The 57,671-nt window shown below is 70.5% G+C and carries 50 protein-coding genes and 1 tRNA gene (2 of these 51 only partly in view); 30 read left to right on the forward strand and 21 right to left on the reverse strand.

Annotated features, from left to right (window positions below):
- Nucleotides 1–38, reverse strand: the 5' portion of a protein-coding gene (locus ABT288_RS06565; RefSeq protein ID WP_351603423.1) for a gluconokinase. 481 nt of this gene lie to the left of the window's left edge; 38 of the gene's 519 nt are visible here — the first part of the coding sequence; the start codon lies at nucleotides 36–38; its stop codon lies beyond the left edge, outside the window.
- A 140-nt stretch (nucleotides 39–178) separates the two neighbouring features.
- On the opposite strand from ABT288_RS06565, the gene ABT288_RS06570 reads away from it, so the two are divergent.
- Nucleotides 179–880 (forward strand): FadR/GntR family transcriptional regulator, encoded by a 702-nt coding sequence (locus tag ABT288_RS06570; RefSeq protein WP_351603425.1) that lies wholly within the window; start codon nucleotides 179–181, stop codon nucleotides 878–880.
- Nucleotides 881–886: 6 nt separating this feature from the next.
- On the opposite strand, the gene ABT288_RS06575 is transcribed toward ABT288_RS06570, so the two are convergent.
- On the reverse strand, nucleotides 887–1,261 hold the full coding sequence (locus ABT288_RS06575) for a YchJ family protein (RefSeq protein WP_351603427.1): 375 nt from the start codon (nucleotides 1,259–1,261) through the stop codon (nucleotides 887–889).
- Nucleotides 1,262–1,432: 171 nt separating this feature from the next.
- Between ABT288_RS06575 and ABT288_RS06580 the strand changes: the two genes are divergently transcribed.
- The gene (locus ABT288_RS06580; protein ID WP_351603429.1) at nucleotides 1,433–1,747 is read left to right on the forward strand and encodes a dsRBD fold-containing protein; all 315 of its coding nucleotides are present in this window, start codon (nucleotides 1,433–1,435) and stop codon (nucleotides 1,745–1,747) included.
- A gap of 16 nt (nucleotides 1,748–1,763) precedes the next feature.
- On the opposite strand, the gene polX is transcribed toward ABT288_RS06580, so the two are convergent.
- From polX to ABT288_RS06600, 4 genes are all read right to left on the reverse strand, one after another.
- Entirely contained in the window at nucleotides 1,764–3,494 is a 1,731-nt protein-coding gene (gene polX, locus ABT288_RS06585; protein ID WP_351603431.1) for a DNA polymerase/3'-5' exonuclease PolX, read from the reverse strand.
- A gap of 41 nt (nucleotides 3,495–3,535) precedes the next feature.
- On the reverse strand, nucleotides 3,536–4,873 hold the full coding sequence (locus tag ABT288_RS06590) for a M1 family metallopeptidase (RefSeq protein WP_351603433.1): 1,338 nt from the start codon (nucleotides 4,871–4,873) through the stop codon (nucleotides 3,536–3,538).
- A 65-nt stretch (nucleotides 4,874–4,938) separates the two neighbouring features.
- The gene (locus ABT288_RS06595; protein ID WP_351603435.1) at nucleotides 4,939–8,841 is read right to left on the reverse strand and encodes a Pls/PosA family non-ribosomal peptide synthetase; all 3,903 of its coding nucleotides are present in this window, start codon (nucleotides 8,839–8,841) and stop codon (nucleotides 4,939–4,941) included.
- Nucleotides 8,842–9,107: 266 nt separating this feature from the next.
- A tRNA-Leu gene (locus tag ABT288_RS06600) sits at nucleotides 9,108–9,195 on the reverse strand.
- Between the two features lie 218 nt (nucleotides 9,196–9,413).
- On the opposite strand from ABT288_RS06600, the gene ABT288_RS06605 reads away from it, so the two are divergent.
- From ABT288_RS06605 to ABT288_RS06615, 3 genes are all read left to right on the forward strand, one after another.
- Nucleotides 9,414–10,739 (forward strand): M20/M25/M40 family metallo-hydrolase, encoded by a 1,326-nt coding sequence (locus ABT288_RS06605; protein ID WP_351603437.1) that lies wholly within the window; start codon nucleotides 9,414–9,416, stop codon nucleotides 10,737–10,739.
- A gap of 155 nt (nucleotides 10,740–10,894) precedes the next feature.
- The gene (chpH, locus tag ABT288_RS06610; protein ID WP_351603438.1) at nucleotides 10,895–11,128 is read left to right on the forward strand and encodes a chaplin ChpH; all 234 of its coding nucleotides are present in this window, start codon (nucleotides 10,895–10,897) and stop codon (nucleotides 11,126–11,128) included.
- 169 nt (nucleotides 11,129–11,297) lie between these two features.
- Nucleotides 11,298–12,116 (forward strand): chaplin, encoded by an 819-nt coding sequence (locus ABT288_RS06615; RefSeq protein WP_351603440.1) that lies wholly within the window; start codon nucleotides 11,298–11,300, stop codon nucleotides 12,114–12,116.
- 84 nt (nucleotides 12,117–12,200) lie between these two features.
- Here ABT288_RS06615 and ABT288_RS06620 read toward each other — a convergent pair whose 3' ends face one another.
- A complete protein-coding gene (locus ABT288_RS06620) occupies nucleotides 12,201–12,389 on the reverse strand; it encodes a DUF5703 family protein (protein WP_014671721.1) in 189 nt (62 codons plus the stop codon).
- Between the two features lie 47 nt (nucleotides 12,390–12,436).
- Between ABT288_RS06620 and ABT288_RS06625 the strand changes: the two genes are divergently transcribed.
- On the forward strand, nucleotides 12,437–13,156 hold the full coding sequence (locus ABT288_RS06625) for a hypothetical protein (protein ID WP_351603442.1): 720 nt from the start codon (nucleotides 12,437–12,439) through the stop codon (nucleotides 13,154–13,156).
- A 91-nt stretch (nucleotides 13,157–13,247) separates the two neighbouring features.
- Here the strand turns inward: ABT288_RS06625 and ABT288_RS06630 are convergent, their stop codons facing one another.
- Together ABT288_RS06630 and ABT288_RS06635 are read right to left on the reverse strand one after the other, a co-directional pair.
- Nucleotides 13,248–15,617 carry a helix-hairpin-helix domain-containing protein gene (locus tag ABT288_RS06630; protein WP_351603444.1) on the reverse strand — a complete coding sequence of 790 codons (2,370 nt, stop codon included), beginning with the start codon at nucleotides 15,615–15,617 and terminating at the stop codon, nucleotides 13,248–13,250.
- Entirely contained in the window at nucleotides 15,614–16,597 is a 984-nt protein-coding gene (locus ABT288_RS06635) for an aldo/keto reductase (RefSeq protein WP_351603446.1), read from the reverse strand. The genes ABT288_RS06630 and ABT288_RS06635 overlap by 4 nt, the downstream gene beginning before the upstream one ends.
- A gap of 162 nt (nucleotides 16,598–16,759) precedes the next feature.
- Here ABT288_RS06635 and ABT288_RS06640 point away from each other — a divergent pair, with 162 nt between their 5' ends.
- Together ABT288_RS06640 and ABT288_RS06645 are read left to right on the forward strand one after the other, a co-directional pair.
- Entirely contained in the window at nucleotides 16,760–17,815 is a 1,056-nt protein-coding gene (locus ABT288_RS06640) for an LLM class F420-dependent oxidoreductase (RefSeq protein WP_351603448.1), read from the forward strand.
- Between the two features lie 166 nt (nucleotides 17,816–17,981).
- Entirely contained in the window at nucleotides 17,982–18,770 is a 789-nt protein-coding gene (locus tag ABT288_RS06645) for a ferritin-like domain-containing protein (protein ID WP_351603450.1), read from the forward strand.
- A gap of 27 nt (nucleotides 18,771–18,797) precedes the next feature.
- On the opposite strand, the gene corA is transcribed toward ABT288_RS06645, so the two are convergent.
- A complete protein-coding gene (corA, locus tag ABT288_RS06650) occupies nucleotides 18,798–19,793 on the reverse strand; it encodes a magnesium/cobalt transporter CorA (protein WP_351603566.1) in 996 nt (331 codons plus the stop codon).
- Between the two features lie 62 nt (nucleotides 19,794–19,855).
- On the opposite strand from corA, the gene ABT288_RS06655 reads away from it, so the two are divergent.
- From ABT288_RS06655 to mshC, 4 genes are all read left to right on the forward strand, one after another.
- A complete protein-coding gene (locus tag ABT288_RS06655; RefSeq protein ID WP_351603452.1) occupies nucleotides 19,856–20,542 on the forward strand; it encodes a histidine phosphatase family protein in 687 nt (228 codons plus the stop codon).
- A 110-nt stretch (nucleotides 20,543–20,652) separates the two neighbouring features.
- Entirely contained in the window at nucleotides 20,653–21,243 is a 591-nt protein-coding gene (locus ABT288_RS06660) for a DUF3090 domain-containing protein (protein ID WP_351603454.1), read from the forward strand.
- Nucleotides 21,207–22,052 carry an SCO1664 family protein gene (locus tag ABT288_RS06665; RefSeq protein ID WP_351603456.1) on the forward strand — a complete coding sequence of 282 codons (846 nt, stop codon included), beginning with the start codon at nucleotides 21,207–21,209 and terminating at the stop codon, nucleotides 22,050–22,052. The genes ABT288_RS06660 and ABT288_RS06665 overlap by 37 nt, the downstream gene beginning before the upstream one ends.
- Nucleotides 22,053–22,154: 102 nt before the next feature.
- On the forward strand, nucleotides 22,155–23,384 hold the full coding sequence (mshC, locus tag ABT288_RS06670; RefSeq protein WP_351603458.1) for a cysteine--1-D-myo-inosityl 2-amino-2-deoxy-alpha-D-glucopyranoside ligase: 1,230 nt from the start codon (nucleotides 22,155–22,157) through the stop codon (nucleotides 23,382–23,384).
- A 66-nt stretch (nucleotides 23,385–23,450) separates the two neighbouring features.
- On the opposite strand, the gene ABT288_RS06675 is transcribed toward mshC, so the two are convergent.
- The 7 genes from ABT288_RS06675 to ABT288_RS06705 form a co-directional block, all read right to left on the reverse strand.
- Entirely contained in the window at nucleotides 23,451–24,434 is a 984-nt protein-coding gene (locus tag ABT288_RS06675) for a PAC2 family protein (RefSeq protein ID WP_351603460.1), read from the reverse strand.
- Between the two features lie 175 nt (nucleotides 24,435–24,609).
- Nucleotides 24,610–25,281 carry a FadR/GntR family transcriptional regulator gene (locus ABT288_RS06680; RefSeq protein WP_351603462.1) on the reverse strand — a complete coding sequence of 224 codons (672 nt, stop codon included), beginning with the start codon at nucleotides 25,279–25,281 and terminating at the stop codon, nucleotides 24,610–24,612.
- Between the two features lie 44 nt (nucleotides 25,282–25,325).
- The gene (locus ABT288_RS06685; RefSeq protein WP_351603464.1) at nucleotides 25,326–25,871 is read right to left on the reverse strand and encodes an SMI1/KNR4 family protein; all 546 of its coding nucleotides are present in this window, start codon (nucleotides 25,869–25,871) and stop codon (nucleotides 25,326–25,328) included.
- A gap of 163 nt (nucleotides 25,872–26,034) precedes the next feature.
- Complete coding sequence (locus tag ABT288_RS06690; RefSeq protein WP_351603466.1) at nucleotides 26,035–27,651, reverse strand: glycerol-3-phosphate dehydrogenase/oxidase; 1,617 nt, start codon at nucleotides 27,649–27,651, stop codon at nucleotides 26,035–26,037.
- Between the two features lie 48 nt (nucleotides 27,652–27,699).
- A complete protein-coding gene (gene glpK, locus ABT288_RS06695; RefSeq protein WP_351603468.1) occupies nucleotides 27,700–29,238 on the reverse strand; it encodes a glycerol kinase GlpK in 1,539 nt (512 codons plus the stop codon).
- Between the two features lie 65 nt (nucleotides 29,239–29,303).
- Nucleotides 29,304–30,098 carry an MIP/aquaporin family protein gene (locus ABT288_RS06700; protein ID WP_351603470.1) on the reverse strand — a complete coding sequence of 265 codons (795 nt, stop codon included), beginning with the start codon at nucleotides 30,096–30,098 and terminating at the stop codon, nucleotides 29,304–29,306.
- A 368-nt stretch (nucleotides 30,099–30,466) separates the two neighbouring features.
- Nucleotides 30,467–31,231 (reverse strand): IclR family transcriptional regulator, encoded by a 765-nt coding sequence (locus ABT288_RS06705; RefSeq protein ID WP_351603472.1) that lies wholly within the window; start codon nucleotides 31,229–31,231, stop codon nucleotides 30,467–30,469.
- A 279-nt stretch (nucleotides 31,232–31,510) separates the two neighbouring features.
- Between ABT288_RS06705 and metH the strand changes: the two genes are divergently transcribed.
- From metH to ABT288_RS06725, 4 genes are all read left to right on the forward strand, one after another.
- Nucleotides 31,511–35,023, forward strand: a complete 3,513-nt coding sequence (metH, locus tag ABT288_RS06710; protein WP_351603473.1) for a methionine synthase — start codon at nucleotides 31,511–31,513, stop codon at nucleotides 35,021–35,023.
- A gap of 209 nt (nucleotides 35,024–35,232) precedes the next feature.
- The gene (locus tag ABT288_RS06715; protein ID WP_351603474.1) at nucleotides 35,233–35,934 is read left to right on the forward strand and encodes an HAD family hydrolase; all 702 of its coding nucleotides are present in this window, start codon (nucleotides 35,233–35,235) and stop codon (nucleotides 35,932–35,934) included.
- A 433-nt stretch (nucleotides 35,935–36,367) separates the two neighbouring features.
- Nucleotides 36,368–37,972, forward strand: a complete 1,605-nt coding sequence (locus ABT288_RS06720) for an ABC transporter substrate-binding protein (protein ID WP_351603476.1) — start codon at nucleotides 36,368–36,370, stop codon at nucleotides 37,970–37,972.
- A 98-nt stretch (nucleotides 37,973–38,070) separates the two neighbouring features.
- Nucleotides 38,071–39,648, forward strand: coding sequence for an ABC transporter substrate-binding protein (locus ABT288_RS06725; RefSeq protein WP_351603478.1), 1,578 nt, complete (start codon nucleotides 38,071–38,073; stop codon nucleotides 39,646–39,648).
- Nucleotides 39,649–39,723: 75 nt separating this feature from the next.
- Here ABT288_RS06725 and ABT288_RS06730 read toward each other — a convergent pair whose 3' ends face one another.
- Both ABT288_RS06730 and ABT288_RS06735 read right to left on the reverse strand, forming a co-directional pair.
- Nucleotides 39,724–40,395, reverse strand: coding sequence for a response regulator (locus ABT288_RS06730; protein WP_228618649.1), 672 nt, complete (start codon nucleotides 40,393–40,395; stop codon nucleotides 39,724–39,726).
- 14 nt (nucleotides 40,396–40,409) lie between these two features.
- The gene (locus tag ABT288_RS06735) at nucleotides 40,410–41,441 is read right to left on the reverse strand and encodes a RecB family exonuclease (RefSeq protein WP_351603480.1); all 1,032 of its coding nucleotides are present in this window, start codon (nucleotides 41,439–41,441) and stop codon (nucleotides 40,410–40,412) included.
- A gap of 177 nt (nucleotides 41,442–41,618) precedes the next feature.
- Here ABT288_RS06735 and ABT288_RS06740 point away from each other — a divergent pair, with 177 nt between their 5' ends.
- From ABT288_RS06740 to ABT288_RS06750, 3 genes are all read left to right on the forward strand, one after another.
- Nucleotides 41,619–43,151 (forward strand): site-2 protease family protein, encoded by a 1,533-nt coding sequence (locus tag ABT288_RS06740; protein WP_351603482.1) that lies wholly within the window; start codon nucleotides 41,619–41,621, stop codon nucleotides 43,149–43,151.
- A gap of 96 nt (nucleotides 43,152–43,247) precedes the next feature.
- On the forward strand, nucleotides 43,248–44,150 hold the full coding sequence (locus ABT288_RS06745; RefSeq protein WP_351603484.1) for a tRNA (adenine-N1)-methyltransferase: 903 nt from the start codon (nucleotides 43,248–43,250) through the stop codon (nucleotides 44,148–44,150).
- 242 nt (nucleotides 44,151–44,392) lie between these two features.
- On the forward strand, nucleotides 44,393–44,974 hold the full coding sequence (locus tag ABT288_RS06750; RefSeq protein WP_351603486.1) for a hypothetical protein: 582 nt from the start codon (nucleotides 44,393–44,395) through the stop codon (nucleotides 44,972–44,974).
- A 19-nt stretch (nucleotides 44,975–44,993) separates the two neighbouring features.
- Here ABT288_RS06750 and ABT288_RS06755 read toward each other — a convergent pair whose 3' ends face one another.
- Nucleotides 44,994–45,296 (reverse strand): ferredoxin, encoded by a 303-nt coding sequence (locus ABT288_RS06755; RefSeq protein WP_351603488.1) that lies wholly within the window; start codon nucleotides 45,294–45,296, stop codon nucleotides 44,994–44,996.
- A gap of 521 nt (nucleotides 45,297–45,817) precedes the next feature.
- Here ABT288_RS06755 and arc point away from each other — a divergent pair.
- The 6 genes from arc (at nucleotide 45,818) to prcA (ending at nucleotide 51,992) form a co-directional block, all read left to right on the forward strand.
- On the forward strand, nucleotides 45,818–47,584 hold the full coding sequence (arc, locus tag ABT288_RS06760) for a proteasome ATPase (RefSeq protein ID WP_351603490.1): 1,767 nt from the start codon (nucleotides 45,818–45,820) through the stop codon (nucleotides 47,582–47,584).
- 236 nt (nucleotides 47,585–47,820) lie between these two features.
- Nucleotides 47,821–49,332, forward strand: coding sequence for a depupylase/deamidase Dop (gene dop, locus ABT288_RS06765; RefSeq protein ID WP_351603492.1), 1,512 nt, complete (start codon nucleotides 47,821–47,823; stop codon nucleotides 49,330–49,332).
- A gap of 173 nt (nucleotides 49,333–49,505) precedes the next feature.
- Nucleotides 49,506–49,724, forward strand: a complete 219-nt coding sequence (locus tag ABT288_RS06770) for a ubiquitin-like protein Pup (protein ID WP_153544461.1) — start codon at nucleotides 49,506–49,508, stop codon at nucleotides 49,722–49,724.
- A 47-nt stretch (nucleotides 49,725–49,771) separates the two neighbouring features.
- A complete protein-coding gene (locus ABT288_RS06775; RefSeq protein WP_351603494.1) occupies nucleotides 49,772–50,377 on the forward strand; it encodes an endonuclease VII domain-containing protein in 606 nt (201 codons plus the stop codon).
- The gene (prcB, locus tag ABT288_RS06780) at nucleotides 50,329–51,174 is read left to right on the forward strand and encodes a proteasome subunit beta (protein WP_351603496.1); all 846 of its coding nucleotides are present in this window, start codon (nucleotides 50,329–50,331) and stop codon (nucleotides 51,172–51,174) included. The genes ABT288_RS06775 and prcB overlap by 49 nt, the downstream gene beginning before the upstream one ends.
- A gap of 62 nt (nucleotides 51,175–51,236) precedes the next feature.
- Entirely contained in the window at nucleotides 51,237–51,992 is a 756-nt protein-coding gene (gene prcA / locus ABT288_RS06785; RefSeq protein ID WP_351603498.1) for a proteasome subunit alpha, read from the forward strand.
- A gap of 73 nt (nucleotides 51,993–52,065) precedes the next feature.
- Here the strand turns inward: prcA and ABT288_RS06790 are convergent, their stop codons facing one another.
- The gene (locus tag ABT288_RS06790; protein ID WP_351603500.1) at nucleotides 52,066–53,094 is read right to left on the reverse strand and encodes a LacI family DNA-binding transcriptional regulator; all 1,029 of its coding nucleotides are present in this window, start codon (nucleotides 53,092–53,094) and stop codon (nucleotides 52,066–52,068) included.
- A 94-nt stretch (nucleotides 53,095–53,188) separates the two neighbouring features.
- On the opposite strand from ABT288_RS06790, the gene ABT288_RS06795 reads away from it, so the two are divergent.
- From ABT288_RS06795 to ABT288_RS06815, 5 genes are all read left to right on the forward strand, one after another.
- Nucleotides 53,189–54,448: an MFS transporter gene (locus tag ABT288_RS06795; RefSeq protein WP_351603501.1), complete on the forward strand. Its 1,260-nt coding sequence runs from the start codon at nucleotides 53,189–53,191 to the stop codon at nucleotides 54,446–54,448.
- Nucleotides 54,449–54,457: 9 nt separating this feature from the next.
- Nucleotides 54,458–55,819, forward strand: coding sequence for a Pup--protein ligase (gene pafA / locus ABT288_RS06800; protein ID WP_351603502.1), 1,362 nt, complete (start codon nucleotides 54,458–54,460; stop codon nucleotides 55,817–55,819).
- Between the two features lie 143 nt (nucleotides 55,820–55,962).
- Complete coding sequence (locus ABT288_RS06805) at nucleotides 55,963–56,964, forward strand: FKBP-type peptidyl-prolyl cis-trans isomerase (RefSeq protein WP_351603504.1); 1,002 nt, start codon at nucleotides 55,963–55,965, stop codon at nucleotides 56,962–56,964.
- 110 nt (nucleotides 56,965–57,074) lie between these two features.
- Nucleotides 57,075–57,446 (forward strand): FKBP-type peptidyl-prolyl cis-trans isomerase, encoded by a 372-nt coding sequence (locus tag ABT288_RS06810; RefSeq protein ID WP_351603506.1) that lies wholly within the window; start codon nucleotides 57,075–57,077, stop codon nucleotides 57,444–57,446.
- Between the two features lie 180 nt (nucleotides 57,447–57,626).
- A protein-coding gene (locus tag ABT288_RS06815) for a helix-turn-helix transcriptional regulator (RefSeq protein ID WP_351603508.1) crosses the window boundary here: on the forward strand, nucleotides 57,627–57,671 show its start. The gene runs 909 nt beyond the window's last position; the window shows 45 of its 954 coding nt (coding positions 1–45); the start codon lies at nucleotides 57,627–57,629; its stop codon lies off the right edge, out of view.

The following is a 57,671-nucleotide window of genomic DNA, read 5'->3' on the forward strand; positions in this document are numbered from 1 at the left end:
GCGACGCCCATCACGACGACGACCTGGGGGGTTCGCATCACTGCCTCGCTGTCTTCCTCGACATCCGACGCCACGGCGGCGTCGCCACACTGAAACCCATTAGGTACGACGAATTCAAGAGCCTGTGACATATAAGTCTGACTTTTTCCGTCGGTGATCCACGCCGTACGCTGAGTGCATGACCACACCGGGCCGGGGGCTGCACGGCCATGTACTGGACACCCTCGGCCCCGCGATCACGGCGGGCGAGTACCCGCCCGGCAGTGTGCTGCGCACCGACGAACTGGCCCAGCACTTCGAGGTGTCCCGCTCCGTGATGCGCGAGGCGGTCCGCGTGCTGGAGTCGATGCATCTGGTGGAGTCCCGCCGCCGCGTGGGCGTCACCGTCCGCCCCAAGTCCGAGTGGAACGTCTACGACCCGCAGGTCATCCGCTGGCGGCTCGCGGGCGCCGACCGCCCGCACCAACTGCGCTCGCTGACCGTGCTGCGCTCCGCGGTCGAACCGGTCGCGGCCGGCCTCGCCGCCAGGCACGCCACGGCGGAGCAGTGCGCCGAACTCACCCGGTGCGCGCTCGGCATGGTCGCCAACTCACGCGGCCACAAGCTGGAGGAGTACCTGGTCCACGACATCGCCTTCCACCGGGTCATCCTGAACGCCTCGGGCAACGAGATGTTCGCCCGGCTCGGCGACGTCGTCGCGGAGGTCCTGGCCGGCCGCACCCATCACGAGGTCATGTTCGAGGACCCCGACCCGGCCGCCGTCACCCTGCATGTGCGGGTGGCGGAGGCGGTCCGGGCGGGCGACGCGACCCGCGCCGAGGAGCTGACCAGGGAGATCACCGTGGGCGCCCTGCAGGAACTGGACATCCTGGCGCCCTAGCCGGAGCTATTCCAGGAAGTCCCCGTCCACATACACCCACGCCCCGTCGACCCGCTCGAACCGGCTCCGCTCGTGCAGCGAGCCGCCCCGGTAGGAGGCGCGGAAGGTCACCGTGCCCGTGCTGTGGAAGGCGGACCCGTCCGTGGTGTCCAGGATCTCCAGCCCCGTCCACCTCATCCGCGGATCGAGGTCCAGCCGCTCCGGCCGGGTCCGCGGATGCCAGGTGCGCAGCAGATACCCCGCGTCCCCCGTCACGAACGCGCTGTACCGCGACCGCATCAGCAGCTCGGCGGTCGGCGCGGCGGCCGGCCCCGCGTGGAAACGGCCGCAGCAGGCGGCGTAGGGCCGGGGGAGTCCGCAGGGGCAGGTGCGCGAGGCCATGGGCCACATTCTGCCTGGCCGAGGGGAGGCGCCCGCTGGTGCCGGGGTGCACAGTAGAAGCGCTGGAACTGTGTGCCCCGCAAGGGGCGCGGGGCTGTGCTCGGGCCACGACGGCGCCGCACACGACCCACGGCCCATCGCGGCACGACCCGCGGAGCGAGGTGGCGGACCATGACCCGACCCACGACCAGCCGTGCACCGGCCGTCAAGGAGTGGCGGCTGAACCTGTACCTGTCCGAGCACGACCCCGACACCACCGCCCGGATCATCCTGGACACCGGCGACAACGTCCTGGAGAGCCATGCGGAGGCCCGCCGGAACCCCTACGACCCCGACGTACCGGAGATAGGCGACGAACTCGCCGCCGGACGCGCCCTGATCGCCATGGGCCGCAGGCTGCTGCGCGCCGCGGACGGGGACATCAGGGCGGTGGGAGCGGCCGACACGGAGGAGGACCTGTCACCCCTGTGGCTGGACCGGGAATGACGCCCCTCGCCTCCCCTCACCTCCCCTTCCGTCCCTTCCGCAGGAAACGGCGCAGCCTCGTCAGCGGCCAGGTGTTGATCACGTCGTCCCGGGTGAGCCAGCCCCGCTGCGCCGTGCCGACGCCGTAGCGCAACTGCGTGAGATGCGGCACGGAGTGCGCGTCGGTGTTCACGGCGAACCGCACGCCGTGCTCCCTGGCGCGCAGGATGTCCTCGTCGCGCAGGTCGAGACGGTCCGGCTGGGCGTTGACCTCCAGCGCGGTGCCGGTGCGCGCGCAGGCCGCGAACACCTCGTCCCAGTCGGCGTCGACACCCGCCCGCTTGCCGATCAGCCGGGTCGTCGGGTGCCCGATGATGTTGACGTACGGGTTCTCGCAGGCCCGCACCAGCCGCCGCGTCATCGCCTTCCGGCCCAGGTCGAAGTGCGAGTGCAGCGAGGCCACGCACAGGTCGAAGCCGGCCAGGAACTCCTCCGGCCAGTCCACCGAGCCGTCCGGGCCGATGTTGAGCTCCGTGCCGTGCAGCAGCCGCATCCTGTGGCGGGCGCCGTCCAACTCCCGCACCCGCTCCCGCTGGGCGAGGATCTTCTCGTCGGTCATGCGCTGCATGTACAGGTTGGGTGCGTGGTCCGTGACGGCGTAGTACGCGTAGCCGCGCTCGGCGGCCGCCGCCACCATCTCCTCCAGCGGAGCCAGCCCGTCGGTGAGATCGGTGTGGGTGTGCAGGTCGCCGCGGATGTCCTTCTCGGTCACCACCTCGGGCAGCTCGCCGTGCAGGGCCGCCTCGATCTCCCCGCGGTCCTCCCGCAACGCCGGCTCGATCCACGGCAGCCCGAGCCGGGCGTACACCTCCTCCTCGGTGCGCGAGGCCAGCGACTTCCCGCTCTCGGCGTCGAACAGGCCGTACTCGGACAGCTTCAGCCCCTGGTGCACGGCGATGGTACGGGTGCGGATGTTGTGCGCCTTCGAACCGGTGAAGTACTGCATCGCGGCACCCCACGACTCCGGCGGCACCACCCGCAGATCCACCTGGAGCCCCTTGCCCGTGCGGATCGACGTCTTCTTCGAGCCCCGCGCGATGACCTCCGCGGTGGCCGGCAGCTCGCACAGCGCCGCCATGAACGCCTCCGACCTCTTCGCCGCGACCAGGAGGTCCAGATCCCCGACGGTCTCCCGCATACGGCGCAGCGAGCCGGCGTACGCGCAGCGCTTGCACCCGGTCACCGCGGACAGCTCCGCGACGATCTCCTCGGCGGTGTCCAGGGCCAGCGACAGCGGCACCCGCGCGCCCGCCCGCTGGAGCAGCTCGATGCCGTGGCGGATGTTGTCCTGCGTCTTCTCGCCGAAGCCCTTCAGATCGGCCAGCGCGTCCGCCTCGATCGCCGCGGCCAGCTCGTTCACCGAGGAGATGTGCAGGTCCTCGTAGAGCCGCAGCGCCTTCTTCGGGCCCAGGGTGGGGATCGTGATCAGCTCCCGCACCCCGGCGGGGATCTTCGCCCGGCGCTCCTCGACCACCGCCATCTTCCCCGTGCGCAGGTACTCGGCCACCTTGTCGGCGATCGACTTCCCCACGTTCGGGATCTCCTTCAGGCCGCCCTCGTCCAGCTTGGAGATGTCGGCCGGATAGCCGCCGATGGCACGCGCCGCCTTCTCGTAGGCGCGCGCCTTGAAGGCGTCGCCTCCCGTGATCGCGATGAGGTCCGCGTACTCCCGCAGGAGCGCCTCGACCTCGTCATTGGGCCGGGCCACCCTTCAAGTTTAGAAAAACCTTCATGGATCCGGGCAAACCTCTACGGAACGTTCCGGAGCACTGGCAGCGGCGGCAGCTTCGTCCCGTAGACCCACTCCTGGAACAGCCCGGCCGGCGACTCGTCCGTGAACCGGGCCACGTGCGCGGTGAACGTCTCCGTCGTCACCGAGCCGTTCCGGTGCAGCCGCACCCATCCGCGCAGCATGTGGAAGAACGCGTCGTCGCCCAGCGCGCAGCGCACCGCGTGCAGGGTCACGCCGCCCCGCTCGTAGAGCCGGTCGTCGAACATCGCCTTGCGGCCCGGGTCGGCCAGCCTGAGGTCCTGCGGCAGCGTGGCCAGCAACCGGTGTGCGGCGGCGGCCAGTTGCTGGGCGCTGCGGCCGCCGGAGCGCTCGGACCACAGCCACTCCGCGTACTTGGCGAAGCCCTCGTTCAGCCAGATGTGCCGCCAGTCGGCGATGGACACGCAGTTGCCGAACCACTGGTGCGCCAGCTCGTGCGCCACCAGCCGCTCCGAACCCCGGGCGCCGTCCACGTGGTTGGAGCCGAACAGCGACAACCCCTGTGCCTCGACCGGCACATCGAGCTCCTCCTCGGTCACCGCGACCGCGTAACCGTCGAACGGGTACGGCCCGAACAGCTCCTGGAACAGCTCCATCATCGCCGGCTGCCGCGCGAAGTCCCGGGAGAACTCGGGCAGCAGCCGCGCCGGGATGTGCCCGTGCTGCGGCACGCCCCCCGGGCCCGGATCGCCCAGCAGCACCGTCTGGAACCGGCCGATCGCCAGGCCGACCAGATAACTGGACGTGGGCGCGGACTGCTCGTACACCCACGTCGTCGTGGAGGCCTTCGTCGTACGGGTCAGCAGGCGCCCGCCCGTGACCACCGCGTACGCGGACGGGACGGTGACCGAGATCTGGTAGGACGCCTTGTCGGCGGGCCGGTCGTTGCACGGGTACCAGGACGGCGCCCCGACCGGCTGGCTCGCCACCAGCGCGCCGTCCGCCAGCTCCTCCCAGCCGAGCCCGCCCCACGGGCTGGCCACCGGCCTGGGGTTGCCGGACCAGTGGACCTCCACCGTGAACGCGGCGCCGGCCCGGACGGGCTTGGCCGGGCGGATCCGCAGCCGTCCGCCGCGGTGCGTGAAGTGCGGCGGCCGGCCGTCCACCCGCACCCGGCCGATCCTGAAGTCGGCCAGGTTGAGCTCGAATTCCGTGAGCGGCGCATGGCCCGCTATGGCGTTGATCCGGGCCGTGCCGGACAGCCGGTTCGGACCGGGGCGGTAGTCCAGCGCGAGTTCGTAGCGGTGCACCCGGTAGCGGGAGTCACCGTTGTCCGGGAAGTACGGGTCCCGGCCGACCGACTGCTGAACTGCCACTGCTGTGTCCGCTCCCTGCGCTGTGCCACCACCGGGTGCCGGGGCCGCACCCGGATGGCCCGCGTTCAGGGACGCCATGCCTCGATCGGGTTGCCGAGCCAGCGGGTGTCGTCCGGGACGGACTCCGCCGCCATGACGAGCGACGCGGGCCCCAGGGTCGTACGGGCCCCGACCGTGCTGCCGGGCAGCACGATCCCGCCAGGGCCCAGCGTGGCGCCCTCACGGAGGACCACAGTATCCGTCCGCAAGATCCGGTCGTGGAAGAGGTGTGTCTGCAGCACACAGCCACGATTGACGGTCGCCGCGTCCTGAAGGGTCACCAGGTCCGTCTCCGGCAGCCAGTAGCTCTCCACCCACACGCCCCTGCCGATGCGCGCGCCGAGCCCGCGCAGCCACGCCGTCAGCACCGGCGTCCCCGGCACGGCCCCGGCCAGCCACGGCACCGCCAGCACCTCGACGAACGTGTCCGCCAGCTCGTTCCGCCACACGAACGAACTCCACAGCGGATGCTCCCCGGCCCGGTGCCGCCCCACGAGCAGCCACTTCGCGAGGACCGAGACGACCGCCGCGGCCACACCCGCCCCCAGCAGCACCGCACCCGACAGCGCCCAGGCCCACGGCCCCAGCGCGCACAGCACCGCCACCGTCCCCGCGGCCAGCGCCGCCGAACACAGCACCGGCACGATCCGGCACAGCTCCACCAGACCGCGCGCCCACAGCAGCCGCGCGGGCGGCTCGTACGTGCGGCTCTGATCCCCGCCGGCCGCACTGCGCGGCAGCTTCACCGGCGGCAGCCCCAGATACGAGGTGCCCTTCTTCGCCTTCTTCGGCGTCGCCGACAGCACGCCGACCAGACCGCCGTCCGGCACGCTCCGGCCCGGCCCGGTCATCCCGGAGTTCCCGAGGAAGGCCCGCCGCCCGATCTCCGCGCGCCCGATCCGCATCCAGCCGCCGCCCAGCTCGTACGGCGCCGTCAGCGTGTCGTCCGCCAGGAACGCCCCGTCGCCGACCGTGGTCAGGCTCGGCAGCGCGAGCACCGTCGACACCTCGGCCCGCCGCCCGATCCGCATCCCCAGCAGCCGCAGCCACACCGGCGTGACCAGCCCCGCGTACAGCGGGAACAGCGTCTCCCGGGACCGGTCCATCAGCTGCGTCACGGTCCACGCCTGCCAGCCGACCCGGCTGTGCGTCGGATGCGTGCCCTCGCGCAGCCGCAGACTGAGCACGCGTACGGCGACCAGGATCAGCAGCGCGTACGCCAGCCCGTAGGCGAGCGTGGCCGGCACCAGCCCGAGCGCGGCCCCGCGCAGCGCCTGGGGCAGCGAGCCCCCGGGTGCCACGAAGAGACGGGCGACCAGCAGCGCGGCCACCCCCGCCACCAGCGGCAGCGAACTCAGCGCCAGGCCGGTGACGCCGTACATCACCCGCCAGTACGTGCCCCGCCGCGGCCGCTCCTTCGGCCAGGTGCGTTTGGCCTTGCCGAGCTTGACCGCGGGCGCGCCCGCCCAGCGCTGGCCGGTCGGGATCTGCCCGCCGACCGCCGAGCCGGGGGCCACCTCGGCCCGCTTGCCGACGCGGGCGCCCGGGAAGAGCATGCTGCGGGTGCCGACGGTGGCGTGCGCGCCGACCTTGACCGGCCCGATCTCCAGCCGGTCGCCGTCCAGCCAGTGTCCGGACAGGTCGACCTCGGACTCCACGGCCGCGCCCCGGCCCAGCTTGAGCATGCCGGTGACCGGCGGCAGCGAGTGCAGGTCCACCTCGGGCCCGACCTTCGCACCCAGCGCACGGGCATACCGCTCCAGCCAGGACCCGGTCAGCGAGGTGGCCCCGCTGAACTCGGCCAGCCGCTCGGCCGCCCACAGCCGCAGATGCACGCCTCCACCACGCGGGTACCGGCCGGGCGCCACGCCCCGCAGCAGCAGCCGCGCCCCGCCCGCCGCGAGCGCGATCCGGCCGGGCGGCGTGAAAAGCAGCAGCGCACCGGCCGCGAGCAGCCACCAGGGGGCGGTCGGCAGCCAGGAGTAGCCGGGCAGCAGGTTCCCGACGGCGGCCAGGACCACCGTCCAGCGCAGCCCGAGCAGGGTGAACAGCGGAAGCAGCAGCAGGAGCTGCACGGCCTGGGCGCGGACCGGGACCGGCGCGATGGTGCGGGCCCCTCCGTCGTCCTGTGCCGAGGCCTCCAGCCGCCGGGCCAGCTTGCGCAGGACGGGCTGCTGGTAGATGTCGAGGACGGCGGCGCTCGGGTAGCGGGTGCGCAGCCGGGTGGTGAGCTGGGCGGCGGCCAGCGAGCCGCCGCCGATCGCGAAGAAGTCGTCCTGGGCGCTGGTCACCGGGATGCCCAGGACCTCCGCCCACTGCTCGGCGAGCCAGGCCTCGGTGCCGTACAGCTCGGCCTTGGGCGCTTCGACGCCCTCCAGGGGCCACGGCAGGGCGTTGCGGTCCACCTTGCCGGACGTCCGGGTCGGCAGCTCGGCGACGGGCGCGAGCAGCGGCACCAGCGCGGCGGGCAGCCCGGCGCGCAGCTCCTCGACGGCGGCGGCACGGTCCCAGCCCTCCTGGGTGACCACGTAACCGACGAGGAGCTGATTGCCGCCGCGGGCGGTGCGCACGGCGGCCGCGGCCCCGGCGACCCCGGGCAGGGCCTGCAGCGCGGCATCCACCTCACCGAGCTCGATCCGCCGCCCGCCCAGCTTGATCTGCTCGTCGGCCCGGCCCAGGAAGATCAGCCCCTCGGGCTCGGCCCTGACCAGGTCACCACTGCGATAGGCCCGCTCCCAGCCCAGCGAGTGCAGCGGCGCGTACTTCTCGGCGTCCTTCTCGGGATCGAGGTAGCGCGCGAGCCCGACCCCGCCGATCACGAGCTGCCCGCTCGCCCCCATGGGTACCGGCTCACCGGCCTCGTCGACGACGGCGAGCTCCCACCCGTCGAGCGGCAGCCCGATCCTGATGGGCTCCGCACCGGTCAGCAGTGCCGCACAGGCCACGACGGTCGCCTCGGTCGGGCCGTAGGTGTTCCACACCTCGCGCCCCTCGGTGACCAGCCGCTGCGCCAGCTCGGGCGGGCAGGCCTCGCCGCCGAAGATCAGCAGGCGTACGTCGTTGAGCGTCTCCGGCTCCCACAGCGCGGCCAGCGTGGGCACGGTCGAGACGACGGTGATCTCCTGCTCGACCAGCCACGGCCCGAGATCGGCACCGCTCCTGACCTGCGACCGGGGCACCGGCACCAGACAGGCGCCGTACCGCCAGGCCAGCCACATCTCCTCACAGGAGGCGTCGAAGGCGACGGAGAGTCCGGCCATCACCCGGTCGCCGGGCCCGATCGGCTCCTCCGTGAGGAACAGGGCCGCCTCGGCGTCCACGAAGGCGGCGGCGCTGCGATGGGTGACGGCGACGCCCTTGGGCTTCCCGGTGGACCCGGAGGTGAAGATGATCCAGGCGTCCTGCTCGGCGCCGGGCCGCGCGGCGGAGGAGCGGGAGGTGCTCTGGAGGGCGCCGGACGTGCCCGCGACGGTGCCGGAGGCGCCCTGGACGGTGATGGTGTGCCCGGCCCCGACGACGGCCCGTACCTCAGCCTCCCCGAACACCAACTCCGCCCGCTCGTCCGGGTCCTCGGCGTCGACCGGGACATAGGCGGCACCGGCGGCGAGCACGGCGAGGACCGCGACGTAGAGCTCGTTGGTCCCCGAGGGGACCCGCACACCGACCCGGTCCCCGAGCCCGACGCCCGCACCGGCGAGCCGCCGCCGCAGCCGCTCCACCTCGCCGGCCAGCGCACGGTAGGTCAGACACGTCGTGCCGTCGTCCAGTGCCGGCTCGTCCGGATGGGACCGCACGGTCGCGTCGAAGACGTCGACCAGCGTGCGCGGCGACGCCGCGGGGCGCGCGGAGAAGCGGGCCCGGTCGCCGAACTGCGTGCGGATCTCTTCGTCGAGCAGGCCGAGAGCGCTGCTCTCGTCTATGGCTGCCATCGGGTCCTCACGTCGGGTCCGGCTGGGTGACAAGCCGGAAATATTAGTACGACGTTATGCTCCGGCCCTGTGCCGAGCCGCTCGAAAGGCCCGTTCGGGTGAGTACGCAGACCCGGCCCCGGCCCGCTGACCTGCCGATCTCCGCGCCGGACGAGAGATGGCCCACACACACCGTCAAGGGGCGGTCACTCCGGGGCAGTTGGCGCTCCCGCGAGCTCCTGGGAAACCGGAAAAGCAGAGGGCCCCTGCTGAGCAGGGGCCCTCACTGGTGTCCGAGGGGGGACTTGAACCCCCACGCCCGATAAAGGGCACTAGCACCTCAAGCTAGCGCGTCTGCCATTCCGCCACCCGGACAAGGTGTCTGTCGTGCTCGGGGATCCCTTTCGGCGGGGTTTCCCTCGCGGCGACGAAGGAAACATTACCAGGCTTTCGGGGGTGGCTGATCACCCCCCGGCCCCCGGAGCGCGTCGTGCGTGAACGGCGTGTGACGGGCCGGGACCGGTCTTGGGCGGCGGGCGGGGGAGAGGGAGGATGAGGAGGACCACCAGCAGCGACAGCGCGGGAGGAAGCACGTGAGCGAGACGGACACGGCCAGGAGCGTCACCGGCGAGGACGAGGTCGTGGACCTCTGCCGCGAGCTGATCCGGTTCGACACCAGCAACTACGGCGACCACTCGGGCCCCGGCGAGCGCAAGGCGGCCGAGTGGGTCGCGGAGAAGCTCGCCGAGGTCGGTCTCGAACCGAAGGTCTTCGAGTCGCACCCGGGGCGCGCCTCGACGGTGGCCCGCGTCGAGGGGGAGGACCCGTCCCGGCCCGCGCTGCTGATCCACGGCCACCTGGACGTCGTACCGGCCAACGCCGCGGACTGGACCCACGACCCGTTCTCCGGCGAGGTCGCCGACGGGTGCGTGTGGGGGCGCGGGGCCGTCGACATGAAGGACATGGACGCCATGACTCTCGCGGTCGTGCGCGACCGGCTCAGGAGCGGGCGGCGGCCCCCGCGCGACATCGTGCTCGCCTTCCTCGCCGACGAGGAGGCGGGCGGCACGTACGGCGCCCGCCACCTGGTCGACCGCCACCCCGGGCTGTTCGAGGGCGTCACGGAGGCGATCAGCGAGGTCGGAGGCTTCTCGTTCACCGTGAACGAGCAGCGCCGGCTCTACCTGATCCAGACGGCCGAGAAGGGCATGCACTGGATGAAGCTGACCGTGGCCGGCACCGCCGGGCACGGCTCGATGATCCACCGCGACAACGCCATCACCGAGCTGTCCGAGGCCGTGGCCCGGGTCGGCCGGCACCGGTTCCCGGTGCGGGTCACCAAGACCACCCGGGCGTTCCTCGACGAGCTGGGCGACGCGCTCGGCACCGAACTGGACCCGGAGGACATGGAGTCCACCCTGCTCCGGCTCGGCGGCATCGCCAAGTTCATCGGCGCCACCCTCAGCAACACCGCCAACCCCACCCAGCTCAACGCCGGTTACAAGGTCAACGTCATCCCGGGCGAGGCCACCGCGCACATCGACGGCCGCTTCCTGCCCGGCTACGAGGAGGAGTTCCTCGGCGACCTCGACCGGCTGCTCGGACCGCACGTCCGCCGCGAGGACGTGCACACCGACAAGGCGGTCGAGACCACCTTCGACGGGGCGCTGGTGGAGGCCATGCAGTCCGCGCTGCTCGCCGAGGACCCCACGGCCAAGGCGATCCCCTACATGCTCTCCGGCGGCACCGACGCCAAGTCCTTCGACGATCTCGGCATCCGCGGCTTCGGCTTCGCCCCGCTGAAGCTGCCGCCGGAGCTGGACTTCGCCGGCATGTTCCACGGCGTGGACGAGCGGGTGCCGGTGGACGGGCTGCGGTTCGGCGTTCGGGTCCTCGACCGGTTCATCGACGCATCGTGAGGTTCTGGGCCGAGACGGCCCAGATATTCGGGCGCTCGTACGAGATCGACTGGAACGGGTGAATGCGACGATCGGTTCGTAGCTTCATTAGTTCCTCCTCGTTACAGGTGATGTGACTCCGCACCTTGGGGTCGCTTTGCCAACAAGGAGGAATAATGATCAAGAAGGTCGTCGCTGCTGCGGCTGCCACCGGTGGGCTGGTTCTCGCGGGCGCGGGCCTCGCCGTCGCCGACTCGGGTGCTCAGGGTGCCGCCGTGCACTCCCCGGGTGTCGTCTCCGGCAACGTCGTGCAGGTGCCCGTGCACGTCCCGGTGAACGTCTGCGGCAACACGGTCAACGTGATCGGGCTCCTGAACCCCGCCTTCGGCAACAAGTGCTTCAACGACTGACGACGACCTCCTGAGGGGGGCGTCATTTTCGAGCCGCCGGCCCCGGAGCGCGTGCCATGCGTTCCGGGGCCGACCGGCCTCTTGCGTGGCGGCACGGTCCGCGAGGACCGGGCGCGCCACGCCACCGCGAGGCACGCACAGCAGGATCGAAGGCAGGGGAACAACGGAAATGCGACAGGGCACCCGTAAGGGCCTGATGACCATGGCGGCGGCCACGGGTGTGATCGCCGCCGCAAGCGGCTACGCCCACGCCGACGCGGGCGCGTTCGGCACCGCCGCCGGCTCGCCCGGCGTACTGTCCGGCAACACGGTGCAGGCGCCGGTGCATGTGCCGGTGAACGTGTGCGGCAACACCGTGAACGTCGTCGGGCTGCTCAACCCGGCGGTGGGCAACAGCTGCGCCAACCACGGCGGCACGTCCGGGGGCCACGGCGGCTCCGGCGGCTCGCACGCGGGCGGCCACACCGCCGGCTCACCCGGCGTCGGCTCCGGCAACACCGTCCAGGCGCCGATCGACGTTCCGGTGAACGTCTGCGGCAACAGCGTGAACGTCATCGGGGTCGGCAACGCCACCGCGGGCAACGACTGCGCCAACGGAGGCGGCGGTCACTCCAGCCAGCCGCCGGGCGGCGGCCACGGCAACCCGCCCGGGCAGCCGGGACACCCCGGCCATCCGGGACACCCTGGCCATCCTGGACACCCGGGGCACCCCGGCCATCCGGGACACCCCGGCCACCCGGGGCACCCCGGGCAGCCGGGTCATCCGGGCGGCCCGACCACCCCGCCCGGCCAGGGCGGTCACACGCCCCAGGGACACCACGGGTCCACCCAGGTCGAGCAGCACGGCGGCCGCTCCGCCCAGCCTCTGACCAACGCCCAGCTCGCGCACACCGGCAGCGAGCTGCCGCTGGACCTCGTGCTGCCGGTCGGAGCGGGCGCGCTGCTCGCGGGCGCGGTGCTCTACCGCAAGGCCCGGGCCACCTCGTAGCCGGCAGCCCCGGGTACGGGATGCGGTGAACGGAGCGGGCCCCGCCATGACAGACGGGGCCCGCTCCGGTTCAGCTCGCCGACCTCACCACGTGGCACGCACCTGGCGGATGATCCGCCGGCGCAGGCGCACCCTTCGGCTGCCGTCGCGCAGCAGGCTCAGTCGGTCCAACTCCCAGTGTCCGTACTCGGCATGGTCCGTCAGCAGGCGTGTGGCCTCCTTGCGGGACACCCCGCGAGGCACGTACACGTCGACAAATTCGTATTCCGGCATCGCATCTATTGTGCGGGCTGGGGCCCGGTACGGATAGCGTCTGCACTATGTCTGATGCTGCGCAGCCCACCGCTGCCGAGGTACGCGCCGCCGCCGAGGCGGTCAAGACCGCGCTCGACCGTCATCTGGCCGCGGTCGAACGCAGGTCGGGTGAGGACGACCCGGCGGTCTTGGAGGCGTTCAACCAGCTGGCCGCGGCCGCCGAGGTGTACGACGAGCTGCTCTACGACCGCTACGACGAGGTCACGCCCTTCGAGATCCCCGGTGCGGAGGAGCTGCCGCCGTACGCGGGTCCCGAGGAACCGAACGCGATCAGCGTGCTGATCCGCCGCGACTACGCCGTGGTGGAACCCCAGCGACTGCTGGCGCAGGCCCAGCGGGTCGAGGCGGCGGAGTACGAGGCCGCGGGCGGCCTGGCCGAGGACGCCGCCGGCACGGTTCCGGGCGCGCTGGGCATCCTCTTCGGCGAGTTCGAACCGGACGAGATCGCTTCCCGGCACAAGGAGTTCGGCCTGGAGGAGGGCGACTCCACGCTCTGGGTCACCGCCGCGGACGAGGCGCCCGAGGCGGGGGAGTGGCTGGAGGCGCCCTTCGAGCACTTCGATCCGCAAGGGGTGGTGTGCCGCTTCGACGTCAGCGCCGTCTTCGACGACGAGGACGAGTCCGACGAAGAGGACGATCTCGGGTTCGAAGAAGACGAGGACGAGGACGCGGACGACGACCAGGCCGAGGACGAGGACCTGGAGCCGCTGGACGCCGAGAAGTGAGCGGGGCCGGCGGTGCCGGGGCGGCCTGAGGCCGCTTCGGCACCGCCGGATTCCGCCGTCGAGGCTGGTCGGCGTCGCGGCGGAAGGAGATTCACACCCGCAGCAGCGTCTGCAGGCGCGTCGTGCGGGGCTTCGCCGGCGTCTCCGCCACCGCCTTCGGCAGGGCCTGTTCCACACCGTGGACCACCGACAGATGCCGCTCCGCCCGGCCGAAGGCCGTGTACACCCAGGGTCTGCTGAGCGCCTGCGCGGCGTCGCCGGGCAGCACGACGACCGCCGCCGGCCAGCGCGCGCCCACCGCCTGGTGTGCGGTCAGCGCCCACCCGTGCCGTACGGCGCCCTCCACCCGCTCGCGCGGTACGACCACCGCCGTGCCCGCGCACGACAGGTGCAGCCCGTCCGCGTCGGCCTTCACCACCGTGCCCGGCACCGTACGGCCCGGGGCGGGGGAGTAGGCGATCCGGTCGCCGGGGTCGAAGCCGCCGAAGCGGCCCGGGCCGGGGTTGAGGCGCTCCTTCAGCGCGGAGTTGAGGGCGCGGGTGCCCGCGGCGCCGCCGTGCCCGGGGGTGATCACCACGGTCTGGTCGGCCGGGACACCGAGCGCCCGCGGCACCGAGTCGGCGACCAGCTGGACGGTCCGGTGCACGGCCTCGCCCGCGTCCCGCACCGGGACGATGACGATCTCCTTGCCCGGGGCGGCGACCTGGTTCAGCTCGCCGACGCCGATGCCGGAGACCAGCTCGCCGATCGGGCCCAGGTCGGGGATGCGGGAGGCGAGCTGCGGGCAGACGCGGGCGGCGAGCAGATCGGCGAAGACCCGCCCCGGTCCGGCCGACCACAGCACCGCCGGGTCGCCGCTGAGCACCAGCCGGGCCCCGTCGGACAGCGACTCCACCAGCATGGCGGCGCTCTCCACGTCGAGCTGCGGCGCGTCCAGCACGACCAGCAGATCGAGTTCCAGCGCGCCGTCCGTGTCCCGGCCCGGTCCCTCGGCGCCGGACAGCAGACCGGCGGTCGTGCCCACGCTGTGCTCCGCCGGGTCCGTGCCCAGCAGGGCGGCGAGGCGGTGGCGTCCGTCGGGGGTGTGGCAGACGGCGAAGGCCCGCAGGCCCGCGGTGCGGGCGGCACCGAGCAGCGCGGCCGGTTCGGCGCGGGCCGCCTCCCCGCCGGTGTGCAGCACCAGGCCGTGCCCGGCGACCGCGCGGACCAGCTCGGCCGCGCCGCCGGAGGCGGCGTCGACCGCCGCCTGCCAGGCCTGCTCGGTCTCCTTGGGCAGCGAGTTGACCAGCCGGGCCAGGCCGTCGGCGAGGCTCTCCTCGGCCAGTGCGTACCGCTCCAGGCCGACGAGGACCCGCACCGGCCGCTCCTCCTCGTCCGCGCCCTCTTCCGCCTCCTGCGCCGCGCCGGCTCCCGGTTCCTCCAGGGCGTCCTGGAACGCCAGGGCCTCGCCCTCCGCGAGCGTGCTCTGCACCGCCGCGTCCGGGTCCGGGACGCCCTGCTTGCCCAGCGCCGCGGTGAGCGTGGGCAGTTCCAGCGCGGTGTGCCCGGCCAGGGCCGCCTGCTCCAGCAGCCAGACGGTGAGCGCACGAGCCCGCCGCTCGTCGCCCGGGCCGCAGGCGGCGCCGAGCAGGGCGCGGGCGAAGCCGTCGGCCTGGTCGGGCCGTACGCCGCTGATCCGCAGCAGCTGCCAGGGGTCCTCGCGCAGCGCCGCATCGGCGCCCTCGCCCAGTGCCGCGGCCACCTGGGGAGCCAGGGCCTCGGGCGCACCGCCTTCGGCCAGCACCCGGCGTACGTCCTCCACCGTCTCCGGTGCCGGGGCGGCGGCCGGGGCCGGCGCGGGCTGCGGTCGGGGTACGGGTTCCGGGGCCGGGCGGCGCGGCGCGCGTGCGGGCTCGGCGAAGACCGTGGCCGCCGGCTTTTCGCCGCTCTCCATCGCCCGCACCGCCGCGAGCAGGTCGGCCGCCTTGCCGCTCAGCTTGGCGCCGCTCTCGATCGGCCCCTGCTTCTCGGCCTTACGCCGCGCGATCCGCTCCCGCTCGAGCCGCTGCGCAGCCAACTCGGCCTCGGCCTCGGACAACTGGGCAGGGCCGGCGCCCTCGCTTCCGGCCCCGGGCTTGGACGGCTGGAGGGAGTCGGCGCCTTCGCCCTCGGCCTCGGACCGCCGGGTGGAGTCTGCCTCTGCGCCCTCGCCGCCGCCCGAGCCCGCCGCCTCTTCGGCGCCCTCGGTGCCGTCCGCGATCGCTGCCCCCTCGGCGCCCGCCTCCTCGCCGCCGCCCGCGCCGTCCCCGCTCCGGCCTCCGCCCCCGACCGCGCTCGCCCCCGCGCCGCTCCGGCCCTCGGTGCCGCTCGCCGCAAGGCCGTTCGCACGGCTCGCCCCGGACGCGGCCGCCCCACCCGGGCCCTCGGGTGTGTCCGGTGTCCCCGGCCCGGCCTTCTCCGTGGTCTCCGGCTCCGTGCTCACAGCGTGCTCCAGTCGTGATCGGGATAGCGGTGCACGGGCGCCGACACATCGTCCAGCGCCCGGCAGATCTCGTCAGGAAGACTAAGGGCCTCCACTGACAATGCCGCCGTGAGCTGCTGCGCGGTGCGCGCGCCGACGATCGGCGCGGCCACGCCGGGCCGGTCCCGGACCCAGGCGAGGGCCACCTGGAGCGGGGTCACGGCGAGTCCGTCGGCGGCCGTCGTCACCGCGTCCACGATCCGGGTCGCCGTGTCGTCCAGGTAGGGCTCGACGAACGGCGCCAGGTGCTCGGAGGCGCCGCGCGAGTCCGGGGGAGTGGTGTGCCGGTACTTGGCGGTGAGCACGCCCCGGCCGAGCGGGGAGGAGGGCAGCAGCCCGACCCCGAGATCCAGCGCGGCGGGCAGCACTTCCCGTTCCACGCCCCGCTGCAGCAGTGAGTACTCCATCTGCGTGCTGGCCAGTCGCGTGCGCATGCCCGGCGCCGCGAGCTGCCAGGTCGCGGCCTTGGCGAGCTGCCAGCCGCAGAAGTTGGAGACGCCTGCGTACCGGGCGCGGCCGCTGCTGACCGCTATGTCCAGGGCCTGGAGGGTCTCCTCCAGTGGGGTCCCGGGGTCGAAGGCGTGGATGTGCCACACGTCGACGTAGTCCGTGCCCAGGCGGGCCAGGGAGGCGTCGAGGGCGGCGAGCAGATGGCCGCGGGAGCCGTCGAAACGGCGGTCGGGGTCGGGGACGCTGCCGGCCTTGGTGGAGAGCACCAGGTCCCGGCGCGGCACCAGGCCGTCCATCAGCTGACCGAGCAGGTACTCCGCCTCGCCGTTGCCGTACACGTCCGCGGTGTCGACCAGGGTGCCGCCGGCTTCCCAGAACGCCTTCAGCATGTCCGCGGCGTCGTGCTCGTCGGTGTCCCGGCCCCAGGTGAGGGTGCCGAGTCCGATCCGGGACACACGCAGGCCGGTACGGCCGAGATGCCTCTGCTCCATGCGGGCGAGATTACTGGCCAGAACCGGTGCGGTGGGTTGCCTGTGGATAACCTGGCCGGGCCGCGGACCCGTCTTTTCCAGGTGCCCGGCGCCTGCCCCCGCCTCCGTCCCCGCGCTAAGGTCGCCCCACCAGAACGTTACTCATGGGTAAGGGGATCGGCGATGCAACTCGGGATCAACCTCGGCTACTGGGGTGCCGGAATGGACGGGGACAATCTGGCCGTGGCCCAGGAGGCCGACCGGCTGGGCTTCTCCGTGTGCTGGGCCGCCGAGGCCTACGGCTCCGACGCGGCGACGGTGCTGTCCTGGGTCGCCGCCCAGACCGAGCGCATCGACGTCGGCTCGGCCATCTTCCAGATCCCGGCCCGCCAGCCCGCGATGACCGCGATGACGGCCGCGACGCTCGACTCGCTGTCCGGCGGCCGCTTCCGGCTCGGGCTCGGCGTGTCCGGCCCGCAGGTCTCCGAGGGCTGGTACGGCGTCAAGTTCGACAAGCCGCTCGCCCGCACCCGCGAGTACGTCGAGATCGTACGCAGGGCCATGACCCGGGAGCGGCTGACGTACGAGGGCGAGCACTGGACGCTGCCGCTGCCCGGCGGCCCGGGCAAGCCGATCAAGCTGACCGTGCACCCGCAGCGCGAGCACATCCCGCTGTACATCGCCGCGATCGGCCCGAAGAACCTCGAGCAGACCGGTGAGATCGCCGACGGCGCCCTGCTGATCTTCCCCGCCGCCGACCACCTCGAGGACACCACCCTCAAGTACCTGCGCGCCGGCCGGGAGAAGGCGGGCAGGACCCTCGACGGCTTCGACGTGTGCCCGACCCTGCCCATCGCCGTCGGCGACGACAAGGACGTGGCCCGGCTCGCCGACACCTTCCGGCCGTACACCGCGCTGTACGTCGGCGGCATGGGCAGCGCCAAGCAGAACTTCTACAACCAGCTCGCCCAGCGCATGGGATACGAGAAGGAGGCCGCCGAGATCCAGCAGAAGTACCTGTCCGGCGACAAGCAGGGCGCCGCGGCCGCGGTCCCGCACGATCTCATCGACAAGACGACTCTGCTGGGCTCCGTCGACCGCATCGCCGACCGGATGAAGGCCTACGCCGCCGCCGGTGTCACCACCCTCAGCCTGTCGCCGGCCGGCTTCACCCTGGACGAGCGGCTCGCCTCCCTGCGGGCCGGCCGCGAGGCCCTGGAGCGCGCGGGACTGGCCTAGGAGACTTCAGCGGCCGTGGTGGGGGCTCGGGGGTCTTCCCCGCCACGGCCGTCACCGGAAACAACGCGCCGGGAGCCGCGCGGTTACGACCGTGGCGTCATCCTTTTGGCCGAGCGGACACGCACAGCTGTTGCACGCCCCAGACTGTCCGCATTTGACTCGTTCTATGCTTTCGGCCAAGAGTGTGTTCCAGGAGATCCTCGACAACGACGAGGCGTTCCGGCTCTTCTGCTCCGTCGCCGCCGGCGGGGAGTCCCAGGGTGGCTGGGAGAACCGGCGGATCGCCGCGCTGGTCCCGCCCGGCGAACGCGCCCTGGCCCCGAAGATCGCCCGGCACGGCGCCGACGAGGACAAACACGGACGCATCTTCCACGCCCTGATGAGGAAACGCGGGCTCGCCCCCGTCGCCGTACCGCCCGAGACCGACTACACGATGCTGCTGGAGCGGCAGGGCATCGGCCTCGCCCACGACAGGCTCCGGCGGGACGAGCCGCTCACCGAGCGGGACATCATCGTCTACCTCGCCCACAGCCGCGTCACCGAACAGCGCGCCGCCGAGCAGATGCAGCTGCTGCTCAGGCTGTTCGCCGCCCATCCCGAGGTGGGCAGGGCCATACGCATGATCTCCGACGACGAGGACAACCACCTCGCCTACACCCACGAGGAACTGCTGCGGTTCGCCGCCGCCGGGCATGGCCGGCTGATCCAGCGCACCCTGCGCGCGTGCGCCCTCGCCGAGATCCGCGTCCACCGGGACGTCAGCCTCGCCGTGATGGCCCGCATGGGCCGCATCCTGGGCTGGTCCAGGGCCAGGTACGCCCTCCTCGCGGCCGGCATCCACGCGGTGTACGCCTACGAGCGCCTCGCCGGCTGGCGCCGCATGGTCACCCTCACCGTCCCCGAGCGCCGCGACCCCCTCGGGGGCCCCGCCACCCCCGCCCACGAGTTCGCCTGAGCCGCGGACGCACGCAGCCCTGAGGCCTCACAGCCAGCCACGATGCTTGAACAAGCGGTACAGCAGCACCTCCAGGGCGGCCATCGCCAGGATTACCGCCGGATACGACCACAGCCAGTGCAGCTCCGGCATGTGGTCGAAGTTCATGCCGTAGATCCCCGCGATCATCGTGGGGACCGCGGCCATCGCCGCCCACGCCGAGATCTTCCGCATGTCGTCGTTCTGCCGCACGCTCATCTGCGCCAGATGCGCCGACAGGATGTCCGACACCAGCCGGTCGAGAGCCTCCACCGACTCGTTCACGCGCAACAGGTGGTCGCCCACGTCCCGGAAGAACGGGCGCGCCTTGTCGTTCACGAACGGTACCGAGGCACCCAGCGGTCCGGTGCCGGCCAGCCGGGTCAGGGGCAGCGCCAGCGGGCCGGTGGCCCGGCGGAACTCCAGGACCTGCCGTTTGAAGCCGTAGATCCGGGACGCGGTGCCCCGCGAGCCGCCGCCCTCCGGCCGGAACACCTCCGCCTCGAGTTCCTCCAGGTCGTTGCCCAGCTCCGTCGCCACCTCCAGATAGTGGTCGACGACAGCGTCGGAGATCGCGTACAGCACGGCGGTCGGGCCCTTGTCGAGCATCTCCGGCTCCTCCTCCAGCCGGCGCCTCACGGCGGCCAGCGGCGAGCCCTCGCCGTGGCGCACGGTGACCACGAAACCGTCGCCGACGAAGACCATGATCTCGCCCGCCGAGACGGCATCGCTCTCCGTCTCGTACACGACCGGTTTCAGCACCATGAACAGCGAGTCGTCGTACACCTCCAGCTTGGGCCGCTGATGCGCGTTCAGCGCGTCCTCGACCGCCAGCGGATGCAGCCCGAACTCCTGGGTGACCAGGTCGAACTCCCGCTCGGACGGCTCGTACAGGCCGATCCACACGAACCCGCCCTCGGCCCGCGCCTCGGAGAGCGCGTCGGACAGGTCCTCCGGCCCCTCGGTGCGGAGCCCGTGCCGGTAGATGGCGCAGTCCACGATCACGGTGCGCATTCTCCCTTCGCCCGGTCGGCGGCGCATGTGCTGATACGCCTACCCTGGGCCGCATGCCCACGCTGATCCTCGTCAGGCACGGACGCTCCACCGCCAACACCTCCGGTCTGCTCGCCGGCTGGACGCCCGGCGTCACCCTGGACGAGCGCGGCGCCGCCCAGGCCGCCGCGCTGCCCGGCCGGCTCGCCGCACTGCCCATCTCCGAGATCGTCACCAGCCCCCTGGAGCGCTGCCAGGAGACCGTACGGCCGCTGCTCGAGGCCCGCCCCGGCCTGCGCGCCCACACCGACGAGCGGATCGGGGAGTGCCACTACGGCGACTGGTCCGGCCGCAAGCTCGCCGAGCTCAAGGACGAGCCGCTGATGGAGGTGGTCCAGGCCCACCCGTCGGCCGCCGCCTTCCCCGGCGGTGAGTCCATGCGCGCCATGCAGACCCGCGCCGCCGAGGCCGTACGCGAGTGGAACGCGCGCGTGGAGCGCGATCACGGCGCCGACGCCGTCTACCTCATGTGCTCCCACGGTGACATCATCAAATCCCTGGTCGCCGACGCCCTCGGACTCCACCTCGACCTGTTCCAGCGGATCTCCGTGGAACCGTGTTCCGTCACCGCGATCCGCTACACCCGGCTGCGGCCGTTCCTCGTTCGCCTCGGCGACACCGGGGATTTCGCCTCGCTCGTCCCGCGCGACGAACCTGGTGAGGGCGACGCACCGGTCGGAGGTGGTGCGGGCGCACCGTGATCGTCGGCCGCAGTAGGGTGAAGCGATCCAACAGTCGCGCATCCGTGGGCGGCCCGCACCGCTGAAACCTACGAACCACTCTCCGCACTCACTCTCAATGGAGACAGGACGTGTCCCGTCAGGTGTTCCTCTACGACCCGCCGGACCGCTTCGTGGCCGGCACGGTCGGGCTGCCCGGACGCCGTACGTTCTTCCTCCAGGCCACCGCAGGCTCCCGGGTGACCAGCGTGGCTCTGGAGAAGACCCAGGTGGCCGCGCTCGCCGAGCGCATGGACGAACTGCTCGACGAGGTCGTACGGCGCAGTGGCGGCAGCGCCGCCGTCCCCGCCATGGCGCCCACCGAGATCGCCGACACCGCCCCGCTCCAGACCCCCATCGAGGAGGAGTTCCGCGTCGGCACCATGGCGCTGGCCTGGGACGGCGAGGAACAGCGCATGATCGTCGAGGCGCAGGCCCTGGTGGAACTGGACGCCGACACCGAGGAGGACCTCGCCGAGGCCGAGGAGCGGCTGCTCCAGGACGAGGAGAACGGGCCCCCGATGCTGCGGGTCCGGCTGACCGGCGCGCAGGCCCGGGCCTTCGCCAAGCGCGCCCTCGACGTCGTCAACGCCGGGCGGCCGCCGTGCCCGCTGTGCAGCCTCCCGCTCGATCCGGAAGGACACGTATGTCCGCGCCAGAACGGATACCGCCGCGGAGCGTGACGCCCACCGGCACCGGCACCGGGACCGGCTCGGCCGCCGCCGAGCTGCTCGCGCGAGGTGAGCTGACCGTACGCGGACGGATCCGCGAGGCGTCCAACGCCGCGCTGTTCTGCACCATCGCCCTCGACGGCCAGGAAGCCTCCTGCATCTACAAGCCGGTGGCCGGGGAGCGCCCCCTGTGGGACTTCCCCGACGGCACCCTGGCAGGCCGCGAGGTGGCCGCCTACGAGGTCTCCGAGGCCACCGGCTGGGGGCTCGTCCCGCCGACCGTGCTGCGCGACGGGCCGTACGGCGAGGGCATGTGCCAGCTGTGGATCGACGTCCAGGCCGAGGCGGAGCTGCTCGCCCTGGTCGACGCCGGGGAACCGGAGCCGGGCTGGAAGGCGATCGGCCTGGCCGACGTCGGCGAGGGCCGCACCGCGCTCCTCGTGCACGCCGACGACGAGCGGCTGCGCCGCCTCGCCGTCCTCGACGCCGTGATCAACAACGCCGACCGCAAGGGCGGCCATCTGCTGCCCACCACCGACGGCCGGCTCTACGGCATCGACCACGGCGTCACCTTCAACGTCGACAACAAGCTGCGCACGCTGCTGTGGGGCTGGGCCGGGGAGCCGCTGACCTCCGAGGCCGTCGACGCCCTCCGGACACTGCGCGGGGCCCTGGGCGGGCCGCTGGGCGAACGGCTGACCGCCCTGCTCACACCGGCCGAGATCGACGCCACACGCGCGCGTGTCGAGGACCTGCTCACCACGGGAGTGCACCCGGAACCCAACGGCGAGTGGCCCGCCATCCCCTGGCCGCCGGTGTGAGCAGGCTCAGCACATCGCGCGCCGATCCACAAGAGCGCACAACCGGCCATCCGACGAGATCCCGTTCGTATACGCAGCTCGTGGCCGGTTAGGCTCATGTACATGCATGCCTGGCCCGCTTCCGAGGTCCCCGCCCTGCCTGGTCAGGGCCGCGACCTGAGGATCCACGACACCGCGACCGGCGGCCTCGTCACCCTCGACCCCGGTCCCGTCGCCCGTATCTACGTCTGCGGCATCACCCCGTACGACGCCACCCACATGGGGCACGCGGCGACCTACAACGCGTTCGACCTCGTGCAGCGCGTGTGGCTCGACACCAAGCGGCAGGTCCACTACGTCCAGAACGTCACCGACGTCGACGATCCGCTGCTGGAGCGCGCGGAGCGGGACGGCGTCGACTGGGTCGCCCTCGCCGAGAAGGAGACGGCCCTCTTCCGCGAGGACATGACCGCCCTGCGGATGCTCCCGCCGCGGCACTACATAGGTGCCGTGGAGGCGATACCCGGCATCGTCCCGCTCGTGGAGCGGCTGCGCGACCTCGGCGCGGCCTACGAGCTGGAGGGCGACATCTACTTCTCCGTCGAGTCCGACCCGCACTTCGGGCAGGTCTCGAACCTCGACGCGGCCGCCATGCGGCTGCTGTCCGCCGAGCGCGGTGGCGACCCGGACCGTCCGGGCAAGAAGAACCCCGTCGACCCGATGCTGTGGATGGCGGCCCGCGAGGGCGAGCCCAGCTGGGACGGCGGCTCCCTCGGCCGGGGCCGGCCCGGCTGGCACATCGAGTGCGTGGCCATCGCCCTCGACCACCTCGGCATGGGCTTCGACGTCCAGGGCGGCGGCTCCGACCTCGCCTTCCCGCACCACGAGATGGGCGCCTCGCACGCCCAGGTGCTCACCGGCGAGTTCCCCATGGCCAAGGCCTACGTCCACGCCGGCATGGTCGCCCTGCACGGTCAGAAGATGTCCAAGTCCAAGGGCAACCTCGTCTTCGTCTCGAAGCTGCGCCGAGACGGCGTCGACCCCGCCGCCATCCGCCTGGCCCTCCTCTCCCACCACTACCGTGCGGACTGGGAGTGGACCGACCAGGTCCTCCAGGACGCCGTCGCCCGCCTCGGCCGCTGGCGCGCGGCCGTCTCCCGTCCCGACGGCCCGTCCGCCGACGCACTCGTCGAGGAGATCCGCGAGGCCCTGTCCAACGACCTGGACGCCCCCGCCGCCCTCGCGGCGGTGGACCGCTGGGCGGCCAGGCAGGAGCAGGAGGGCGGCACCGACACGGGCGCCCCGGGCGTCGTCACGCGCGCGGTGGACGCGCTGCTGGGGGTAGCGCTGTAGTTCCCGCAGCTCCGGTGGATGCACAAGGGGCGGTTCCCTCCTCGGGAACCGCCCCTTGTGGTGTCCTCACTCCTCCGAGCTGTCCTCGTCGTCACCCTCGGCCGCATCCGGCCTGGGCGGTTTCGGCGGCCGGTTCCTTCCGCCGGGGTTGTCCCTGCGGAAGGAACCACCGTCCCCGCCGTCGGCCGTGGCGTGTCCGCCCGGCGGGCTGACATCCCGGCGCCGCAGATACCGCTCGAACTCGCGGGCGATCGCCTCGCCCGAGGCCTCCGGCAGCTCCGCGGTGTCCCGGGCCTCCTCCAGCGTCTGGACGTACTCGGCGACCTCGCTGTCCTCGGCGGCCAGCTGGTCCACGCCCACCTGCCAGGCACGTGCGTCCTCCGGCAGCTCGCCCTGCGGGATGCGCAGGTCCAGCAGGTCCTCCAGCCGGTTGAGCAGCGCCAGCGTGGCCTTCGGGTTCGGCGGCTGGGAGACGTAGTGCGGTACGGCCGCCCACAGCGACACCGCCGGGACGCCGGCGTGGGTGCACGCCTCCTGCAGGACGCCGACGATGCCCGTCGGGCCCTCGTACTTGGTCTCCTCCAGGTCCATCCGCTCGGCCAGGTCCGGGTCGGACGTCACCCCGCTGACCGGCACGGGACGCGTGTGCGGAGTGTCACCGAGCAGGGCGCCCAGGATGACCACCAGCTCCACGCCCAGCTCGTGCGCGAAGCCGAGCAGCTCGTTGCAGAACGAGCGCCAGCGCATGGACGGTTCGATGCCGCGCACCAGCACCAGGTCACGCGGCTTCTCGCCGCCGACCCGCACCACCGACAACCTGGTCGTCGGCCAGGTGATCTTGCGCACACCGGCGTCCATGAACACCGTGGGCCGGTTCACCTGGAAGTCGTAGTAGTCCTCGGCGTCCAGCGCCGCGAACACCTCGCCCTTCCACTCGCGTTCCAGATGAGCGACCGCCGTGGAGGCGGCGTCGCCGGCATCGTTCCAGCCCTCGAACGCGGCCACCATGACTGGGTCGATCAGCTCGGGAACCCCCTCCAGCTCGATCACCCAGTGCCTCCTTCCGACGAGCCCTCGCTTGACTCACCAACCTTACGGCGTCCGGCGGGGGCGCCCGCAGCCCCCTTGCGCGGGCCAGTGACCGGATCACTGCCCCGTTCGCCACCGTCGAACACCCCTCGTCAACCCGGAGCCCGACCGGATCCGTCCAGGTGCCGGCCCTCTCTCACAGGGTGCTGCGCAGCCACTGTTCCACGCTCGCGATGTGCACGGTCGCCCAGGAGCGGGCCGCCTCCGCGTCCCGGTCGCGCAGCGCGGCCAGGATCGCCCGGTGCTCGCGCAGGGTGCGGCCGACCGCGTCCTCCTGGGTGAGACCCCGCCAGATCCGGGCCCGCGTGGTCGGCCCCGACAGGCCGTCCAGCAGCGAGCACAGCACCGAGTTGCCGGCGCCGCGCACGATGCCGCGATGGAACTCCAGGTCGGCGGCGACCAGCTCCTCCACCGAGGGTTCGTCACCGAGGGCCTCCAACTGGGCAGACAGTGCGTCCAGTTGCTGTTCGCCGATCCGGAAGGCCGCCATCGCGGTCGCGGCCGGCTCCAGGATGCGGCGCACCGCGAGGAACTCCAGGACGGTGTCGTCGCGGTGGAAGTCCACGACGAAGCTCAGCGCCTCCAGCAGCAGTTGCGGATCGAGGCTGGTGACGTACGTGCCGTCGCCCTGCCGCACGTCCAGGATCCGGATCAGCGACAGCGCCCGTACGGCCTCCCGCAGCGAGTTCCGCGACAGCCCCAGCTCGGCGGCCAGCTCGCTCTCCTTGGGCAACCGGTCCCCGGGCCGCAGCGCACCGGAGACGATCATGCCCTTGATCTTCTCGATCGCCTCGTCGGTGACTGCCATGACCGGCCTCCCTGGTCGCCAGACATCGGATGTCTCAGCGGCCATTATGCGGGCGGGGCGTCGAACCACTCCCTGCTGTCCGCCCAGTGCCGCACCCAGCCGGCGAAGCCGGGCTCGGCGGTGGTGTGGCCGAACTCCGCCCCGAAGGGCACCGCTCCCTCACCGGTGATCTGCCATATGTGACCCCGGTGCGGGCCGGTGACGATCAGGTGCCAGTCCATGCCGCAGCCGTCGGTCCCCAGCCGCAGGGAACCGTCGTGCGCGACCCGCTCGATCACGGCCTCGGGGTCCTCGTACGGGCCGTCGTCCTCCTCCCACAGCCACGCCCGGGTGAGCGGGAACGGCTCGTCGAGCCGCTGGTGCTCGGCGCCCCCGCGCAGCCCCGCCATCCCGTACTCCGGCGGCCCCTGGCAGGACCCGTCGGTCGCCTCGGCCACGAACGTCCGGTACGGCTCGGGCAGCACCACGTGGTGCTCCGCCTCGAAGGCGTGCACCGCCGCCCAGCCGAGGGCGGACTCGCCGCCGTCGTCCACCGCGAAGGCCTCCCGCAGAGCCGCCAGTTCGGCGGGATCCGCCTGATCGTTGTTCATGCCCCGATGGAAGCACCCGGCACTGACAACGCCCCGGTAGACGAGAGGGGCGGCCCCATCGGCGTGGGGCCGCCCCTCTCGGTTGTCCGGACCCGGTGCGGAGGTCCGGCGCTGCGGCGGCGGCCGGTCCCGGTCAGGGAGGCGGACCGGCCGTCACCGGGGCCTACTTCTTGTCGAGCAGGTCCCGCACCTTCGCGCGGACCTCGTCCGTGTCCAGGCCCCGGATGGTCAGCGTGGTGCGGCGGCGCAGCACGTCGTCCGGCGTCTCGGCCCACTCGTGGTCACGGGCCCAGACGACCTGTGCCCAGATCTCCGGCGCGTCGGGGTGGACGCGCTCGGCCAGCTCCGGGTCGTCGTTCGCCAGGCGGGCGATGTCGAAGGCCAGCGAGCCGTAGTGGGTGGCCAGGTGCCTGGCGGTGTCGGCGGCCATGCGCGGTCCGGGAGCCGGCCGGTCCACCAGCAGGCGGTGGGCGACGGCGCGCGGGTTGGCGACACCGGGCAGCGGCAGCTTCTTCGGCAGGGAGGAGATGGGCTCGAAGTCGTCGCCCAGCGGGTGGCCCGGCAGCGCCTCCAGCTTCTGCATCACCGTACGGCCGATGTGCCGGAACGTGGTCCACTTGCCGCCCGCGACGGACAGCATGCCGCCCTTGCCCTCGGTCACCACCGTCTCGCGCTTGGCCTTGGCGGTGTCCCCGGGGCCGCCCGGCAGCACCCGCAGACCGGCGAAGGCGTAGGTGATCAGGTCGCGCCGCAGCTGCTGGTCGCGGACCGAGAACGCGGCCTCGTCCAGGATCTGCGCTATGTCCTTGTCGTTGACGGACACGTCCGCCGGGTCGCCCTCGTACTCCTCGTCGGTGGTACCGAGCAGCAGCATGTCCTCCCACGGGAGGGCGAAGGTGATGCGGTACTTGTCGATCGGGGTGGCGAGCGCGGCCTTCCAGGGGGAGGTGCGCTTCAGGACCAGGTGCGCGCCCTTGGACAGACGGATGGACGGTGCCGCGTTCGGGTCCTCCATCCGGCGCAGGTGGTCGACCCAGGGGCCGGTCGCGTTCAGCACCAGACGGGCGCTGACCCCGAACTCCTCGCCGGAGAGGCGGTCCTTGAGCTCGGCACCGGTGACCCGGCCCTGGGTGAAGCGCAGGCCGGTGACCTCGGCGTGGTTGAGGACGACCGCGCCCGCCTCGACGGCCGCGCGGACCGTCATCAGCGCCATGCGCGCGTCGTTCATCTGGTCGTCGCCGTACACGGCCACGGCCTTGAGGTTCTCGGTGCGCAGCTCGGGCACGTCCTGCGCCGCCTTGGCGGGGGAGAGCAGGTGGCCCACGCCGTCACCGAACGCGGAGAGCGCGGAGTAGGCGAAGACGCCCGCGCCGAGCTTCGCCGCGCCGTGCGGCCCCCCCTTGTACACGGGGAGGTAGAAGGTGAGCGGGTTCGCCAGGTGGGGGGCCACCTGCCGGGAGACCGCACGGCGCTCGAAGTGGTTCTCCGCCACCAGCTTCACCGCGCCGGTCTGCAGATAGCGCAGACCGCCGTGGAGCAGCTTGGAGGAGGCGGAGGAGGTGGCACCGGCGAAGTCGCCGGCGTCGACCAGAGCCACCCTCAGGCCGGACTGCGCGGCGTGCCAGGCGGTGGAGATGCCCAGGATGCCGCCGCCGATCACCAGAAGGTCGTACGACGCCTTGGAGAGCTGCTCCCTGGTCTCGGCCCGGCTCGGGTTGGAGCCGGAGGCCGGGTGCGTCCCCAGGGCAGGCACGGAACTCAGGGTGGACTGACTGGTCATGTCGGGTACTTACTCCTCGTCAGAGATGTCTGAGCTGTGTCGGGCCGCTCAGCTCTCGTCCTCGATCCAGCCCATGGTCCGGTCGACGGCCTTGAGCCAGTTCTTGTACTCACGGTCGCGGGTGTCCGCGTCCATCTGGGGGGTCCACTCGGCGGCCCGGCGCCAGTTGGCGCGCAGTTCGTCCGTGCTGGACCAGAAGCCGACGGCCAGGCCGGCGGCGTAGGCGGCGCCGAGGCAGGTGGTCTCGGCGACCATCGGGCGCACCACCGGTGCGTCCAGAACGTCGGCGAGGGTCTGCATCAGCAGGTTGTTGGAGGTCATGCCGCCGTCCACCTTCAGGGCCACCAGCTCGTCGCCGGAGTCCTTGACCATGGCGTCGGCGATCTCGCGGGTCTGCCAGGCGGTCGCCTCCAGGACCGCGCGGGCGAGGTGCGCCTTGGTGACGTACCGGGTCAGGCCGGCGATCACACCGCGGGCGTCGGAGCGCCAGTGCGGGGCGAACAGGCCGGAGAAGGCCGGTACGAAGTAGGCGCCGCCGTTGTCCTCGACCGAGAGCGCGAGCGTCTCGATCTCGGCCGCGGTGGAGATCAGCCCCATCTGGTCGCGCATCCACTGCACCAGCGAGCCGGTGACAGCGATGGAGCCCTCGAGGGCGTAGACCGTCGGCTGGTCGCCGATCTTGTAACCGACGGTGGTCAGCAGACCGGCGTAGGAGTTGATGATCTTGTCACCGGTGTTCATCACCATGAAGGTGCCGGTGCCGTAGGTGGACTTGGTCTCGCCCTCGGAGAAGCAGGTCTGGCCGAACAGGGCCGCCTGCTGGTCGCCGAGCGCGGAGGCGACCGGGATGCCGCCGAGCAGGTCGCCCAGCTTGCCGCCGGTGACCTCGCCGTAGACCTCGGCGGAGGAGCGGATCTCCGGCAGGATCTGCAGCGGCACACCGATGGACTCGGCGATCTTCTCGTCCCACTGCGTGGTGTGCAGGTTCATCAGCATGGTGCGGGAGGCGTTGGTGACGTCGGTGACGTGCTTGCCGCCGTTGACACCGCCGGTCAGGTTCCAGATGACCCAGGTGTCCATGGTGCCGAAGAGGATGTCACCGGCCTCGGCGCGCTCCTTCAGGCCGTCGACGTTGTCGAGCAGCCAGCGGGCCTTGGGGCCGGAGAAGTACGAGGCCAGCGGCAGGCCGGTCTCGCGGCGGAAGCGGTCCTGGCCGACGTTGCGGCCGAGCTCCTTGCACAGGGCGTCGGTGCGGGTGTCCTGCCAGACGAGGGCGTTGTGGACGGGCTCACCGGTGTTCTTGTCCCACAGCACGGTGGTCTCGCGCTGGTTGGTGATGCCGATGGCCTTGATGTCGTCACGGGTGATGCCGGCCTTGGCGATGGCCCCGGCGACGACCTCCTGGACGTTGGTCCAGATCTCGTTGGCGTTGTGCTCGACCCAGCCCGGCTTGGGGAAGATCTGCTCGTGCTCCTTCTGGTCGACGGAGACGATACGGCCGTCCCGGTCGAAGACGATGCAACGGCTGGAGGTCGTGCCCTGGTCGATCGCGGCGATGAACGGGCCTGCGGTGTGGGCGTCGGTCACTGTGTGCTCCTGAAAAGATCCGTGGTAGGGGGTCTGTCCGTACGGCGCGTGCTTCGAGGCGTTGTCTAAGCGAAGGCGACGTTGTAAATGCCCGCGGCGATGGCGCCGCCGATCAGCGGACCGACGACCGGGACCCAGGCGTAGGCCCAGTCGGAACCGCCCTTGTTGGGCAGGGGCAGCAGGGCGTGCACGATGCGCGGACCCAGGTCACGGGCCGGGTTGATCGCGTAGCCCGTCGGGCCGCCGAGGGACAGACCGATCGACACCACCACGAACGCGGTGATCAGACCGCCGAGGGTGCCGAGGCCGTTGCCCTTGTCGTTCAGGCCCTGCGTGAGGACCGCGAGGATCAGCACGACCGTGCCGATGATCTCCGTGGCGAGGTTCTGCACCGCGTTGCGGATCTCCGGACCGGTGGAGAAGATGCCGAGGACCGGGCCGGCGCCCTTCTCCTGGGCCTCGACCGCCTTGGCCGCGGTGGCCTGTGCGCCCGGACCGCCGACGATCTCCTTGTCGGTCAGGTGGGCGTGGAACTGGCCGTAGTAGGCGACCCACACCAGGGTCGCGCCGATCATCGCGCCGAGCAGCTGTCCGGCGAGGTAGACCGGGACGTTGCTCCAGTCGCTGTTCTTGATGGCCAGTGCCACCGTGACGGCCGGGTTGAGGTGGGCACCGGAGAGCGGTCCGGAGATGTACACGGCCGTCAGGACGGCGAAGCCCCACCCGAAGGTGATGGCGAGCCAACCGGCGTTACGGGCCTTGGAGGCCTTCAGCGTGACGGCCGCGCAGACGCCGCCGCCGAGCAGGATGAGTATGGCGGTACCGATGGTCTCGCCGATGAAGATGTCGGAGCTGGACACCCGCGACTCCTTTGTCCTTCGTCCAGGGGTAGCCGAACCCCGGGTCCCGCCGGGGTTCTGGCGCCCTCAGGGGGTGAGAGCGATGCCGGCCCTTGGCGTTGTCACACTCTAGCGCGTATTGCCGGTAGGTGTTCGACAATGCCGACCGATGGACGGGAGTCTTGCTTCGGTGTTACGGATGCGTCAAGGGTTCTGTTATCGAAAACAGGATCGTTATTGATCGCTGCCGGTTGTCACTCTTCGCACGCTGACGTGGCTATTGGCCCGATATGTCGATTTCAGGGTAGGGCGAGAACCGGAACGCCGCCCGGCGTTCCGGTCGTTGCCCGGGGTGTCCCCAGGCGTGCCTCACAAGGAGCGCTCAGCGCTCAGAACCGTCCCGCGCCCAGGTCCCTGGACACCGCGCGGGCGCAGTCGCGCACCGCCGCGATCAGCTCGGGAAGCAGCCGACCGTCCCGGCACAGCCGTTCCACGGCCCCGGTGATGCCGACCGCGCCCACGGGCATACGGCGCCGGTCGTGGATGGGTGCGGCGACCGACGCCACGCCCTCCCAGGTCTCCTCGACGTCGGCCGCGTACCCACGGGCGCGTGTCATGTCGAGAAGGTGTTCGAAGTCCTCCATGTCGCACACCGTGCGGTCCGTGAAGGGCTTCCGGTCGGCCTCCAGCGCCTCGCTGTGCGCCACCGGGTCGTAGGCCGACAACACCTTGCCGAGCGCCGTGGAGTGCAGCGGCTGCATGGCGCCGATCTCCAGCACCTGCCGGCTGTCGTCCGGCCGGAAGACGTGGTGCACGATCAGCACGCCCTGCTGGTGCAGGACCCCCAGGTACACGCTCTCCCCGCTGGAACGGGCCAGGTCGTCGGTCCACACCAGGGCGCGGGCCCGCAACTCGTGCACGTCCAGATAGGTGGTGCCCAGGCGCAGCAGCTCCGCGCCCAGCTGGTAGCGCCCGGAGGTGTCGTCCTGCTCCACGAAGCCCTCCTGCTGGAGGGTGCGCAGAATGCCGTGGGCCGTGCCCTTGGCGAGGCCGAGAGACGAGGCGATGTCCGACAGGCCGAGCCGTCGCTCGCCGCCCGCGAGCAGCCGCAGCATCGCGGCCGCCCGTTCGAGCGACTGGATGTTCCGTGCCATCGCCGTCCTGCCTCCGTCTTCCTCGACTGCCGCCGGGTGCTCGACAACACCGTTCGGCAATGCCGAACACTACCGGTCCATGCCGATCTCCCGCCAATGGTCGGACGGCACTTGTTACATCACACGTGGCCTGGCCGTGGGGTACCCGCCACCCGGCGTCCGCCTCGTGGACGCCGGTGCCCATCCAAGCCGACTCCCGGTTAGTCTGGCGCCGTGCGGCCTCCCGCCAGCCCGGGGACACCGCATAGCCGACAGCCGTCGCACCTAGGGAGCCCCTTCATGGCCTCGTTGCCACCGTCCCCTTCCGCCGACAGCCGGACCCGTGTGTCCGCGCTCCGAGAGGCGCTCGCCACACGTGTGGTGGTCGCCGACGGAGCCATGGGCACCATGCTCCAGGCCCAGGAACCCACCCTCGAGGACTTCCAGCAGCTCGAGGGCTGCAACGAGATCCTCAACCTCACCCGCCCCGACATCGTCCGCTCCGTCCACGAGGCGTACTTCGCCGTGGGTGTCGACTGCGTCGAGACCAACACCTTCGGGGCCAACCACGCGGCAATGGCGGAGTACGAGATCTCCGACCGCGTGTACGAGCTGTCCGAGGCCGGCGCTCGCATCGCCCGCGACGTGGCCGACGAGTTCTCCGCCGGGGACGGCCGCCGGCGCTGGGTCCTCGGTTCCATCGGCCCCGGCACCAAGCTGCCCACCCTCGGCCACATCGGCTACGCCACCCTCCGGGACGGCTTCCAGGCGAACGCGGAGGGCCTGCTGGCCGGCGGCGCCGATGCCCTGATCGTGGAGACCACGCAGGACCTCCTGCAGACCAAGGCGTCCGTCCTGGGCGCCCGGCGCGCCATGGAACGCCTCGGCCTCGACGTCCCGCTGCTGGTGTCCATGGCCTTCGAGACCACCGGCACCATGCTGCTCGGCTCCGAGATCGGCGCGGCCCTCACCGCGCTGGAGCCGCTCGGCATCGACATGATCGGCCTGAACTGCTCGACGGGTCCCGCCGAGATGAGCGAGCACCTGCGCCACCTGGCCCGGCACTCGCGCATCCCGCTGCTGTGCATGCCGAACGCCGGACTGCCCATCCTCACCAAGGACGGCGCCCACTTCCCGCTCGGCCCCGAGGGCCTTGCCGAGGCCCAGGAGAACTTCGTCCGGGACTACGGCCTGTCCCTGATCGGCGGCTGCTGCGGTACGACCCCCGAGCATCTGCGCCAGGTCGTCGAGCGGGTCCAGGGGCTGACCCCGGCCGCGCGCGAGCCGCGCCCCGAGCCCGGTGCGGCCTCCCTCTACCAGGCGGTGCCGTTCCGCCAGGACACCTCCTACCTGGCCATCGGCGAGCGCACCAACGCCAACGGCTCCAAGAAGTTCCGCGAGGCCATGCTGGAAGGCCGCTGGGACGACTGTGTGGAGATGGCCCGGGAGCAGATCCGCGAGGGCGCGCACATGCTGGATCTGTGCGTGGACTACGTCGGCCGCGACGGCGTCGCCGACATGGAGGAACTCGCCGGCCGCTTCGCCACCGCCTCCACCCTGCCGATCGTGCTGGACTCCACCGAGGTCGACGTCATCCAGGCGGGCCTGGAGAAGCTCGGCGGTCGCGCGGTGATCAACTCCGTGAACTACGAGGACGGCGACGGCCCCGACTCCCGTTTCGCGAAGGTCACCAAGCTCGCCCAGGAGCACGGCGCCGCGCTGATCGCGCTGACGATCGACGAGGAGGGCCAGGCCCGCACGCCGGAGAAGAAGGTCGAGATCGCCGAACGGCTGATCGCCGACCTGACCGGGAACTGGGGCATCCGCGAGGACGACATCCTCATCGACACCCTGACCTTCACCATCTGCACCGGTCAGGAGGAGTCCCGTAAGGACGGTATCGCCACCATCGAGGCGATCCGCGAGCTGAAGAAGCGCCACCCGGCCGTCCAGACCACCCTCGGCCTGTCCAACATCTCCTTCGGCCTGAACCCGGCCGCCCGCATCCTGCTGAACTCCGTCTTCCTGGACGAGTGCGTGAAGGCGGGCCTGGACTCGGCGATCGTGCACGCCTCCAAGATCCTGCCGATCGCCCGCTTCGACGAGGAGCAGGTCACCACGGCCCTGGACCTGATCTACGACCGCCGCCGCGAGGGCTACGACCCCCTGCAGAAGCTGATGCAGCTCTTCGAGGGCGCCACCGCGAAGTCGCTGAAGGCGGGCAAGGCCGAGGAACTGGCCGCGCTGCCGCTGGAGGAGCGCCTCAAGCGGCGCATCATCGACGGCGAGCGCAACGGCCTGGAGGCCGACCTCGACGAGGCGCTGAAGGACCGTCCGGCGCTCGACATCGTCAACGAGACGCTGCTGGACGGGATGAAGGTCGTCGGTGAGCTGTTCGGTTCCGGGCAGATGCAGCTGCCGTTCGTGCTGCAGTCGGCCGAGGTGATGAAGGCGGCCGTCGCCCATCTCGAGCCGCACATGGAGAAGTCGGAGGCCGAGGGCAAGGGCACGATCGTGCTGGCCACCGTGCGCGGCGACGTGCACGACATCGGCAAGAACCTGGTCGACATCATCCTGTCCAACAACGGCTACAACGTCGTCAACCTCGGCATCAAGCAGCCGGTCTCCGCGATCCTGGACGCGGCCGAGGAGCACCGGGCCGACGTCATCGGCATGTCCGGGCTGCTCGTGAAGTCCACGGTGATCATGAAGGAGAACCTGGAGGAGCTCAACCAGCGCGGCCTGGCCGCCCGCTTCCCGGTCATCCTCGGCGGCGCCGCCCTCACCCGCGCCTACGTCGAGCAGGACCTGCACGAGATCTACGAGGGCGAGGTCCGCTACGCCCGCGACGCCTTCGAGGGCCTGCGCCTGATGGACGCCCTGATCGGCGTCAAGCGCGGTGTGCCGGGCGCCAAGCTGCCCGAGCTGCGCCCGCGCCGGGTGCGGGCCACCACCGTCGAGGTCGAGGAACGTCCCGAGGAGGGGCACGTCCGCTCCGACGTCGCCACCGACAACCCGGTGCCGACCCCGCCGTTCTGGGACACCCGGATCGTCAAGGGCATCCAGCTCAAGGAGTACGCCAGCTGGCTCGACGAGGGCGCGCTGTTCAAGGGCCAGTGGGGCCTGAAGCAGGCCCGCACCGGCGAGGGGCCGTCGTACGAGGAACTGGTGGAGTCCGAGGGCCGCCCGCGGCTGCGCGGCCTGCTGGACCGGCTCCAGACGGAGAACCTGCTGGAAGCGGCGGTCGTCTACGGCTACTTCCCCTGCGTGTCCAAGGACGACGACCTGATCATCCTGGACGAGCGGGGCAACGAGCGCACCCGGTTCACCTTCCCGCGCCAGCGCCGCGGCCGCCGGCTGTGCCTGGCCGACTTCTTCCGCCCGGAGGAGTCCGGCGAGACCGACGTCGTCGGCCTCCAGGTCGTCACCGTCGGCTCGCGCATCGGCGAGGAGACCGCCAAGCTCTTCGAGGCCAACTCCTACCGGGACTACCTCGAACTGCACGGCCTGTCCGTCCAGTTGGCGGAGGCACTCGCCGAGTACTGGCACGCACGCGTCCGCGCCGAACTCGGCTTCGGCGGGGAGGACCCGGCCGACGTCGAGGACATGTTCGCCCTGAAGTACCGGGGCGCCCGCTTCTCCCTCGGCTACGGCGCCTGCCCCGACCTCGAGGACCGCGCCAAGATCGCGGACCTGCTCCGGCCGGAGCGGATCGGCGTCCACCTGTCCGAGGAGTTCCAGCTGCACCCCGAGCAGTCCACGGACGCGATCGTGATCCATCACCCGGAGGCGAAGTACTTCAACGCCCGCTGAGCCCCCCGGGCCTGGCCGCAGCCGCGGCGCCGTCGGCTTCACGGCACATCGACGGCCCTCCGGCCTGCGCGGGGGTGTTTGAAGGGGTACCCCCGCGCCCGAGTGATAAACGAGGCGTTTCCGCCGCCGGAGACGTACACTGGTCGGTCCACCAGGCCGGTTCCCTGTCCGGGAACCGGCCTGATCGTCCCTCAAGGAGGTGCGCCCGGATGACCAGCACGGTCCCCGCGCTCGGAACCCTTACCGCCGAAGGCTCCGCCCTGCAGGCGGTGCTCCTCGACATGGACGGCACCCTGGTGGACACCGAGGGATTCTGGTGGGACGTCGAGGTCGAGGTCTTCGCCTCCCTCGGTCACACCCTGGACGAGTCCTGGCGACACGTCGTGGTCGGCGGACCGATGACCCGCAGCGCCGGCTTCCTCATCGAGGCCACCGGCGCCGACATCACCCTCGCCGAACTCACCGTGCTGCTCAACGAGGGCTTCGAGGACCGCATCGGCCGGGCCCTGCCGCTGATGCCGGGCGCCGCCCGCCTGCTCGCCGAACTCCACGAGCACGGCATCCCCACCGCCCTGGTCTCCGCCTCCCACCGGCGCATCATCGACCGTGTGCTGAGCATCCTCGGCGCCCACCACTTCGCCCTGTCCATCGCAGGCGACGAGGTCTCGCGCACCAAACCCTTTCCCGACCCCTACCTGCTCGCCGCGGCGGGGCTCGGGGCCCGGCCGGACAGATGCGCGGTGGTCGAGGACACCGCGACCGGTGTCGCCGCCGCCGAGGCCGCCGGCTGCCGCGTCGTCGCCGTACCCTCCGTCGCCCCCATCAGCCCGGCCGCCGGACGCACCGTGGTGACCTCTCTGGAACAGGTCGACCTGCCATTTCTGCGCGGCCTGATGACGGAAATGCTCTAGCCGTTCACCCAGCGTGAAAAGTCCATTGGCCCGGCTGGACAAATTTCCGAGGAAGTACACCCAAGTGGAATTCACGGCGGACCACCCGGCCGAATTCCACTGACTCGCCGCACAGTTGGAAGTGTGACGTTCCCCACCCCGACAGCCCTCGACATCCTGGGTCAAGTGTGCTGAACGGCCCCGTTCGGCCCGGAATGAAGGGTCTTTGTGTCCCGATTGATGGGATGCTGCACTAATCCTGCCGCTGTCGGGTTTTCGGTGCGTCCACACCCGGTTCCACTGCGTGATGGGGGCTCAACTCACGGGGCCGTGAACCCTCCTGCGGGCGCGGACTAATCTCATCGCGAGAACATCGCCGCAACCCCCCGTGATCCGCCGCACCACCCATGCATGCCGGATACACGGACCCGAACAGCTCTGGAGAAACTCCCGCATGAACCGCAAGACTTTGGTGCTGCCGGCGGTGGCCGGCCTGCTCACCCCGGTTCTCGCCGCGTGTGGCGGATCCGGCAGCGGGAGCAAGAGCGGTGACGCCATCGTCGTCGGCACCACGGACCGGTTCACCACCACCAGCGACGCCCCGGCGCCCCTCGACCCCGCCTACGCCTACGACGTCGGCACCTGGAACATCCTGCGCCAGACGGTGCAGACCCTGATGGCCCAGCCCAAGGGCGAGGGCGACCCCGTCCCGGACGCCGCCGAGAGCTGCTCCTTCACCGACAGCGGCAGCGAGCGCTACGCCTGCAAGCTCCGCGACGGCCTGAAGTTCGCCAGCGGCGACCCGGTGACCGCCCAGGACGTCAAGTACTCCATCGAGCGCGCCCTGCGCATCAAGTCCAGCAGCGGTGTCGCCTCCCTGCTGAACACCATCGACACCATCGAGACGCAGGGCGACCGCGAGGTCGTCTTCCACCTCAAGACCGCCGACGCCACCTTCCCGTACAAGCTGTCCACCCCGGTCGCGGGCATCATCAACCCGAAGGACTACCAGAAGGACAAGCTGCGCGACGGCTTCGAGGTCGACGGCTCGGGCCCCTACACCCTGCAGGCCGACGTCAGCGGCAACGCGATGTCCGTCGCCACCTTCACCAAGAACCCCAACTACAAGGGCGCCGTGAAGGTGAACAACGACAAGGTCGAACTGCGCTCCTTCGCCGACGCCGACGCCATGAGCGCCGCCATCGACAAGGGTGACATCGACGTCATGACTCGCACCATGTCGCCCGACCAGATCCAGAAGCTGGACGCCGGCAGCGACAAGAACGCCGACCTGGTCGACATGCCGGGCCTGGAGATCCGCTACCTCGCCTTCGACACCAACGCGTCCAGCGTGAAGTCCAAGGCCGTACGCCAGGCCATGGCCCAGCTCATCGACCGCGCGGAACTGGTCTCCAAGGTCTACGGCACCCAGGCCGAGCCGCTGTACTCGCTCGTCCCCGCCACCGTCACCGGCCACTCCAACTCGTTCTTCAACAAGTACGGCAACCCCAGCGTCGCCAAGGCCAAGGACCTGCTGACCAAGGCCGGCATCACCACCCCGGTCAAGCTGACCCTGCACTACACCACCGACCACTACGGCTCCGCCACCAAGAAGGAGTTCGAGGTCCTGCAGCAGCAGCTCAACGACAGCGGCCTGTTCAACGCGTCCATCCAGGGCCACCCCTGGGAGACCTTCCGCCCCGCCGAGCAGAAGGGTCAGTACGACGTCTACGGCATGGGCTGGTTCCCCGACTTCCCCGACGCCGACAACTTCCTCGCGCCCTTCCTCGACAAGGACAACTTCCTCGGCTCGCCGTACTCCAACAGCACCATCCAGCGCACCCTGATCCCGGAGTCCCGCCGCGAGGCCGACCGGCTCAACGCCGCCAAGAGCCTGACGGCGATCCAGGACATCGTCGCCGACGACGTTCCGATCCTGCCGCTGTGGCAGGGCAAGCAGTACGTCGCCGCACGGACCGACGTCACGGGCGTCGCCTACGCCCTCAACTCCTCGTCTACGCTCCAGCTGTGGGAGCTCGGCCGCGGTGTGAGCGGCTGACGGCTCTCTCGTCCGGGGACCAGGGACGGCTGCCCCGGACATCCCGAGGGCCAGGACGGCGGCCCCGGGTGACGAACCGACGACAAGGCACATTTCAAGTGAACATGCGCAACCAGTGGCCAGTCCTGCCCGTCGTGGCGGGGCTGGCCTCCGGCCTTTTGACCGGCTGCGGCTCGCAGAGCGGCGATTCCGGGGGCACCGGCTCCTCCGTGGTGATGGGGATGTCCGACGACGTCCTCGCCACGGACCCGGCCTCCGGCTACGACCCCGGCTCCTGGCTGTTGTTCGACAACGTCTTCCAGTCCCTGCTCAGCTTCCCCAAGGGCCAGACCGAACCCCAGCCGGAACTCGCGAAGGAATGCACCTTCACCGACTCCCGCGCCACGGTCTACCGGTGCACCCTCAAGAACGGCCTGAAGTTCAGCAACGGTGACGCCCTCACCTCGAAGGACGTGAAGTTCTCCTTCGACCGCACGCTGAAGATCAACGACCCGTCCGGGCCCGCGGTCATGTTTCCGATGCTCGCCGGCATCGACACCCCGGACGCCAGGACGGTCGTCTTCCACCTGAAGACCTCCGACGCCACCTTCCCCAGCAAGATCGCCTCCGGCGCCGGCTCCATCGTCGACCACCTCCAGTACGACGCGAACGGCCTGCGCACCGACCACAAGGCCATCGGCTCCGGCCCCTACAAGCTGGACTCCTTCGACAACGACCACGCGGTGTTCTCCGTCAACGGCAACTACCAGGGCACCGCCAAGGTCAAGAACTCCGGCGTCACCCTGAAGTTCTTCCACGGCGACCGCGCCGCCCTGAAGAAGGCCCTCCTCGACGGCAACGTCGACATCGCCTACCGCGGCCTGTCCGCCTCCGACGTCGCCGGCCTCGACCAGCAGCAGGGCAAGGGCGTCGACGTCATCGAAGGAAGCAGCGCCGAAGTCCAGCACCTGGTCTTCAACATGAAGGACCCGGTCGCGGGCAACCTCGGCGTCCGCAAGGCCATGGCCTACCTCATCGACCGCGACGCCCTCATCAAGAACGTCTACCAGGGCACCGCCACCCCGCTGTACTCGATCATCCCGGCGGGCATCGTCGGCCACAACACGGCCTTCTTCGACACCTACGGCGCCCGCCCCTCCCAGGCCAAGGCCGCCGCCGCACTGCGCGCCGCCGGCATCAACGGCAAGGTCAAGCTCACCCTGTGGTCCACGCCGTCGCGCTACGGCCCCGCCACCGACGAGGAGCTGAAGGCCATCGCCGGCCAGCTCAACGCCAGCGGCCTGTTCCAGGCCGACGTCAAGTCGGTCGCCTTCGACCAGTACGAGAAGGACATCGAGGCCGGCAAGTACGGCGTCTACGTCAAGGGCTGGGTACCGGACTACCCCGACGCCGACAACTTCACCGCACCCTTCTTCGGCAAGGGCAACGTGCTGGACAACAACTACAGCAACCGCACCATCACCGGCACCCTCATCCCCGACACCGCCGCGCAGAGCGACCGGGCCGCCACCGACAAGGACTTCGGCCGGCTGCAGAACATCGTCGCCACCGAACTGCCCCTCCTGCCCGTCTGGCAGGGCAAGCAGTACGCGGTCGCCCGCGACGGCGTCTACGGCCTGGAGTACTGCCTGGACGCCTCCACGGTGTTCCGGTTCTGGGAACTCAGCAAGAGCTGACGCCCGTTGACACCGAGGGCGCCCGTCTCCACGCGGGAGGGGCGCCCTTCGCCGTCGTACCGGACGTGAACGCGCTCACTGCGCGCCGGGACGCACCAGACCGCTCTCGTACGCGTACACCGCCGCCTGCACCCGGTCCCGCAGACCCAGCTTGGTCAGCACATGCCCCACATGCGTCTTCACCGTGGTCTCACTGACGAACAGGTCCGCGGCGATCTCCGCGTTCGACAGACCGCGCGCCACCAGCTTCAGCACCTCCACCTCACGGTCGGTGAGAGTGTTCAGCGTGTCCGGCACCGGCTCCTCACCGGAGGGCAGATGCGTGGCGTACTTGTCCAGCAGCCGGCGCGTGATACTCGGCGCCAGCATCGCCTCACCCGCCGCCACCACACGGATCGCCTGCACCAGCTCGTTCGCGGGCGCGTCCTTCAGCAGAAAACCGCTCGCCCCGGCCCGCAGCGCCTCCACCACGTACTCGTCCAGATCGAACGTGGTCAGCACCAGCACCTTCGCCGGACCGGACCGGTCCGGCCCGGTGATCTGCCGGGTCGCCTCCACCCCGTCCATCCGCGGCATACGGATGTCCATCAGGACCACGTCCGGCTGCAGAGCCCGCACCTGATCGAGGGCCTGCAGACCGTCACCGGCCTCGCCCACGACCGCGATGTCCTGCTCGGCCTCCAGGATCATCCGGAAACCCGTACGCAGCAGGGGCTGGTCGTCGACCAGTAGGACACGGATGGCCACGTGACACTCCTTCGCTAGTCCGGGCCCATTCTGCCCTGCGACACGCTCCCGGACTCACGCGCCCTCACCGGCAACGGATACGGCGGGGGAGTGCCGCCGAACTCCGGGCAGTGCGCCTGGTGGTCGCACCAACCGCACAGCTTCGTCGGACGCGGCCGCCACTCCCCGGTCTCCGTGGCCTGCCTGATGGCGTCCCACAGCGCGTGCAGCTTGCGCTCCACCCGCTCCAGATCGGCGAGAACCGGGTCGTACGTCAGCACATCCCCGCTGCCCAGATACACCAGCTGCAGCCGCCGCGGCACGACCCCCTTCAGCCGCCACACCACCAGGGCGTAGAACTTCATCTGGAACAGCGCGCCCTCGGAGTACTCCGGCCGCGGCGCCTTCCCCGTCTTGTAGTCGACGATCCGCACCTCACCGGTCGGCGCCACATCCACCCGGTCGATGATCCCGCGCAGCCGCAGCCCCGACTCCAGCTCGGTCTCCACGAACAGCTCCCGCTCGGCCGGCTCCAACCGCGTCGGATCCTCCAGCGTGAACCAGCGCTCGACCAGCCGCTCCGCCTCCTGAAGCCACCCCGCCAGCTGCTCCCCGTCCGGATCGTCCGCGAACAGCTCCACCAGCTCCGGCCTGCTCTCCCGCAGCCGGTCCCACTGGCCCGGGATCAACGACTTGGCCCTGGGCGCGGTCCGCTCCGCCGCGGGCGCGTCGAACAGCCGCTCCAGCACCGCGTGCACCAGCGTGCCCCGGGTCGCCGCCGCGCTCGGCTTCTCCGGCAGCCGGTCGATCACCCGGAACCGGTACAGCAGCGGACACTGCATGAAATCGCCCGCCCGGGACGGGGACAGCGAGGTGGGCGCCATGGCCAGACGCTCGGCACCGGCCTCCGGCGGAGCCGGCACGGCCGAGTCCGGCTCCGAGGCCTCCACAGCTGTCGACGGCCCCGGCACCGAAGCCGCCATGGGCGTCGGTTGCGGCGCCCCGGCCGGATCCGTCTGCTCGGCACCGCCCGACAGGGCTCCCGCGTCCTCGATGCTGCTGTCCATGTCCACAGACCTTACGGCCCACCACTGACAGTGACCCAGCCGCCGCCCGCCCGGCCGCGCGTCCGCGCGGCAAACTCAAGGGGTGCCGGGGCGAAACGCGTCACCAAGGCCGCATACCATCGACCACAGACCCTTCCGTCCGGCAGGTACGGAAGACGCTTCGAACGAGGGGACACCGTGGACGTGAGCGGCGGGAGCGGGCAGCCGCGGTCCGGCAAAGACAAGCCGGCCGAGCACCCCGCAGGTCCAACGGCCCCGACGACCGACCCCGCCGGCCATGCGGGCCCGGAACCCGAGCCCACCCCACGACCTGCCCAGGCCGACGCGGACACCACCGCCAACCCGGAGGGCACGGACAGCACCGGCACCGGTTCGGATGCCACTGTGCCTTCGGGGCATACGCCCGACGCCGACGCCGACGGCGCCTCGGACACCGAGAGGACCGACGGCGGCCCGGCCGACACCGGCACCCCGCACGACACCCGCCCCGAGCAGCACCGGACCCTCGCCCACTCCGGAATCGCCAAGGGCGAGCCGCCCCAGCCACGGCCCAAAGAGCCCGGTGGCGGCATCCTCATGGGCCGCCCCTTCGGCGTACCGGTGTACGTCGCACCGAGCTGGTTCCTCGTCGCCGCACTCATCACCTGGGTCTTCGGCGGCCAGCTCGACCGCGTACTGCCCGAGCTCGGCGCCGCCCGCTACCTGGTCTCCCTGTTCTTCGCCGTCGCCTTCTACGCCTCCGTACTCGTCCACGAGCTCGCCCACACCGTCGCGGCGATCCGCTTCAAACTCCCGGTCCGCCGCATCCAGCTGCAGTTCTTCGGCGGCGTCTCCGAGATCGAGAAGGAGGCCGAGACCCCGGGCCGCGAGTTCGTCCTGGCCTTCGTCGGCCCACTGCTCTCGCTCGTCCTCGCCGGCCTGTTCTACCTCGCCATGAAGCCCGTCGAACCCGGCACGGTACCCGGCGTCCTGCTGGCCGGCCTGATGATCTCCAACCTCATCGTGGCGATCTTCAACCTCCTCCCCGGCCTGCCCCTCGACGGCGGCCGCATGCTCCGCGCCGTCGTCTGGGCCATCACCGGCAAACCCATGAGCGGCACCGTCGCCGCCGCCTGGGTCGGCCGCGCCCTCGCCGTCGCCGTCCTGATCGGCCTGCCGCTGCTCAACCAGTCCGGAGTCCTCGGCGGCAACACCGAGGACACCGGCGGCATGGACACCGTCACCGACGCCCTGCTCGCCGCCATCCTCGCCGCCATCATCTGGACCGGCGCCGGCAACAGCCTGCGGATGGCCCGCCTGCGCGAACACCTCCCCGAACTGCGCGCCCGCACCCTCACCCGGCGCGCCGTACCCGTCGAGACCCACACCCCGCTGTCGGAAGCGCTGCGCCGCGCCAACGCCGCCGGCGCCCGCGCCCTCGTCGTCGTCGACGCCCACGGCAACCCCATCTCCCTGGTCCGCGAGTCCGCCATCGTCGGCGTACCCGAACACCGCCGCCCCTGGGTCGCCGTCAGCGGCCTCGCCCAGGAGCTCACCGACGGCATGCGAGTCTCCGCCGAGCTCGCCGGAGAAGAACTCCTCGACGTCCTGCGCGCCACCCCCGCCACCGAATACCTGGTGGTCGAGGAGACCGGCGAGATCTACGGCGTCCTGTCCGCCGCCGATGTGGAACGAGCCTTCGTCAAGGCGATGGCACGCCCCGCCTCATAACGCCCCGCGCCCGAGCGCCGCCCCGAAAGGCACGCGCCCCGGCCCCACCCCCTTCCGTCGGCCAAACCCCCGGACCGGAACCGGTACGCTGGTCACATGTCCGAACCGACCGGTGCCGCCCGCAGGCGCGGGCCCTTCAAGGTCGGGGACCAGGTACAGCTGACCGACCCCAAGGGCCGCCACTACACGTTCACGCTCGAAGCCGGAAAGAACTTCCACACCCACAAGGGTTCCTTCCCGCACGACGAACTGATCGGCGCTCCCGAGGGCAGCGTTGTCCGCACCACCGGCAACGTCGCCTACCTCGCGCTGCGCCCCCTGCTCCCCGACTACGTCCTGTCCATGCCCCGCGGGGCAGCAGTCGTCTACCCCAAGGACGCGGGGCAGATCCTCGCCTTCGCCGACATCTTCCCCGGCGCACGCGTCGTCGAGGCCGGCGTCGGCTCCGGCTCGCTCAGCAGCTTCCTGCTGCGCGCCATCGGCGACCAGGGCATGCTGCACTCCTACGAGCGCCGCGAGGACTTCGCCGAGATCGCCCAGCAGAACGTGGAACGCTACTTCGGCGGCCCCCACCCCGCCTGGCAGCTCACCGTCGGCGACCTCCAGGACAACCTGTCCGACACCGACGTCGACCGCGTCATCCTCGACATGCTCGCCCCCTGGGAATGCCTCGAGGCCGTCTCCAAGGCACTCGTCCCCGGCGGCATCCTCTGCTGCTACGTGGCCACCACCACCCAGCTCGCCCGGACCGTGGAGTCCATCCGGGAGATCGGCTGCTTCAACGAGCCGACCGCCTGGGAAACCATGATCCGCAACTGGCACATCGAAGGCCTCGCCGTCCGCCCCGACCACCGCATGATCGGCCACACCGGCTTCCTGCTCACCGCCCGCCGCCTCGCCGACGGCGTCGAGCCCCCCATGCGCCGCCGCCGCCCCGCCAAGGGCGCCTACGGCGAGGACTACGCCGGACCCAACGCCGACGGCGGCCCCGGCCGCTGACCGACCTCCCACACAGCACAACGCAAGGGCGCCGTGGCGCAGTTCCCGCACACCGACGGGAACTGCGGCACGGCGCCCGTTCGTTGACAGGGCACCAGGGACCCACCCGCACAACGCGAACGCCCACCACGCGCGCGGGCCGCCGCCTTCGGCGATCCCCGACCCCGCCGTTCCCCAGCACTGTGACGTGTGGCACCATGCTGGCCACCCCACCGGCACAGCCCTCACAGGAGACACTCCTAGTGCAGCAATCCGCCGTTCCGGAGCTCGCTCACGCCCAGACCCGACCCATCCACTGGGTCGCCACCGCCACGGCCGTCGCCGGCGTCGTCGCCCTCTCCTCCGTCGTACAACCCGGATCGGCCACGGCCGCCCAGACCCACACCGACACACGCGGCACGTCCGTCCCCGCCGCCATTGCACCGCCCAGCACCACCGGCGTCACCTTCCCCCTGCAATGCGGACCCGTCAAAGCCGTCGTCGCCAGGAAAACCACCGGAGACCTCGACGGCGACGGCAGACCCGAAACAGCCGCCGTGGTCCACTGCGACTCCGCCATGGGCACACCGCCCGACGGGGTCTACGTCCTCACCCGCTCCCCGGACAGCGACCAACCACGCATCGTCGCCACCCTCGTCGACCCCAAGGACCGGCTCACCGTCACCGACTTCTCGATACGCGCGGGCACCGTCACCGCCACCCTGCTCGGCTACTCCTCCGACGCCGTCCCCAACTGCTGCCCCGACGTCAGAACCCCGGCCAAGTGGCACTGGAACGGCACCGCGTTCATCCGCTCCACCCCCACCGACACCCACGGCGTCTGACACACGGCCCGGCTCGGACTCACTCCGCGTCGGGCCCGTACACCTCGACCCTGTCCGAAACCCGGCGCACATGAATGCACTCACCGGGACACTCCCGCGCCGAGTCCACCACATCCACCAGCAGCGGCAACGGCACCGGCGCCGCCGCACCCACCGCCTGCAACAGCTCCGCGTCCGCACCCTTCACATAGGCCAGCCCGTCGATGTCCAGCTCGAACACCTCAGGCGCGTACTGGGCGCAGATCCCGTCACCGGTACACAGATCCTGATCGATCCAGACCTCCAGCGCCTCCCCGCCCAGGGCCTCCTGCTGCACGGTCACCTCTCCTGCCGTCGATACACCGGGCGGAACCGGCACCACGAGGGCCAGCCGGGTCCGCACCAGCGGCTGTTGAACACCCTCGACCCTACCTCCGCCCCCGTTCCGGCCACCCTCCACCGCCACCGGGTTTCCACCCCCGCCCCCTCGGGTACCAGCGCTCGATCAGGACAGAGACACCTCCGGCATGACACCCGCCACATCAAGCCAGGCCGGCCGTGACACCCTCCGCCCGAACCGTCGCTCAGCGTGATGAAACACGGCGGAGCCCCGCAGGCTGCCCACCTCCGGGCCCATCAGCCCGGACCGGACAACTCCGGCCACTCCCGAAGGGTTTTGACCACCCGATGCCCGGAACAAGCCGCTTCCGCATCACGTTGAGTGGGTATCCCCTCCGTGCGAGGGAGAGCGCAACGGGTGACCGACGACACACCTTGACAGTCTTGGTGATCTAGGGGTTTCAATCGACACCCACCCAGGTAGGGTCTGGAAGCGTCCAGCTCCCCTTGGAGGAGGTGAGGACCGTGGCAGCCCACGACGACGACATGAACCGCGGCATCCGCCCGGGACGAGGGTCCGAAGACCCGGCCGGGCAGATCGCCTACCTTGAGCAGGAGATCGCCGTCCTGCGACGCAAGCTCGCCGACTCTCCGCGACACACGAGGATTCTCGAAGAGCGGATCGTCGAGCTGCAGACGAACCTGGCCGGCGTGTCCGCCCAGAACGAACGGCTGGCCAACACCCTCCGCGAGGCCCGCGACCAGATCGTGGCCCTCAAGGAAGAGGTCGACCGGCTCGCCCAGCCGCCCGCCGGCTTCGGCGTCTTCCTGCAGGCCAACGAGGACGGCACCGCCGACATCTTCACCGGAGGCCGCAAACTCCGCGTGAACGTCAGCCCCAGCGTCGACCTCGACGACCTCAGGCGCGGCCAGGAAGTCATGCTCAACGAAGCGCTCAACGTGGTCGAAGCCATGGAGTACGAGCGCGTCGGTGACATCGTCACCCTCAAGGAAATCCTCGAGGACGGCGAGCGCGCCCTCGTACTGGGCCACACCGACGAGGAACGGGTGGTACGGCTCGCCGAGCCGCTGCTGGACGTCACCATCCGCGCCGGCGACGCCCTCCTGCTCGAACCCCGCTCCGGCTACGTCTACGAGGTCGTGCCCAAGAGCGAGGTCGAGGAACTCGTCCTCGAAGAGGTCCCCGACATCGGCTACGAGCAGATCGGCGGCCTCGGCAACCAGATCGAAGCCATCCGCGACGCGGTCGAGCTGCCCTACCTCTACCCCGACCTGTTCAAGGAGCACGAGCTGCGCCCACCCAAGGGCGTCCTGCTCTACGGCCCCCCCGGCTGCGGCAAGACACTCATCGCCAAGGCCGTGGCCAACTCGCTCGCCAAGAAGGTCGCCGAGGTCACCGGCCAGGCCGCCGGCAAGAGCTTCTTCCTCAACATCAAGGGCCCCGAGCTCCTCAACAAGTACGTCGGCGAGACCGAGCGGCAGATCCGCCTCGTCTTCCAGCGAGCCCGCGAGAAGGCCAGCGAGGGCACCCCCGTCATCGTCTTCTTCGACGAGATGGAATCCCTCTTCCGCACCCGAGGCTCCGGCGTCAGCTCCGACGTGGAAAACACCATCGTCCCCCAGCTGCTCGCCGAGATCGACGGCGTGGAAGGCCTGGAGAACGTGGTCGTCATCGGCGCCTCCAACCGCGAGGACATGATCGACCCCGCCATCCTGCGCCCCGGCCGCCTCGACGTGAAGATCAAGATCGAGCGCCCCGACGCCGAAGCCGCCAAGGACATCTTCGGCAAATACCTCACCGAACGCCTCCCGCTGCACGCCGACGACCTCGGCGAACACGGCGGCGACAAGGCCACCACCGTCCAGAGCATGATCCAGACGGCGGTCGAGCAGATGTACGCCGAATCCGAGGAAAACCGCTTCCTGGAAGTCACCTACGCCAACGGCGACAAGGAAGTCCTCTACTTCAAGGACTTCAACTCCGGCGCCATGATCGAAAACATCGTCGGCCGCGCCAAGAAAATGGCGATCAAGGACTTCCTCGAAAAGAACCAGAAGGGCCTCCGCGTCTCCCACCTCCTCCAGGCCTGCGTGGACGAGTTCAAGGAGAACGAAGACCTCCCCAACACCACCAACCCCGACGACTGGGCCCGCATCTCCGGAAAGAAGGGCGAACGGATCGTCTACATCCGCACCCTCATCACCGGAAAGCAGGGCGCAGACACCGGACGCTCCATCGACACGGTGGCGAACACCGGTCAGTACCTGTAACAGCAGGGCGGCTGCGGGTGCCCTCACCGGGGGGTACCCGCAGCCCTCGCGTTTTTCAGGCCACGACCGGAGCAGCCAATGACGCAAATGATCTCCCCACCAGTGCAAAGGCGTTCTAGGCTCGTTCCTACCGCCGAGTCGCGCAGTGCGGGGACGGGCACCGCACACGCACCGGAGCGCCAGCGGTACGTGAGCGGCGCCCACGACCGAGGGTGCCGCCGGGCAAGGAGGGCCGCATGACCGTACGGCGAGTAATGGGCATCGAGACGGAGTACGGAATCTCCGTCCCCGGCCACCCCAACGCCAATGCCATGCTCACCTCGTCCCAGATCGTCAACGCCTACGCGGCCGCGATGCACCGGGCCCGCCGGGCCCGCTGGGACTTCGAGGAAGAGAACCCGCTACGCGACGCACGAGGCTTCGACCTCGCCCGGGAGGCCGCCGACGCCAGCCAGCTCACCGACGAGGACATCGGCCTCGCCAACGTCATCCTCACCAACGGCGCACGACTCTACGTCGACCACGCCCACCCCGAATACAGTGCCCCCGAGGTCACCAACCCCCGCGACGCCGTCCTCTGGGACAAGGCCGGCGAACGCATCATGGCCGAAGCCGCCGAACGAGCCGCCCAGCTCCCCGGCGCCCAGCCCATCCACCTCTACAAGAACAACACCGACAACAAGGGCGCCAGCTACGGCACGCACGAGAACTACCTGATGAAGCGGGAAACCCCCTTCTCCGACATCGTGCGCCACCTCACCCCCTTCTTCGTCTCCCGCCAGGTCTTCGCCGGCGCCGGCCGCGTCGGCATCGGCCAGGACGGCCACGAACACGGCTTCCAGATCAGCCAGCGCGCCGACTACTTCGAAGTCGAGGTCGGCCTGGAGACGACCCTGAAGCGGCCCATCATCAACACGCGGGACGAGCCGCACGCCGACGCGGAAAAGTACCGCCGCCTCCACGTGATCATCGGCGACGCCAACCTCTCCGAGATCTCCACCTACCTCAAACTGGGCACGACCTCCCTGGTCCTGTCCATGATCGAGGACGCCTTCATCGCGGTGGACCTCGCCGTCGACCAGCCGGTACGGACGTTGCACCAGGTCTCGCACGACCCGTCCCTGAAGCGCCTGATCACGTTGCGTAGCGGTCGGACCCTCACAGCCGTCCAGCTCCAGATGGAGTACTACGAGCTGTCCCGCAAATACGTGGAGGAGCGCTACGGGGCCGACGCCGACGACCAGACCAAAGACATCCTGACCCGCTGGGAAGACACCCTCACCCGGTTGGAGAACGACCCGATGAGCCTGGCGGGCGAGCTGGACTGGGTCGCCAAGCGGGAGCTGATGGAAGGCTACCGCCGCCGCGACAACCTCGACTGGGACGCCGCACGCCTCCACCTCGTCGACCTCCAGTACGCCGACGTACGCGCCGAGAAAGGCCTCTACAACCGGCTCGCGGCCCGTGGCCGCATCAAGCGCCTCCTGGACGAGACGGACGTCGAGCAGGCCATGAGGAAGCCGCCGGAGGACACGCGGGCGTACTTCCGCGGCCGCTGCCTGGAGCAGTACGCCGACGACGTCGCCGCGGCGAGCTGGGACTCGGTCATCTTCGACCTCCCCGGCCGGGACTCCCTCCAGCGCGTTCCAACCCTGGAACCGCTACGCGGAACGCGAAATCACGTCAAGGAACTGCTGGACCGCTGCCGCACCGCAGAAGACCTGGTCAGGGTCCTGTCAGGCGGGTGAGCGGGCCAGGGGGGTACTCGGTGCGGCCCGGGCGGACAGGGTGGAAACCCCTACCGCCCGGGAATCATCGGGGTGGCCCCCGTACGTTGGAGAAACTGCGGGGCCGATGTCGGACCCGGCTTGTAGGGTCTGATCATCACCGATCGGCAGGCGAACTGAGCGGGGTGAGGGTTATGGCAACCAAGGACACCGGCGGCGGTCAGCAGAAGGCCACGCGGGCTACCGAAGAGGTCGAGGAGCAGGCGCAGGACGCGCAGGCTTCGGAGGACCTCAAGGAGCGGCACGAGAAGCTGAGCGACGACGTGGACTCCGTCCTGGACGAAATCGATGACGTACTCGAGGAAAACGCCGAGGATTTCGTGCGCTCCTTCGTGCAAAAAGGTGGAGAGTAAAGGCGAATCGGTCACGATGCCTTCGAAGTAAAGGCGGCGGGGGTCGGGTGGCAGAGGAGCCGGACGCGAAGGAGTGCGGGAAATGCGGGCGGGAGCTGCCTCTTGCCGCCTTCGCGCGCGACAGGAATCGATGCGACGGCCTCCAGGTGTACTGCCGGGAGTGCGTGGCGGAGTACAGCGCCGCGCACTACCGGCATCGCCGGGAGGCCATGGGGAAGCCGGTCCGGGAGAAGGTGGATGTCCCGGTCGGGCACAAGCTCTGTCGGAGCTGTGGCCAGGTGAAGCCGCACAGCGAATGGCATCGCAACGCGACCGCTTCCGATGGTCTGTCGACGCGCTGTAAGGCGTGCCGGGCTGCGCTCGGACGAGAGGACCATCTGAGGCGCGAGTACGGCCTCACCAAAGCCGAACGCGACGAGTTGATCGCCTCCCAAGGCGGCGTCTGCTGCATATGTCTTGCGGCTCCGCCCGCACATGTGGATCACTGCCATGAGACGGGTAGGGTCCGTGGCGTACTGTGCTTCAGCTGCAACGCCGCGCTGGGGCAGTTCAAGGATCAGCCCGAGGCCATAAGGCGGGCTGCTGCATACGTGGAAGGAAACGCGTGGAAGCCAACACTCGTAGCACCGGGCGTCTACCAGCTGCCTTCCTGACGCCAGGGTCCTCCTCCTTCATGGACTTCCTGTCCGAGCACCAGCCCGAGATGCTGCCGGGCAACCGGCAGCTGCCGCCCACGCAGGGCGTGATCGAGGCGCCCCACGGCACCACCATCGTGGCCGTGACCTTCCCGGGGGGCGTGGTGCTGGCCGGTGACCGTCGCGCCACCATGGGCAACATCATCGCTCAGCGGGACATCGAGAAGGTGTTCCCGGCGGACGAGTACTCGGCCGTGGGTATCGCCGGCACCGCCGGTCTTGCCGTGGAGATGGTCAAGCTCTTCCAGCTGGAGCTGGAGCACTTCGAGAAGGTCGAGGGTGCGCAGCTGTCGCTGGAGGGCAAGGCGAACCGGTTGTCGACGATGATCCGGTCGAATCTCGGTATGGCGATGCAGGGTCTGGCGGTCGTGCCGCTGTTCGCGGGGTATGACGTGGACCGGGAGAAGGGGCGGATCTTCTCCTATGACGTCACGGGTGGCCGCAGCGAGGAGCATAATTTCGCAGCCACCGGCTCCGGCTCGATCTTCGCGCGTGGCGCGATGAAGAAGTTGTTCCGTGACGACCTGACCGAGGAGCAGGCGACCACGCTGGTGGTGCAGGCTCTCTACGACGCGGCTGACGACGACTCGGCGACCGGTGGTCCCGATGTCGCCCGCCGGATCTACCCGATCATCACCGTGATCACCGAGGACGGTTTCCGCCGGCTGACGGAGGAGGAGTCCTCCGAGCTCGCTCGTGCGGTGCTGCAGAGGCGCCTGGAGGAGCCGGACGGCCCGAAGGCCGCCCTGCTCTGAGTGCGGGCCCCGGTTCTTATCAAGGTGATCCAGTGACCATGACAGAAAGGGACGGATAACCGGTGTCGACGCCGTTCTATGTCTCACCCCAGCAGGCCATGGCCGATCGGGCGGAGTATGCCCGCAAGGGCATCGCCCGTGGCCGTAGCCTGGTCGTGCTGCAGTATGCCGACGGCATTGTGTTCGTCGGCGAGAACCCGTCCCGTGCGCTGCACAAGTTCAGCGAGATCTATGACCGGATCGGTTTTGCGGCCGCCGGTAAGTACAACGAGTACGAGAACCTGCGCATCGGTGGTGTCCGTTACGCCGACCTGCGGGGTTACACCTATGACCGTGATGATGTGACCGCTCGTGGTCTGGCGAACGTCTATGCCCAGACGCTCGGCACGATCTTCTCGTCGGCTGCCGAGAAGCCGTACGAGGTGGAGCTGGTCGTGGCGGAGGTGGGGGAGACCCCGGAGGGTGATCAGATCTATCGGTTGCCGCATGACGGGTCGATCGTGGACGAGCACGGTTCGGTCGCGGTGGGCGGCAACGCCGAGCAGATCAGCAGTTTCCTGGACCAGCGTCACCGTGACGGCATGTCGCTGGCGGAGGCTCTGAAGCTGGCGGTGCAGGCCTTGTCCCGTGACACCAATGGCAGCGAGCGGGAGATTCCCGCGGAGCGGCTGGAGGTGGCGGTGCTGGATCGTACGCGTCCGCAGAAGCGCAAGTTCAAGCGGATCGTCGGTCGTCAGCTGTCGCGTCTGCTGGCGGCGGACGGTGCGGCCACCGAGGCGGAGAGCTCGGAGGAGGAGGACGGCTCCGAGGAGGAGTGATCCGTCGCCCCGTTTGCCTGTTCCTGTGTGCCCCGGCCGTTGTCCTGGCCGGGGCACACGGCGTTCCGGTGGGTCACCGGGGCGGCTGGGCGGCGCGTGGTGGGGCCGTGGAGCCGCGTACGACAAGGTGGACCGGGATGTCTCCGCTGTCGGGCTTGCGGCCTTCCAGGACGGCGAGGAGGGCGTGCATGCCGCGTTCGCCGAAGAGCTCGGCGTCGAGTCGTACGGTGGTCAGTTCGGGGTCGATGGCGGTGGCGAGGCCGAGGTCGTCGACGCCGGTGACGGAGACGTCGTCGGGGATGCGCAGGCCGAGGCGGCGCAGGGCCTTGTAGGCGCCGGCGGCGAGTTTGTCGTCGTCGCAGACGACGGCGGTGGGCCGGGGGCCGGGGGCGGTGAGTGCGGTCTCGGTTGCGGTCAGGGCGCCTTCGATGGAGATCGGGGCCCGGGTTGTGCGGACTTCCGTCCCCGGTACGGCGGACATGCGTGATGCGAGTTCACGCGCGCGTACCTCGAAGGTCCAGGAGGGTACGTCGGCGGCCAGGTGGAGGATGCGGCGGTGGCCGAGGGTGAGCAGGTGGTCGGTGACCTGACGGAAGCCGTCGGCGATGTCGAGGTTGACGGTGGCGGCGCCGAGGCTGCCTCGGGGGTCGCTGTCGAGCATGACGAGGGGGAGTTGGTCGCCGCGGATGGCGGTGAGGGCGTCGGCGGCCATGGAGGAGGCGATGACGCCGTCGAGGGCGGCTTGGGCGGAGGCGAAGGGGTCGCGGGCGAGGCCGATGCCTTCGGGCGAGGGGTAGAGGACGACGCCGAAGCCGTTTTCGGCGGCGACGCGTGCGGCGCCGGTGTAGACGCCGGCGAAGAACTCGGTGGTGAGGGCCGGGACGACGAGCAGGACGGTGCGGGTGTGGCCGAGGCGGAGGTTGCGGGCGGCGAGGTTGGGTCGGTAGCCGAGTTCGCGGGCCGCTTCGCGGACTCGCTCGGCGACGGGTTCGGAGACGCGTCCGCGCCATTTGTCGCCCAGGACGAGGGAGACGGCTGCCTGGGAGACCCCGGCTGCCTGGGCGACGTCCCGGCTGGTCGGGCGCGTGCTGCTGCGTGCCACCGTGGGCCTGCCTTTTCGTCTGGACGTCCGAACAGCGCACATGGTACGTATGAGGAGGGACGTTATACGTACAACGTGAGGCTGGAGGCGGCGGATGGCCGCGGGTTATCTGGAGATACTCCGGGCGCGGCATGCGCTGCGGCTGCTCACCGGCACGCTGGTGGGGCGGCTGCCGAACGCGACGGCGGCGATCGCCCTGGTGCTGTTCGTGCGTGCCGAGGGCGGTACGTACAGCCTCGCGGGTGCCCTCGCCGCCGTCTACGGCGTCGCCAATGCCGTGGGCCAGCCGGTCCTGGGCCGGCTGGTTGATCTGCACGGCCAGCCGCGCGTGCAGCTGCCGGCGGCGGTGCTGGCGGCCCTGTCCATGGCGGTCTTCGCGTTCTCCGGCACCGATCCGCTGCCGCTGGCGTATGCGGCCGTGGCGGCGGCCGGTCTGTTCACGCCGCCGCTGGAGGGGGGCCTGCGCGCGCTGTGGCCGTCGGTGCTGGGGCGCGAGGAGCAGGTGCACACGGCGTACGCGATGGACGCGATCGCGCAGGAGATCATGTTCACGGTGGGGCCGCTGCTGGTGACGTTGTGCGTGGCGCTGTGGGACGAGCGTGCCGCTCTGCTGGTGCTGAACCTGCTGGGTGTGCTGGGTGCGCTCTGGGTGGTCGTGTCGCCGCCCTCGCGGGCGTGGCGGTCGGCGCCGCGTGAGGCGCACTGGCTCGGTGCGCTGCGTTCGCCGGGTCTGCTGGTGCTGCTCGGTGCTTTCCTGTTCGTGGGGATCGCGCTGGGTTCGATCACGGTCGCGTCGGTGTCGTACGCCGATGGTCATGGCGGTGACGCGGTGTACGGCTGGATGATGGCGGGGCTGGGTCTGGGTGCGCTGGTGGGGGGCTCGGTGTACGGGGCCCGTCGGTGGAGCGGTTCGCCCGAGCGGCGACTGAGTGTGCTCGTGGCCCTTCTGGCGGTGTGTTACCTGCCTTTGATGCTGACGCCGGGTGCGCCGGCCATGGTGCTGCTCTCGGTGCTGTCCGGGGTGTTCCTCGCGCCGTGTATCGCCTGTGCGTTCATCATCGTGGACCGGCATGCGCCGAGCGGGACGGTCACCGAGGCGTTCTCCTGGCTTGTGACGACGTTCACCGTGGGTGCCTCGGTGGGGACGGGCGTGGCGGGGCCGGTGGTCCAGGCCGGTGGCACGGTGTGGGGGTTCGCCGTTCCGGGGGCGGCGGGGGCGGTGTCGTTGCTGGTGCTGCTCGCCATGGGACGGGTCCTCGCAGCTCCCGCGCGGGGCGGGGTCGTTGCGTCTTCACCGGAAAATGATCCAAATCGTGCCGTCGAACCCCGTTTCAGCTCGGGGGATCGGGCGTAATGTTCAGTCATGGACCGCCGCATTTTCGGGCTGGAGAACGAGTACGGCGTCACGTGCACGTTCAGGGGACAGCGGCGCCTGTCTCCTGACGAGGTGGCGCGGTACCTCTTCCGCCGTGTCGTGTCATGGGGCCGCAGCAGCAATGTCTTTCTGCGAAACGGCGCCCGGCTCTATCTCGACGTGGGCTCACATCCGGAATACGCGACCCCCGAATGTGACAACGTGATCGAACTGGTCACCCACGACAAGGCCGGCGAGCGCATTCTCGAGGGACTCCTGGTGGACGCGGAGCGACGCCTGCACGAGGAGGGAATCGCGGGCGACGTCTACCTGTTCAAGAACAACACGGACTCGGCGGGCAACTCGTACGGCTGCCATGAGAACTATCTGGTGGCACGGCACGGGGAGTTCTCGCGGCTCGCGGACATCCTCATCCCGTTCCTGGTGACGCGGCAGCTGCTGTGCGGCGCGGGGAAGGTGCTGCAGACGCCGCGTGGTGCCGTGTACTGCGTGAGTCAGCGGGCGGAGCACATCTGGGAGGGTGTGTCGTCGGCGACGACGCGTTCGAGGCCCATCATCAACACGCGTGACGAGCCGCACGCGGATGCCGAGCGTTACCGACGGCTGCATGTCATCGTCGGCGACTCGAACATGTCCGAGACGACGATGCTGCTGAAGGTCGGCGCGACGGACCTGGTGCTGCGCATGATCGAGGCGGGCACGGTGATGCGTGACCTGACGCTGGAGAACCCGATCCGGGCGATCCGCGAGGTCAGTCATGACATCACGGGCCGGCGCAAGGTGCGGCTGGCCAGCGGCCGGGAGGCGTCGGCGCTGGAGGTGCAGCGGGAGTACTTCGACAAGGCCGTGGACTTCTGTGACCGCCGGGGGATCCGTACCGGCACGGTCGCGCAGGTCCTGGAGCTGTGGGGCCGCACCCTGGACGCGATCGAGACCGAGGAACTGGACCGGATCGCCACCGAGATCGACTGGGTGATGAAGTACAAGCTCATCGAGCGGTACCGGGCCAAGAACAACATGACGATGTCGCATCCGCGGGTCGCTCAGATAGACCTCGCCTACCACGACATTCATCGTCGTCGTGGTCTGTACTACCTGCTGGAGAAGAAGGGCCAGGCGACCCGGGTCTGCAACGACCTGAAGATCTTCGAGGGCAAGTCGGTTCCGCCGCAGACCACTCGGGCGCGGCTGCGCGGTGACTTCATCCGGCGGGCACAGGAACAGCGCAGGGACTTCACGGTCGACTGGGTGCATCTGAAGCTCAACGACCAGGCGCAGCGCACCGTGTTGTGCAAGGACCCGTTCCGTTCGGTGGACGACCGGGTGGAGAAGCTGATCGCCGGAATGTAGTCGAAAGCGGGTGAGTCAAGCGTTTCGGGTGTGAAATGCCGGAGCGCCACACGGGCGTCGTACGTTTCCCGTACGGCGCCCTTCTCGCGTCGTAGAGTTGCGCGCACGCCATCCGCAAGATCGATCGATTACGAGGCTCTTCCGTGCGTCGACGTTCACTTCTTCTCGCCGCCGTTCCCGCAGGGCTGGTCACACTGGCCGCGTGCGGTAACGGCAAGTCCGGCTCCAGCAAGTCCAGTGTGTCGCCGTCCCCGTCGGTGTCCACGGTGCCTCCGCCGAAGATCGTGGAGGGGCCGTTGCCGGCGATCACGGCGGGCACGAAGTTCGGTGAGAAGCCGACCGTGGCGAAGGGGCCGGGCGAGCCGTCGAAGAACCTGGCGGTGAAGACGGTGATCGCGGGCGGTGGTCGCACGGTCGCGGAGAACGACTTCGTCCAGGCGAACTACCTGGGTCAGATCTGGGACACGGGCAAGGTCTTCGACAACTCCTACGACCGCAAGACCTCGCTGGTCATTCAACTCGCCCAGGGAAGCAGCATCGACGGCTGGCGGTATGGGCTGACGGGCCGGAAGACCGGCAGCCGGGTCCTGATGGCGGTGCCGCCCACCTGGGGTTACGGCAAGGAGGGCCAACCGCAGGCGGGTATCAAGGGCACCGACACGATGGTGTTCGTCGTCGATCTGATCGATGTGTTCAACTCCAAGAGCTCCTCCCACGGCAAGCCGGTCCCGCAGAGCGACGCGTCGCTGCCGGAGGTCGCCACGAACACCGACGGCAAGGTTCCCAAGGTCACCATCCGGCAGCCGCACCCGCCGAAGAAGCTCGTGTCCACTTACGTCCTGGAGGGCGACGGCCCCGAGCTCAAGGCGGACCAGACGGTCCTGTGCCAGTTCCAGGGGCTGGTCTGGGAGGGCGGCAAGACCTTCGAGCGGACGTACGGCTCGGGGCGGCTGAGCCAGTTCTCGCTGGCGCAGATCCAGCAGGTGGTCCCGGGGCTGGCGCAGGGTCTGACCGGCAAGAAGGTGGGCAGCCGCGTGCTGGTCGTCGTGCCGCCGGAGCTGGGCTACACCACCGTCCCGCCCGGCGGGGTCATCAAGAAGGACTCCACGCTCGTCTACACGGTGGACATCCTCGCCGCGATGTAGCCGGTGGCGTCCGTGGCGGGCGGGGGAGCCGGTGTCCGTGGCGGGCGGCGGGGGTGCGGAGATGAAAGACTGTCCGCGTTTCGTGTCGTACACAAGCAGGAGCTTTTGACGTGAGCATCGAGAAGCCCGAGATCGACTTCCCGGGCGGCGAGCCCCCGGCGGACCTCGAGATCAAGGACATCTGGGAGGGCGACGGGCCGGTGGCGCAGGCGGGTCAGACCGTCACCGTCCACTACGTGGGTGTCGCCTTCAGCACCGGCGAGGAGTTCGACGCCAGCTGGAACCGTGGCACTCCGTTCCGCTTCCCGCTGGGTGCGGGCCGTGTCATCGCGGGCTGGGACCGTGGTGTGCAGGGCATGAAGGTCGGTGGCCGTCGTCAGCTGACCATCCCCGCCCACCTCGCCTACGGCGACCAGAGCCCGACCCCGGCGATCAAGCCGGGCGAGACGCTGATCTTCGTGGTCGACCTGCTGGGCGTCTGATCGCGCCCGGTCCCCTTGTGATCCACACGTGATCCACACCTGATCGACCGGTCGTGTGCGACCGGTTCCGATCACCTGGGGCCCATGCCTGCTCGGGCATGGGCCCTCGGCTTTTGTGACCGCCCTGAGGAGCGGTACGGTCATCGGTCGGAAGCACCATAGGAAAGGCGAAGGGCGTCGATGGCCATTGCCAAGGCCGAGCGGCTGATGAACCTGGCGCTGTGT

This window comes from Streptomyces sp. NPDC001093 (assembly GCF_040298985.1).
In the GTDB taxonomy this organism is placed as follows: Bacteria; Actinomycetota; Actinomycetes; order Streptomycetales; family Streptomycetaceae; genus Streptomyces.

Excerpts from the sequence above, each read along its gene's own strand:
- ABT288_RS06570 (WP_351603425.1), top strand. The coding sequence starts at position 179 with ATGACCACACCGGGCCGGGGGCTGCACGGCCATGTACTGGACACCCTC.
- ABT288_RS06575 (WP_351603427.1), bottom strand. The coding sequence starts at position 1,261 with ATGGCCTCGCGCACCTGCCCCTGCGGACTCCCCCGGCCCTACGCCGCC.
- ABT288_RS06580 (WP_351603429.1), top strand. The coding sequence starts at position 1,433 with ATGACCCGACCCACGACCAGCCGTGCACCGGCCGTCAAGGAGTGGCGG.
- ABT288_RS06595 (WP_351603435.1), bottom strand. The coding sequence starts at position 8,841 with ATGGCAGCCATAGACGAGAGCAGCGCTCTCGGCCTGCTCGACGAAGAG.
- chpH (WP_351603438.1), top strand. The coding sequence starts at position 10,895 with ATGATCAAGAAGGTCGTCGCTGCTGCGGCTGCCACCGGTGGGCTGGTT.
- ABT288_RS06615 (WP_351603440.1), top strand. The coding sequence starts at position 11,298 with ATGCGACAGGGCACCCGTAAGGGCCTGATGACCATGGCGGCGGCCACG.
- ABT288_RS06620 (WP_014671721.1), bottom strand. The coding sequence starts at position 12,389 with ATGCCGGAATACGAATTTGTCGACGTGTACGTGCCTCGCGGGGTGTCC.
- ABT288_RS06625 (WP_351603442.1), top strand. The coding sequence starts at position 12,437 with ATGTCTGATGCTGCGCAGCCCACCGCTGCCGAGGTACGCGCCGCCGCC.
- ABT288_RS06635 (WP_351603446.1), bottom strand. The coding sequence starts at position 16,597 with ATGGAGCAGAGGCATCTCGGCCGTACCGGCCTGCGTGTGTCCCGGATC.
- ABT288_RS06640 (WP_351603448.1), top strand. The coding sequence starts at position 16,760 with ATGCAACTCGGGATCAACCTCGGCTACTGGGGTGCCGGAATGGACGGG.
- ABT288_RS06645 (WP_351603450.1), top strand. The coding sequence starts at position 17,982 with ATGCTTTCGGCCAAGAGTGTGTTCCAGGAGATCCTCGACAACGACGAG.
- ABT288_RS06655 (WP_351603452.1), top strand. The coding sequence starts at position 19,856 with ATGCCCACGCTGATCCTCGTCAGGCACGGACGCTCCACCGCCAACACC.
- ABT288_RS06665 (WP_351603456.1), top strand. The coding sequence starts at position 21,207 with ATGTCCGCGCCAGAACGGATACCGCCGCGGAGCGTGACGCCCACCGGC.
- mshC (WP_351603458.1), top strand. The coding sequence starts at position 22,155 with ATGCATGCCTGGCCCGCTTCCGAGGTCCCCGCCCTGCCTGGTCAGGGC.
- ABT288_RS06680 (WP_351603462.1), bottom strand. The coding sequence starts at position 25,281 with ATGGCAGTCACCGACGAGGCGATCGAGAAGATCAAGGGCATGATCGTC.
- ABT288_RS06685 (WP_351603464.1), bottom strand. The coding sequence starts at position 25,871 with ATGAACAACGATCAGGCGGATCCCGCCGAACTGGCGGCTCTGCGGGAG.
- ABT288_RS06690 (WP_351603466.1), bottom strand. The coding sequence starts at position 27,651 with ATGACCAGTCAGTCCACCCTGAGTTCCGTGCCTGCCCTGGGGACGCAC.
- ABT288_RS06705 (WP_351603472.1), bottom strand. The coding sequence starts at position 31,231 with ATGGCACGGAACATCCAGTCGCTCGAACGGGCGGCCGCGATGCTGCGG.
- metH (WP_351603473.1), top strand. The coding sequence starts at position 31,511 with ATGGCCTCGTTGCCACCGTCCCCTTCCGCCGACAGCCGGACCCGTGTG.
- ABT288_RS06715 (WP_351603474.1), top strand. The coding sequence starts at position 35,233 with ATGACCAGCACGGTCCCCGCGCTCGGAACCCTTACCGCCGAAGGCTCC.
- ABT288_RS06720 (WP_351603476.1), top strand. The coding sequence starts at position 36,368 with ATGAACCGCAAGACTTTGGTGCTGCCGGCGGTGGCCGGCCTGCTCACC.
- ABT288_RS06735 (WP_351603480.1), bottom strand. The coding sequence starts at position 41,441 with ATGGACAGCAGCATCGAGGACGCGGGAGCCCTGTCGGGCGGTGCCGAG.
- ABT288_RS06745 (WP_351603484.1), top strand. The coding sequence starts at position 43,248 with ATGTCCGAACCGACCGGTGCCGCCCGCAGGCGCGGGCCCTTCAAGGTC.
- dop (WP_351603492.1), top strand. The coding sequence starts at position 47,821 with ATGACCGTACGGCGAGTAATGGGCATCGAGACGGAGTACGGAATCTCC.
- ABT288_RS06770 (WP_153544461.1), top strand. The coding sequence starts at position 49,506 with ATGGCAACCAAGGACACCGGCGGCGGTCAGCAGAAGGCCACGCGGGCT.
- ABT288_RS06795 (WP_351603501.1), top strand. The coding sequence starts at position 53,189 with ATGGCCGCGGGTTATCTGGAGATACTCCGGGCGCGGCATGCGCTGCGG.
- pafA (WP_351603502.1), top strand. The coding sequence starts at position 54,458 with ATGGACCGCCGCATTTTCGGGCTGGAGAACGAGTACGGCGTCACGTGC.